Genomic DNA, 55,945 nt, shown 5'->3' on the forward strand with positions numbered 1-55,945 from the left:
CGCGCACCCTGCTGCCACACATCCGCAGACACGTTCAGAACCAGAGTGTCGAGCGAGAGCGACATCGTCGGCGCCAACGGCACATGCGTGTCGACGAGGAGTTGGGTCACGGTGGTGACGGGTGCGGCCGTGTCGGAGAAGCTGACGCGGACCGCCTCGCTGCCCATCGCACCCGCTGCTGCGACGAACTGCAACTGCGCGAGCTTTGCGGTCACCGCAGCGGGCGTGCCGGCAAAGCTCACAGTGGTGAAAGAATGGCCGCTCGCATCATGCAGGACACCGAGCGACGCGGAGTCCAGCGTAACGCTGACCGTCACCTGCTGCGTGGGGCTCTCGCCGTAGATAGTGGCATTTCCAAAGATCGCGACGGGCACGATGCCGACATCGATCGAGGGCGCCTGACCGGTCACGATCAGGTCGGCCGCGACCGCACTGCCGACCGTCTCCTGGCCGGCCTCGGAATTCGTTGGAGTGAGCGTGACCGTCGACAGATAAAGTGCGATTGACGTCAGGCTGTTGGGATCCGTTGGATCGTAATACTCCCCATAGGCGGAATCGTTATAGTTCTCAACGATGAATTGCGACGGCATTGCATCGCATTTCTGCAAGTAGGCGACCATCTCCTTCGTTTCAGCGAGAAACTGCGAATCCATCCCTTTCGCTGCGGCATCGGTATTGTCGGGCGAGATGATGACCGACGATCTCAAGCCGTTTGCGTTGGCCCACTGGATCTGCTCGACGACATTGTCCCTGTACGCCTGCTCCCGGGCGAAGAAATAGCTCGGCGGGGTGTCGAAGCTGATGCCTCCGCTGTAGAGTTCCGCCTGCCGCAGATAAGTATACCACGGGCTGGTCGCGAAGGGCTGCGTCAGATCGGCGCTGTAATCGTTGTCGCCTGCAATCGGTGCGATATTGAGTACGCCCATCGCTCTCGCGTTGTCGACGTAGGCTTCCCAGGACAGAAGCTCACGCTGCGTCCACGCATGTGACATGTCGACATTGACGTTGGCCTGTTGAGGGAAGTTGCCGAGCGCGTGATAGAGAAAGCCGAACTGACCAAAATAGTCGGTGAAGAATCCAGGACCGGTCGAATAGGTTCCGTCGGCAGCTTGGTAGGTTTCGATCAGACCATCCTGGCTGACGCTGCTCCAGGCCTCACCGCCGGTCGCGGCGGTGGAAGCCAGCACGGTCAGCGCCGATGGCGAACTGAAACCAGTGATCTGGTTAGCGGCAACGTTGGAGGCCACACCGAGCGCCGTGGCCTCGACATGAATCGTGTACACGTCTCCCGGAGCAATCGCATAATAATAGGCACCCCGGACAGCGTCGTAACTTGCACTCAGAGCCCGTTCACCATTCACCAGGCTATGGACGTTGTTCTCGATCTCAAAGACCGATCCATTGCTGGCAAGAAGATCGGTGCCCACATAGAGATACTGTATGGTATGAGAATTGTTCTGTATCTGAACGATGGCTTCGGCATAGCCGAAGTTCGAACCGAACTCGGCAACGCCGCTTCCCCGTCCGGCAAATTCATTGGCCAAACTTGGTGTATACTGCGAGGACAGGTTCATCCCCACGCCGTGCATATAGAGCCCGATGGCCTGCCCCGCGAGCGCCGCCTCGACCGCCGGGTCGAGAAGTTGCTCGAAATTGTAGGCGCTTCCGATGAATGTCGTTTCCACGTCACGGGAGGTGACGTCGTTGTCAGACTTCATCTGCTATCCGAGCCTTTCTGATGACGACACAGCGTCATGAACGCCGCCCATCAACTAGAACTCGAAAATCCTAACAAAAAGCTACCGAAATTCCCCCTTTTTTTTGGACAATTCCAATGACAAATCCAGATTTTTGTTCAAACGCTGCCTGGCATTCAACTGCGCCGGCCCGGTGTCTCAAATTACTACTCGATAGAGGTCTTTTTAATTAAAGATCGACTTGCCTCGGTATGATTTTCTGACTTTTGTCGCGAGAGCAGGTTTCGCCCCGGCTATGATGGCAAGTGACCGGTAGAGGTCAGCCGGTCGTCTGCATGTAGGACCCGACGGTGAAATAGGCATCGACCGCACGTGTCATGGCCGAGGCGACGTCGGCACGATGATCCGCCCGGCGCAACGCCGCCTCATCGAGGCGATTGGACATGAAGCCCATCTCCACAAGGACGCTGGGGATGCTGGCCGATTTGAGCACCACGAAGCCGGCGTGCCGCTCCGGATTGTCGAGAAGTGCGACGCGCCCGCGGAGTGAGGCCACCACTGACCTCGCCATCTGCCCGGATTCACGCCGTGTCTCCTGACGGACCAGCGAGGCGAGAATGGCGCGGACCTCAGGAGAGGTGCCTGCGAACTGGGGTCCCGCAAACCGATCAGCGCTGTTCTCACGCGCAGCAAGTGCTGCGGTCTGCCCGTCCGAAGCGTGATCCGACAGGGTGTAGACGCTGGCGCCGCGCACGGAAGGGTCGTGGAGCGCATCGGCGTGCATGGAAATGAACAGGGCGGCCCGGCGGCCCTGGGCGATGGCGACGCGATCCTCGAGCGGGATGAAGATGTCGCGATCACGCGTCCGCGCGACCCGGTAACGGCCGCCGGCCAGCAGACGCCGCTCGAGTTCCGCCGACGCCGCCTCGGCGATATGTTTCTCATAGGTGCCGGAGACCCCGATCGCGCCCGGATCCTTGCCGCCATGACCGGGGTCAAGCACCACCAGCGGCGGCGGCGGTTTTGCGCCCCTGTGGACGGCCGGGGCGGCGAGATGCGACCGGGGTGCAGCCAGACCCAGAGCGGGGAACGCAGCCGGCAGGACCAGCAGGGCCCGTCGCCCCAAACCGGATAAGGTCTGGCCGGAAGGGGGACGAGCGGTCGGGAGCGATGACTTGTTTTTGGTCAACACGTGCGTCCTGGCCCCCATAACTCACGGGCGACAACGGGTTGCGCGCCGTTCCTAATGCGCAATCTAGGAATTTCGCGGCCACGATGCACCCGTTTTATGTGACCGGGGGCGAGGCAGGCAGGCGCGCTTGCGGCGGCGCGCCGTTTGCGGCATGTTATGTGTGTCAAGACATTGCGTGCGGCGTGCTGCGCGGGAATGCGCTGGACAGCTTTCGTCCGACCATCGCGCGGGCCAGTGGCAGCAATGCCGAGCTTGATGCGACGTCAATGACGCGCCGGCGACGAGCCGGCAACGACGACAGGACCCCGTTTCAGCCCCTATGCAGCCTTTCGCGACGCGCTCCGCACCTCTGACAATCCGGACCGGTCATTTGACCGTGCCCGTCGCGTCGGTGTCGAGCCTTCCCGCGAAGCCGGACCTGCCGACGCGGCCGGACACCCTCTTCTCCTTTCCCATCGGCCTGACAGCGCGCCGCACCGCAGGTGCCGCCGCGCGCCGGGCCCACCGGAGTTCTCTCCTTAATGACCAAACGTATGTTGATCGACACGAGCCACGCGGAAGAAACCCGCGTGGTCGTGCTGGATTCTAACCGACTCGAAGATTACGACGTCGAAACCGCCGCGAAGAAGCAGCTCAAGGGCAATATCTATCTCGCCAAGGTCGTTCGCGTCGAACCGAGCCTGCAGGCGGCGTTCGTCGAGTATGGCGGCAACCGGCACGGATTTCTGGCCTTCGCCGAGATCCATCCCGACTATTACCAGATCCCCGTCGCCGATCGGCTCAAGCTGATCGCCGCTCAGGAGGAAGAGGCCCGCGCCGAGGAGGCCCGCGCCGAGGCAGAACAGGAACGCGCCGAGGCGCTTGCCGCCCAGCGTCAGGCCACGCGCGGCGAGAGCGATGCCGAGGCCGCCGACGATGAGCCGAGCGGCGCTGAGGCCGCCGCCGAGACCGACGAGCGCGCAGAAGACGAGGCCGGCGCCAGCGATGAGCCGGCGGCGGAAGGCGAGATCCTGCCGCCCGAGAGCCTCGGTGGCGAGGACGACCGCCGCGACACCGCCCCGCGCCGGCCGAAGATGCGCCACTACACCATCCAGGAAGTGATCCGCCGCCGCCAGATCCTGTTGGTGCAGGTCGTCAAGGAGGAGCGCGGCAACAAGGGTGCGGCCCTGACCACCTACATCTCGCTCGCCGGCCGCTTCTGCGTGCTGATGCCGAACTCGCTGCGCGATGGCGGGGTGTCGCGCAAGATCACCTCGGCGGCCGACCGCCGGCGCCTCAAGGAGATCACCGCCGAGCTGGAGATCCCGCGCGGTATGGGCATGATCGTGCGTACCGCCGGTGCGCAGCGGCCGCGCGCCGAGATCAAGCGCGACTGCGAATACCTGCTCGAGCTGTGGGACGAGATTCGCGAGCGCACGCTCGCCTCGGTCGCGCCTGCGCTGATCCATGAGGAAGCCAGCCTGATCCGCCGCGCGATCCGCGACGGCTACTCGCGCGACATCGAGGAAGTGGTGGTCGATGGCGAGCCGGGCTGGCGCAGCGTGCGCGAGTTCATGCGCACGCTGATGCCCGACCACACCCGCAAGGTGCAGCTCTGGAACGGCAACCAGCCGCTGTTCTCGCATTACCAGGTCGAGGGTCATCTCGACTCGCTGCACAATCCGACCGTGCAGCTCCGCTCGGGTGGCTATCTGGTGATCAACCAGACCGAGGCGCTGGTGGCGATCGACGTCAATTCCGGACGCGCCACCCGCGAGCGCGGCATCGAGGAGACGGCGTTCCGCACCAACATGGAGGCCGCCGACGAGGTCGCCCGCCAGCTCAGACTGCGCGATCTGGCCGGGCTGATCGTCATCGACTTCATCGACATGGAGAGCCGCCGGCACAATTCGGCCGTCGAGCGTCGCCTGAAGGAAGCGCTCAAGGACGACCGCGCCCGTATCCAGGTCGGCTCGATCAGTGCCTTCGGCCTGATGGAGATGAGCCGTCAGCGGCTGCGTCCGTCGGTGGCGGAATCGAGCCTGTCGCCCTGTCCGCACTGCGCCGGCACCGGCATGGTCCGCGGCACCGAGAGTGCGGCGCTGCATGTGCTGCGGGTGATCGGGGAAGAGGGAGCGAAGCGCCGCGCGGCCGAGATCCTGGTGCATGTCGCAAGCCCGGTGGCGATTTATGTTCTCAACCACAAGCGCGTCTGGCTGGCGGAGATCGAGGCGCGCTACGGGCTGGTGGTGAATTTCGCCGCCGACGACTCGCTGCTGGCGTCGCAGGTGCGCATCGACCGCACCCGCGTCGCCGAGCCGGTGGACATGCGCGCCGCCCGCGCGCCGGACTCCGTCCCCCTGCCTCTGCCGCAGGCGACCGAGGCGGCGATCGAAGAGTCCGAGACCGAGGATGACGAGGACGAGGCGGGCGAGTCGTCCGGTGCGCCCGACAGCCGCGCCAGCAGCCCGGAGGCTGGTGACGACCAGCGCCGTCGCCGTCGCCGTCGCCGTCGCCGCGGCGGTCGCCGTGACGACGCCAGCCCGATGCCGCTCGATGCCGAGCAGCCGGACATTGCCGATCACGCGGCCGATGCAGGCGACGAGCCTGCCGAGGCGAGCGTAGCCAGCGAAGCCGAGGATGGCGTGCCGGAGGACGCAACCGGCGCCGAAGGCGCGGCGGCCGAGGAAGCCGGTCGCCGTCGCGGCCGTCGCGGTGGCCGCCGCCGGGGTCGCGACCGTGACCGCGAGCGTGGCGAGACGGCGGCCCCCGCTCCCGCTCCCGTCCACACCGGCCCGACTCCGGCCGATCCGTTCGGCGATGCCGGATTCGACATCTTCGAGGCTCTCGAGGGCGACAGCGCGCATCGCAGCGGTCCGCTGCCGGCGAGCGTGATCGAGGCACTTGCGGCTGAGCCGGTGGACGCGGCACCGATGGACGAGGCGACGGGCGAGACAAGTGTCGCACCGCCGTCGGTGCTCCCGGCCGAGCCCGTCGCAGCCGCCGAGGCGGAGACGGCAGAGCCGGCGAAGAAGCCGCGCCGGTCGCGGCGCAAGGCCGAGACGGCCGACACCGAACCGGCCGCCACGGAGATGGCCGCGGAGACGGCGGCACCGGCCGCCAAGCCGCGCCGCACCCGCGCCAAGGCCGCTGCCGAGACTGCGCCGCTGCCGGAGGCCGAGCCGGCAAAACCGGCCCGGCGCAGCCGCCGCAAGACCGCCGAGCCGGTGGCGGCGGAGCCGGTCGCGGCGGTTGCCGAGGATGTCGCCGTGGAGCCGGCCGTCGTTGCCGTATCGGAAGAGGACGTCCAGGCCGCCGACAACGCGCCGAAGCCGGTGCTGATCGAGGCCGGCACCGCCCCCGCCGCGCCCCGCGCGGGCTGGTGGCGCCGCTGAACTGAACCGGATGGCCCGGGGCCGGCGCATATCCGCCGGTCCCGGGCTCCGTTTCAGCCTGAGGCGACGATCGCCTGACGGATCACACCGGCGACCGCATCGGGTGCCGACAGCAGCGCCATGTGGCTGGTCGGCAGGATGCTCAGCGTCGCCATCATCCGGTCCGCCACCTCATGCTGCAACGATGGGCTGACCGCGCGGTCGTCGCTTGCGAGGACATACCAGCAGGGCCGGTCACTCCAGGCCGCCTGGCTCACCGCATCGCCGAAGGTCGCGGCCCCCAGCGGCGTCTGTGTCGCGGCCAGCAGCCGCGCCTCCGACTCCGGCAGGTCTTGGGCGATGTCGGCGATCCAGCTCGAGGCCGCCATCAGCAGACGACCGTCGCTGTCCGGGGCAATCCCGCCCAGCGCCGGCGGCGCGGGATGGGCGGCGACCTGATCGCCGGTCGACTCGCCGGGACGCGGCGCGAAGGCCGCGACATAGACCAGGGCCGCGACCTTGGGATGCACACCGGCCTCGGTGATCACCGTGCCACCCCAGCTGTGGCCGACCAGCACCACGCGGCCGGACGCACGTTCGATCGCCGCCCGGGTGGCAGCGACGTCATCGGAAAGCCTGGTGGTCGGGTTCTGCACCGCGATCACCTCGACGCCGTCGGCGAGCAGCCGCCGGATCACCCGTCGCCAGTTCGTCGCATCGGCCCAGGCACCATGGACGAGGACCACGCTCGGACGTGCTTTCGAATGCCCCGTCATCACCTCACCCCGCCACGAAGACCAGCAGTTCGGGATTGATCACCGAGGCGTGGGTGGTCAGCATGCCGTGTGCATAACCGGGAAAGACGCGCAACGTGCCATGTCGCAGCTTGCCGATGGCGCGATGGGCCGAAATGTCGATCGGCACGATCTGGTCGTCATCGCCGTGCATGATCAGCGTGGGCAGGGTGATCGCCTCCAGATCCGCCGTCTGGTCGGTCTCCGAGAAGGCCCTGATGCCGTCGTGGTGCGCCTTCGCACTCCCCATCATCCCCTGCCGCCACCAATTGTCGATCACGCCCTGCTGGATCTCGGCGCCGGGGCGGTTGAAGCCGTAGAACGGACCCGAGGCGATATCGCGATAGAACTGCGCCCGGCGGGTTGCGACATCGGCGCGGAAACCGTCGAACAGCGACATCGGCAGCCCGCCGGGATGGTCGGCGGTCGCCACCATCAGCGGCGGCACCGCCGAGACCAGCACCGCCCTGGCCGCGCGGCCCGAGGGCTGGCCATGACGGACGACGTAGCGGGCAACCTCGCCGCCGCCGGTGGAATGCCCGACATGTACCACACCATGCAGGTCGAGGGCCTCGACCACGGCGAAGGCATCGGCCGCATAATGGTCCATATCGTGGCCCTCGCTCACCTGGGCCGAACGCCCATGGCCACGGCGGTCATGGGCGACGACGCGGAAGCCCTGCGCTGCGAAGAACAGCATCTGCGCGTCCCAGTCATCCGACGAGAGCGGCCAGCCGTGATGGAACATCACCACCGGCGCATCCACCGGACCCCAATCCTTGTAGAAGATATCGACTCCGTCTGATGTTTTGACGAATGGCATGGATATTCCCCGATTGCGGACAGCTCCAAGAGCTATCAGCTTGAGGTGGATGCCGGCGATGTCGTTCCGGGTTAGACACAATAACGGGAGACGAGATGATGGATTGTGTCGGGATCGAGCTGTTCGTCGCCGTCGCCGGTGGCGCGACACTGGCGAAGGCCGCACAGCGTCTGCGGATCACACCGATGTCGGCCACACGACGGCTTGCCGCACTCGAACGCGAGCTGGGCGTGCGGCTGGTGCACCGCACCACACGGGCCATCGCTCTGACGGCGGAGGGTCTCGCCTTCCTGCCGCATGCGCACCGGCTGATCGTCGAACACGCGGCAGCACGCGCCTCGGTCCGCGCCGGCGAGGACGGGCCCAGCGGCAGGCTGCGTCTGACCAGCTCGGTCGCATTCGGGCGCAGGATCGTCGCACCTCTGCTGGTCGAGCTGCTACGCGAGCACCCGGCGGTGTCGGCCGAGCTGCTGATGACCGACAGCGTGGTCGATCTCGTCGCCGAGGGGCTCGATCTCGCCGTCCGGATCGCCGACCTCGCCGACAATCGCCTGATCGCGCGGCGACTGGCGCCCAATCCTCGGGAGCTGGTCGCCACCCGCGCCTATCTCGATCAGGCCGGCTCGCCGCGCACGCTGGACGAGCTCGGCGAGCATGACTGCCTGGCAATCACCGGCACCGGGCACTGGACGTTCCTCGCCGACCAGGCGCCGGTGCGCCATCGGATCGAGGGCCGGTTCACCGCGAACTCGATCGACGGACTGCGGGCCGCCTGCCTCGGCGGTGCCGGCATCGCCAACCTGTCCGCCTGGTTCGTGCGCGACGATCTCGCCCGCGGCGCGCTGGTGCGTGTGCGGCTGGCAGACGCAACACCGCAGCCGCTCTCGATCTGGGCGGTCTATGCGAGCCAGCGCCTGCTGCCGCCGAGGACACGGGTGTTCGTCGACGCACTCGCCAGGCGGCTGCGCGACTGGTGCGCGCCGGATCCGGCGGTCAGCTCGCCAGCGGGGTGAACTGCGCGAACATCGCACCGAATTCCGGCAGCTCGCGCAGCGGCACATAATCGCACACCGCGGCGAAGCGTGCCCAGAGCGCGCCGGCCTGCGGATCGGCGTGGGCGCGCTCGATGCCGCCCGGCTGCCATTCGAACACCTCGATCACCGTGCCGTCCGCGGCCCGCATCGCCAGTGCCGGGCGGTCGGTGGCCAGCCCCAGGCGACGCAGGATCGGAACATGGTCGGCGACCAGGCGCTCGAGCTCCGCCGCCTGGCCAGGATGCGGACGGTAGCCGACGATCACCATCTCACCCGCCGCCATCGCCGCCACCTCAACCTCGACCGAGAAACCGCCCGATGCGGCCCGGCACCTCGCGCATCAGGGCGGTCGGGCCGCAATAGCTGAAACGCACGAAATCATGACCCCGCACCGGATCGAAGTCGATGCCCGGCGTTGCGGCGACATGCGCCTCCTCCAGCAGGCGACGGCAGAAGACACGGCTGTCGCGCAAGGCGGGGTCGGCGTCGAGTGCCGCAAGATCGGCGTAGAGATAGAACCCGCCTTCGGCGGACGAGAGGCGGTCGAGACCTATGGCGGGCAGGCGGGCGCGCAGATCGTCGCGTGTGGCGCGGTAGGCGAGCCGGTCGGCCTCCAGCTCGTCGGTGCAATCCATCGCGGCCAGCGCGACGCATTGCGCCAGATGCGGCGGCGAGATGAACAGGTTCTGTGCCAGCCGCTCCACCGCGCGCAGCAGATCGTCGGGCAGCACCATCCAGCCGACCCGCCAGCCGGTCATGCGCCAGTATTTGGAGAAGCTGTTGATGGTGATCGCCTCCTCCATCGCCGAGGCAGTGACGGGCGTGGGGCCATAATGAAGGCCGTGATAGATCTCGTCGCTGATCACACGCACGCCGTGGCGCGCGCACCACACGGCGATGTCGGCGAAGGCGTCCGCGCCGAGCATGGTGCCGGCCGGGTTGCAGGGGCTGGCGAGGATCAGCCCGTCCGGCGGCGGATCGAGAGCCGCGAGCATCGCGACGGTGGGCTGGAAATCGGTCTCCGGACCGCAGGGCAGCACCACCGGCTCCATGCCCAGCGCGGTGAGGATGTTCACGTAAGGCGGGTAATAGGGGCTGGCCAGGGCGATGCGGTCACCGGGATCGAAGGCGGCGAGGAAGGCCAGCACGAAGCCGCCCGAAGCCCCGGTGGTGATGCAGATCCGCTCCGCCGACACCTCCACGCCGTGCAGGTCGGCCAGATGCCGGACGATACGGTGGCGCAGCGCGGGCAGGCCGAACGCCTGGGTATAGCCGAGCGACGGACCCCCTGCGGCAGTCGAAGCGTCGAGCAGGCGATGCGCCGCCGCAACCGCATCGCGCGGCGCTCCGCGCCCGGGCTGGCCGACCTCCATGCGGATCAGGCCCGGCGCCTCCGGCGGCAGCGTCGCGGCGAGGGTTTCGGCCGCGGCGACCACATCCATCGCCAGGAAGCTCGGGATGCGGCTGCCGCGGCCCTGTTTCAACGCCATTGGTGCGCGGAGATCAGCCGCTGGTCAGCGCGAGGCCCGCCCCGCGCTGATCGGTATGCACCGTGCAGCTCGACGCGGTACCGTTCGGGCAGGCAATGACATTGGCGCGGCCCTGCGCGGTGGCCGGGGTGATCGATGCAGCATTGCCGCCATGCACCGTCTGATACAGCGCGGAGGCGGCCTCGGCCGCGGCATCGGCCTGGCCGGAGGCGGCGACCACCGCGACCGGCGCACTGCCGCGCTGGGCGATCGCGGCCGGCAGCAGCGGCAGCGGGTGCGAGGCCGGCGAGGCGGCCATCACGATGCCGGTGCCGGGCGCGATACGGCCATTGCCGAACAGGTTGTCCATGGTCAGCGCGCAGGCCACAGCGCCGCCCTGCGCGTCGGTGACAACGAAGCTGGTCGAGGCCGGCAGCACGCCACCAGCACCACTCACCGCACCGCCGGACTGCAGGCGCCCATACTGCGCCGCCGCCGCGGTCCCGCCGGCATCGGGGGCGAACGACACGGTGGTCGCGCCGTCGGCCAGGGTCAGCGGATCGGTGGTCTGCGGCACGGCCGCACGCAGATCGGCGGCGGTGATGCCGGCATGGGCGTCATCCGCGGCGGCGGCGAAGGTCAGGCCCAGCGCGCCGGTATACATCTCGGTGCCGTCGCCGCGTGCGATGCCGTCGAGGGTCGCGGCCAGTTGCGGCTGCACCAGCGTGTCGCCGATCGCCAGCACGCCGCCTTGTCCATTCCCGAACACCGATGCGGCCTGGGCATCGGCGAGCAGCGGGGTCGCGACCACGGCGAGATCGTCAGCCAGCGCCTTGCTGACCTGCACACCCTGGCGGGCGAGGTTGGTCGCCGGCTGCACCAGGTCGCGGAACTGCACATGGCCCTGCGCGGCCTGCATCGCGACGATGCCGCGCAGCAGCATCGGCACCGCCGCCGGGCGGTCGGCCTGCGTGCCGGTGCCGGGATGCGGCAGGAACTGGAAGGCGCGCGGGGTGCGGCTTCGCGCATCTCGGGCGAGGCACACGCCGCCGCCGCCGAGGCTGGCACGCGACGGCAGCGTCACCGACAGTGCGAGGGCGAGCGTGGTCGCCGCATCGGCGGCATTGCCGCCACGCGCCAGCACGTCGCGCGCCGCCATCGCCGCGCGCGGCTCGTCGGCCACGACATCGCCGACATAGCCGGCCTGATACGGGTTGGGCGCGCCGACCAGCCGGGTGCGGGCGTCCTTGACCAGCGAGCTGACATCCGAGCAGCCGGAGAGCAGGACCGCGCCGGCCAGCGCAGCCCCCACGCGACGACGGCCGGCACGAAGCGATGCCCGCTGGCGGTGGGCGGTCGGGACGGCAGTTTCGGACACGCGTTTCCCCGTTGTGGTCTTGACGTTGGCAGAGGTTGGGTGGTCGTAAGTCACTGTCTGGAAATCCGGCACAGTCACTAACCCTATCGCCTCGCCCCGGCAACAGCCCGGCAGCGGCGCCCATGATCGAGGAACCAACCCGTTGGCCGGATTTCGCCCCCTGCTTGCCGCGTCGCTGATCCCGCTCGCCCTGCCCGCCGCCGCGCAGGCCGACAGTTTCACCCCCGCCCAGCGGCAGGAGATCGTGCAGATCATGCGCCAGGCGCTGAAATCCGATCCGTCGATCCTCGCGGACGCCATCACCGCCTTGCGGGCGAAGAGCGAGGATGACGAGACCGCCAGCCAGCAGGCCGCCCTCGCCGCCCAGCGCGGCAAGCTGGACAACACCCCTGGCGATGCGGTGATCGGCAACCCGCATGGCAGCGTGACGCTGTATGAATTCTACGACCCGCGCTGCCCATGGTGCCGACGGATGGTCGGTGATGTGGAGAAGCTGGCGCGGACCAATCCCGACCTGCGCATCGTGCTCAAGCTGATCGCCATCCTCGGCCCGGCCAGCACGCTGGACGGGCGTGCGATCCTGGCGGCGGCCAACCAGAACGCCTATGCAGCGATGCAGCGCGCGCTGATGACCGACAGCGCCGAGCCGAGTGCCGCGCGCATCCGCCAGATCGCGATCGGCCTGCATCTCGATGCCGACCGTCTCGCCGCCGACATGGACAGCCCGACGGTGACGGCGGCACTCGACGCACAGCGCGCGCTCGCCACCTCGCTGCGCATCAGCGGCACGCCGACCTTCATCGAGGGCAGCCGGATCGCGCCCGGCGCGATGTCGGCCGAAGACCTGGCGAAATTCATCAAGGGCTGAGCCGGACGGCGCCGCCGGTCACAGGCTGGGCGCGTGACCGGCGGCGGCTTCCTGTTTCGCCTTCGCCGCCGCGGCGGCAGCCGAGATGCGGGCCGCGCGCAGCGCCTCGAGATCGGCGAGTGCCGCTGACTGGTCGATGATGTGCTGGAAGATCAGGTCGAAGGCCGACCCGTCCGACGCGGCGCGATGCGCCGACACACTGATGGTGATGCCGCAGCCCGGGATGAAGCCGGTCCACAGCGGCATCGCCACCAGGCCGGGATCGGAGGCCAGCAGCGCCATGTCGAAGCCGGTATGGTCGGCGATGCTCACGCATTCGGGCAGTTTCGTCGGTGGCGCGGCCGGCCCACGGGGCGGGGCTGGGCTGGCGGGCGGGGCATCCGCCGCCTGGGCGGCAGGCCCTTCCGGGGTGGCGAGGGCCTCGATCTTCGGCATCGCCGTGGCGGGTGGCACCGGGCTTGCCTGCGGGAAGGCACGGGTGGCGGTCAGCGTATCGGGCGCATCGGGGCCGCCGGTCAGCGGCGGCAGGATCAGCCCATAGGTGGTCTGCAAGGCGACGCGCAGCTTGGCGTCGCCGACCAGTTCCTCGGGGCCATAGCGATGCAGCCGCAGGATCTCGGTGGCGCGATTGCCGGCGAACTGGCTGAACACCACGGCGATCTGCTCCACCGGCGCGACGGAAGCGGCCCCTGCGGCATCAGCCGGCTTGTCGCCCGCCTTCTGGACCGCCCGCGTGCCGGCGCGCGGCCTGACTGCTTTGGAGCGCAGCAGCAGCGCGGCGACGAAGGTGTCGTGTCCATCGGCGGTCGGCCGGCGGATGGTCTGGCTGTCGAACTCGCGTCCATGCAGCGCCGCCTCCACCTCCGCCGGCGTCATGCCGAGCCGCAGCCCGCCGATCGCGAAGCCGGCCGGGTCGAGCAGCGCCGGGGTCGCTGTCGGCGGCGGAGTGGGAGCGGGGGCGGCTGCCGAGGGCGGGGGCGGGTCAGCCGCCGGCGGCGCACAGGACGCAGACAGGCTCCACAGCCCGGCCACCGCCCCGGCGGCCCACCCCGCATACCGCCCCGTATGACGCATCCTCAGGCCGCCTCGACGTCATCTCGCTGACGCCGTGCCGGGCTGGCTTCCGCCATCAACTCCGACAGGGCCGCGACCAGCGCATCCATCATCGCATCGCTGTGGCGGGGGCCCGGGGTGAGGCGCAGGCGCTCCTGGCCACGCGGCACGGTGGGGTAGTTGATCGGGGTGGCGTAGATGCCGAACTCGTCGAGCAGCCGGCGCGAGATCTCGGCGACCCGCTCCGCGTCGCCGACCGGGATCGGCACGATATGGCTGGGCGTGGGCAGATGCGGCACACCGGCCGCGTCCAGCCGGGCGCGCAGGGCGGCCACGCGCTCGAACAGGTGTTCGCGACGATGGTTCTGCGCCCGCACCGCCCGCACCGAAGCGAGTGCCGCGGCCACCACCGCGGGCGGCAGCGAGGTGGTGAAGATGAAGCCCGAGGCCGTCGAGCGCAGGAAGTCGATAATCGCGGCGCTGGCCGCGACATAGCCGCCATGGCAGCCGAACCCCTTGGCCAGAGTGCCCTCGATCAGATCCACCTCGCCCGCGACCCCGTCACGCTCCGACACGCCGCCGCCGGTGGCGCCGTACAGACCCACCGCATGCACCTCGTCGAGATAGGTGATCGCCCCGTAGCGCTTCGCCAGCCGGCAGATCGCGCCGATATCGGCGATGTCGCCATCCATCGAATAGACACTCTCGAAGGCAATCATCTTCGGTGCATCGGCAGGTGCGGCGGCGAGCTTGGCCTCGAGATCGGCGAGATCGTTATGGGCGAAAATCACGCAACGTGCGGCCCCGGGACGACCGTTCGCCGCACCCTTGATGCCGGCGATCATCGAGGCGTGGTTCTTCTCGTCGGAAAAACAGATCCAGCCCGGCATCGAGGTCAGGATGGTCTGCAGGCTGGCCTGGTTCGACACATAGCCGGACACGAACAGCAGGGCCGCCTCCTTGCCGTGCAGGGCGGCGAGTTCGGCCTCGAGCGCGTCGTGCAGCGGCGAGGTGCCGGCGATGTTGCGCGTTCCGCCCGCGCCCGCGCCATGGTCGCGCAGCGCCGCGATGCCGGCCTCGACCACGTCGGGGTCGACACCCATGCCGAGATAGTCGTTGCTCGACCACACCACGATGTCACGCGGGCCGGAGCCGCTCGCGCGGTCGTAATGCGGATAGCGTACGCCGTCACGCGCGAGCGCGGTGAAGCGCCGGTAGCGCCCCTGCGCCTGGATGTCGGCCAGCGTGCGCCGGCAATGCTGCTCGAACCCGGTGGTACCCATTCGCTTCGCTCGTCCCCCGCCCCACACTGCGTGCCGCCGCGCAGGGCGGGCCGCATCCGGCGGGACATTGATCAACGGGCGCCAGATCAGACCTCCGCAGCCCCCGCGTCAATGACAACGATCAAAAATGCCCGGGTTTTCGTCACCAGCCATAAGGGTGCGGATGCCACCCATAGGGATGATAGTACGGGCCGCCATAGACGACACAGCCATTGAGCGCGAGCAGCGCTGCGAATGCGAGGGTGATGGTCACGGTGCGGGTCATCGGCAGAGTTCCTCCCTGCCCCGGCTATTGGCCCGCGATGTGTCGGCAATCTGGCGATCACGCAACGCTCGTCGCAGATCGGTAAGTGAATGTGTCAGTGCAGATAGATCCGCACGGCTCCCTGGCTGCCCGGCGGCAGGGGCTCGCTCGCCGCCCCGACCTGGACCTGGGCGATCGCCGCGCCGTCATCGACGATCGCCTGCGCCACCGGGCCGAGCAGCGCGTGCGCCGCACGCTCGCCCCCGGCAACGGTCGCATCGACGCTGCCTGCGGCCGGCACCGTCTGACGAAGCTCGAACAGCACGTTGGGTTTGCGCGCCAGTGCCGCCTGCACCGCCTGCTTCAGCGGGGCGCGCCACTGGTCGGGAGCCGTGCCGGCCTCGATGGTGATCAGCGGTCCCGGACCGGGCCTGCCCGGCGGGGCGGGCGGCAGATGCGGCTGCGGCGGCAGGCCGGCTTTCGGATCAAAGGTGCGCTGGTCGACGATGCCCACATGCTGGAGCCGCGCACAGCCGGAAATGAGACAGATCGTCGCCAGGGCCAACGTAGGCAGCAAGCCGAGCGGACGAAACGGGCGAACCGGGGAGCGACGGACCATCATGGGCGGCAGGCTTGCAGGCTTCGCCGCACAACTCAACTCCGCCCGATACGGAAAAGAGAGGGGCGACACGGCCGGCAACGGGGCTTGCCGGGGTCCGGCACGGCTGGCAAACAGTGGCTCCGAACCAATTCGACGGCTGGCGGGGAGAGCGGGGTGCGGGAGGCGGACATCACCATTCCGGTCGCCTACGCCCCCGCGGCCACCCCGGACCACTCTCCCGCCAATGCCCCCGGGGACGCGATTCGCCGTCTCGCCCGGATCGCCGGACTGTCGGAAGCGGACGCCGCCGACGATCCTCTCGGCCTGCGGATGGCCGATGTCGCGGCGGTGCTCTGGCAACAGGCGCTGCGTTTCGATGCCGCCGATCCGGGCTGGGCGGATCGCGACCGTTTCGTGCTTTCGGCGCCGCGCCACAGCTTCCTGCTCTACGCGCTGCTGCATCTCACCGGACATGAAGGCATCGAGCTGCGCGACCTGCGGCGGTTCGGCCGGCTCAACAGTCCGACCGCCCGACAGGCCGCGCACGGGCTGCACCCCGCGATCGAGGCCAGTGTCGGACCGCCCGGCCAGGGGCTGGCGATGGGCGCCGGCATGGCGCTGGCCGAGCGCATGCTGGCCGGCCGGTTCGGCCGCTCGCTGGTCGATCACCGCATCTGGGTGATGGCGGGTGCGGCCGATCTCGCCGCCGGCGTGGCACAGGAGGCGGCAGCCCTCGCCGGGCGCATGGGGCTCGAACGGCTCACGGTGCTGTTCGAGGAGACCGATCCCGAGGAAGGGCGCCTGCATGCGGCCCGGTTCGCCGCCTGCGGCTGGAGCGTGCGGCGGGTGGCGCGCGACGATGCCGAGGCGATCGCCTCTGCGCTGGCGGCCGCACAGCGCGGCCGCCGCCCGGCTCTGATCGCCTGTGCGGGCGCGAGCACGGCGGCTGGCGGTGGTGGTCAGGTCAGTGACTGGGTCGAGACCGGACGGCGCAATACCGGCACCCGCCGCGGCTGGCTCAAGCGCCTCAAGACCCATGCCAGGCGCGAGGAGTTCCTGCGCCTGCAGGCCGGTCGTCTGCCGCAGGACTGGAAGCCGGTCTGGCTCGACCGCGCTGCGCACGAGCCGCGCCGGCTGCCTCATCAGCCCGACGCGCAGGCGGGCCTGCCGCCTGTGCTGCACACGCTGCTGCCGGAGCTGGTCGGGCTGTCGGCCCGCCACGAGGGTGAGACCGGCGCCGCCTGCGTTCCGGCGCGCCCGGGCGCGGAGCTGGCCTGCGGCACCCAGGAGCACGGCATGGCCGGTCTGCTGAACGGGCTGGCGCTGCATGGCGGCCTGCGCGGCATCGGCATCGCCTCGTTCGTCTCCGTCGACCGCATGCGGGTCGCACTGCGGCTGGCGGCGCTGATGCGGCTGGGGGTGATCTACCTGCTCGCCGATGACGGGCTTTCGCGCGGCGAGGACGGTCCGGCCTTCCAGCCGGTCGAGCAGCTCGCCTCGCTGCGCGCGATGCCGAATGTGGCGGTGTTCCGTCCCGGCGACCCGTCGGAGCTCGCCGAATGCTGGACGCTGGCGCTGGAGCGCACCGAGGGGCCGAGCGTGATCGCGCTGGGCCGTGGCGCGTTGCCGCGGCTGCGCGAGGTCGGCGGCGGACTGGGCGCGGTGATCGGGCCGCTCGAATCCAGCCCCGCGCCGCTGCCCTGTGCGATGGGCGGCTACGTCCTGCGCGAGGCGCGCGCGCGGCGGATGGCGACGCTGATTGCCACGGGTGCGGAGCTGCCGGTCGCACTCGCCGCACGCGACATCCTGCGCGGCTCCGGCATCGACGTGGCCGTGGTTTCGCTGCCCTGCTGGGAGTTGTTCGCCCGCACGCCGGCGGACTATCGTGCGCGTGTGCTGGGCGAGGTGCCCCGGTTCGGGATCGAGGCGGCGTCCGGCTTCGGCTGGGAGCGCTGGCTCGGCGACGGCGGGGTCTTCATCGGCATGGACGGGTTCGGCGCCTCCGCCCCCGCGCCGGATCTGTATCGACATTTCGGCATCACGCCGGATGCTGTGGCCGACGCGGTGCGTCGCGCCCTCGGCTAGGTCAAACACTGCAATCGTCTGCGAGGAAACATCGATATGCCGGTTAAAGTCGCCATCAACGGGTTCGGTCGCATCGGGCGCCTGGTGCTGCGGGGGATCGTCGAGAGCGGCCGCACCGATGTGGTGCCGGTGGCGATCAACGATCTCGGCAGCGTCGAGGCCAATGCCCATCTGTTCCGCTACGACAGCGTGCACGGTCGCTTCCCCGGCACGGTGAAGGTCGAGGGCGACAGCCTCCTCATCGAGCACAACGGCAAGACCTACGGTCCGATCAAGGTCTCGGCCGAGCGCGACCCGTCCAAGGTGCCTTACCAGGGCGTCGACGTGGCGATGGAGTGCACGGGTCTGTTCACCAAGAAGGAATCGGCCGCCCAACTCATCACCGCCGGTGCGCGCAAGGTGCTGGTCTCCGCCCCCGCCGACGGCGTGGACGCGACCATCGTCTACGGCGTCAACCAGAACGTCATCACTCCGGAGATGACGGTGATCTCGAACGCGTCCTGCACCACGAACTGCCTCGCCCCGATGGCCAAGGTGCTCGACGACGCGATCGGCATCGAGCGCGGCTACATGGTGACGATCCACTCCTACACCGGCGACCAGCGCACGGTGGACACGCTGCACAAGGACCCTCACCGCGCGCGTGCGGCGGCCGTCAACATGATCCCGACCTCGACCGGTGCGGCCCGCGCCGTCGGGCTGGTGCTGCCGAAGCTGAAAGGCAAGCTCGACGGCACCGCGATCCGCGTGCCGACGCCGAACGTGTCGCTGGTCTCGCTCGACATCGTGCCGGAAAAGATCCCCGGCTCGGTCGACGAGGTGAACGCGCTGTTCAAGGCCGCCGCCGAGGGGCCGCTGAAGGGCATCCTGGTCTACAGCACCGATCCGCTGGTCAGCTCCGACTTCAACCATGTGGTCGCGTCCTGCTCGTTCGACGCCACCCAGACCGCGCTGGTCGATGGCGGCAAGCTGGTGCGTGTGTGCGGCTGGTATGACAACGAGTGGGGTTTCTCGAACCGCATGAGCGACACCGCCGCCGCGTTCGGTTCGGTCTGATGGCGAGCACCGCGAAGTTCCGCAATCTCGACGCGCTCGACGCAAAGGGAAAGCGCGTGCTGCTGCGCGCCGACCTCAACGTGCCGATGCGCGATGGGGCGGTGAGCGACCTCACCCGCATCGAGCGTCTCGCGCCCACCATCCGCGAACTCGCCGACAAGGGTGGCCGGGTGATCGTGGTCAGCCATTTCGACCGGCCGAAGGGCAAGCGGGTGCCGGAAATGTCGCTCGCTCCGGTCGCGAAATCGCTGGAGGCCACGCTCGGCCATCCGGTGCACTTCGCCGATGACTGCGTCGGCCCGGTGGCCGAGGCAGCGGTGGCGGCGCTCAAGGACGGCGAGGTGCTGGTGCTGGAAAACACCCGCTACCATGCCGGCGAGGAGGCCAACGACCCCGAGATGTCGAAGGCGCTGGCATCGCTGGCCGATGTCTACGTCAACGACGCCTTCTCCGCCGCCCATCGCGCCCATGCCTCGACCGAGGGTGTCGCGCGCCATCTGCCCGCCCATGCCGGGCGGCTGATGGAGGCGGAGCTCAATGCGCTGACGCTGGCGCTCGAGGACCCCGAGCGCCCGGTCGGCGCGGTGATCGGGGGGGCGAAGATCTCCACCAAGCTCGACCTGATCGGCAACATCCTCTCCAAGGTGGACGTGCTGATCATCGGCGGCGCGATGGCCAACACTTTCCTCGCAGCGCAGGGCGTGTCCGTCGGCAAGTCGCTCCAGGAGCCGGGCATGCACGACACCGCACGCCAGATCCTGGCGGACGCGAAGGCGCGCGGCTGCGAGATCATCCTGCCGGTGGATGCGGTGTGTGCCAGCGAGTTCAAGGCGCATGCGGCCACCACCACGGTCGGGATCGACCAGGTGCCGGCCGACCAGATGATCCTCGACGCCGGTCCGAAGACGGTGGAGCTGCTCAAGGAGAAGCTGGCGGGGCTCAAGACGCTGGTCTGGAACGGGCCGCTGGGCGCGTTCGAGATCGAGCCGTTCGACGCCGCCACCAACGCGCTGGCGCAGGAGGCGGGCCGTCTGACCCAGGCGGGCAGGCTGCGCTCGGTGGCCGGCGGCGGCGACACCGTCTCCGCGCTGCGCCATGCGGGGGCGGCAGACCAGATGAGCTATGTGTCCACCGCCGGCGGCGCATTCCTCGAATGGCTGGAAGGCAAGACCCTGCCCGGCATCCTCGCCCTCGACGCGCTGCGCGGCATCATCGCCCCGGTCTGAGAAAAACGGGCTGCCGGGCGGATTTCCGGCAGCCCGTTAACCTCGCCTTAACCGGTCGGGGGCGATGCTGGGCGCATGATCTCGACAAGCTCCCTCAGCGCCTTCTCCGTGCCGGGCTCGCTCACCGGTTCCCTCGCCGCCACGGCGCGCAACACGGTCGCGCAGGTCGCGGCCACGGCCTCCGCCTCGCCGCTGACCGCGACCGCCACAGCGAATGCCGGCCTGTCCGCCGCGACCTCGGCCACGCTCGACACAAGTTCGAGCCCGCAGACACATCACGGCGTTCATTCGCATCGCGGCAGCAGGCTTGACCTGTCGATCTGACGGGGACGCGCCGCGTCGCACGCTCAGCCCCTGCGGAAGCGCTCCAGCGCGCCGACCAGCTTGATCGGCTTGAGTTCGTTGCGTATCTGCGCGTGATTGAGCACCGCCGCCAGCAACGTGCCACCCAGCACGTTGCCGATCAGCGTCGGCACCAGGAACCGCCAGAGGTAATCGACCACCCCGCCATCGCCGGAAGCCACCGCGAACACGGCCTCGGCCGAGCCGGCGATGATATGCGGCGTGCCGAGCAGGGCGACCAGGCTGGTGAGCAGGATGATGATCGGCACCTTGGCCGATCCGGCTGCCGGCAGCAGCCACACCATCAGCCCGATCAGCCAGCCGGCGATGCCGCCAAGTGCGACCGTATGACCGAAACCGTGTTCCAGGGTGGCATCGCCCAGCTCACGCATTGCCGCCTTCGTGGCTTCGTCGAATAGCCCGGTCCGGGCGCTGACGATGCCCCAGATCAGCGTCGGCAGCAGATTGGCCACCAGCACGATGCCCCAGACCCGCAAGGTGCGCAGCACATAGGTCCGGCTCAATTCGGTCAGTGTGGGGATTAGCGCGGTCAGCGTGGTCTCGGTAAAGAGCTGCTGCTGGCCGAGGATGACGATCAGGAAGCCGATGCTGTAGCCGAGGCTCGACAGCAGATGCGCCCAGGGCGCATGCGGCAGCACCGAGGCGATCGTCGCGTCGGCCAGGAACGAGAATCCCACCGACAGCCCGGCCGCCAGCCCCGACAGCGCCAGCCCGGCCGGGGCGCGCTCGAGCTCCTCGATACCCTGCGCACAGATTACCTCATGGATCACCAGCGGCCCGACCGGAGCGCGTTCTGCCGCCTGGGCCCGTTCGAGATCATCGAGATGGGGGGAATGACGGCCGGTGGGCGGGGTGGAGTCTTCGGATACGGGATCGGTCGGGTCACTCATGCCGATTTTGCAACGTGCCGGAAGAGGCGGCGTTTCACGATCACTTCGTCCTACCAAATCTTTCAAAACCGTTATTTTCATTGCATCGCGCCGGCAGTTTCGATGACATGATCGTGAGCGCGGCCTGGAGCTGTCTTCAGCGGGCGCCCGGGTGAACGAATTCGGCGTTGAGATGATGATCAAGATGGTTCGGCCTGTCTGCGGCACTTTCGCCCTGCTTCTCGCCCTTGCCACCCCCCTGGCCGCCCACGCCACGCCCGCAGCGGACGACCAGCCCGGCCCCGCCGACCATGCGCTGAGTGCGCGCGCAATGATGGACAATGCCGTGCCGGTCAGCCGGATCGCTCCGGGACAGGTGCAGGTCGTCACCAGCGCGACGCGGCCGGCCCATGCTCAGCTTGCCGGCTATCAGTCGGCTCCGCTGCCCGACGAGGACAGCCAGGCCCCGGCCGAGGCTGTCTCGACGGATCCGTCGGTGCGTCCGGCCTTCTTCAGCCGCAAGACCACCTTCAAGGGCGATGGCTTCATGCGCGGCTCCGACATCGAGACCGATCAGGCGCACCGCCAGAAGCCCTCCGGCGGGCTGTCGCTCAATATCCCGATGCAGTGAGCCCCGTTCAGGGGCGTTCGTAGACCGTCTCGCCGACCAGGCCGCGGGCGAACTCGCCCGCATCGAAGGCACGCAGATCCTCCGCCTTCTCGCCGACACCGACCGCATGCACCGGCAGGCCATAGGTCTCGGCCAGTGCCACCACCACGCCGCCGCGCGCACTGCCGTCGAGCTTGGTGACAACCAGCCCGGTGACGTCCACCATCTCCTTGAACACCCGCACCTGCTCGACCGCATTCTGCCCGGTGGTCGCATCGAGCACCAGCAGCACCGAATGCGGCGCCGAGGGGTCGAACTTGCGCAGCACGCGGATGATCTTGGCGAGTTCCTCCATCAGGGCGGCCTTGTTGTGCAGACGCCCCGCCGTATCGATCAGCAGCAGGTCGGCGCCCGCCTTCTGCGCATCCTCGAGACCCTTGTAGGCGAGGCCGGCGGCGTCGGTATTGGGCGGCCCGGAAATCACCGGCGCTCCGACCCGCTCGCCCCAGACCTGAAGCTGCTCGACCGCCGCGGCGCGGAAGGTGTCGCCGGCGACCATCATCACCTTGCGCCCGACATTGCCGAACGACAGCGCCATCTTGCCGATCGTGGTGGTCTTGCCGGAGCCGTTGACGCCGACCACCAGCACCACATGCGGACGCTTCGCCGGATCGGGACTGAACGGAACCGCCACCGGAGCCAACACGCGCGACACCTCCTCGGCGAGGGCGGCGCGGATTTCCGCGTGCGTGACTTCCGCCCCCCAGCGCGTCGACCGGAAGCGCTCGATCACCCGAGAAGCGACCGCGGTGCCGAGATCGGCGCCGATCAGCAGTTCCTCGAGTTCGTCAAGCACGCTGTCGTCGAGCGGGCGTCTGACGAACACATGCGCCAGCCCGTCGCCGAGCTTCTGCGTGCTGCGCTGGAGGCCGTCACGCAGCCGGCCGAAGAATCCAGACATCTCAGATCACCTCCGCGACCAGGCCCGCAGCTCCGGTCTCCATCACCCGCGCCGGCAGCAGCCGACCGCCGGTCTCGTCGCCCTCATGCCCGCGCAGCGTCACCGGCGCGAACACCTCCGAATGCCCCTGGGCGCCACGTTCCAGCAGCACCGAGATCTCGCGTCCGGCGAAGCTGGCGTGAAAGCGGGCCGCATTCGCTTCCCCCGCCGCGCGCAGCCTCGCCGCGCGCGCCCGGCGCTGCTCGACCGGGATCGCCGGCATGCGTGCGGCCGGCGTCCCGGGCCGCTCGCTGTAGGGGAAGACATGCAGATACGGAATTTCGTAGTCGGTCACGAAGCCCAGCGTGTCATCGAACTGCGCCTCGGTCTCGGTCGGGAACCCGGCGATCAGATCCGCGCCGATGCCGATCCCGGGGCGCAGTACACGCGCGCGCTCGATCGCGCGTGCCGCGTCGGCGACCAGATGCCGGCGCTTCATCCGCTTGAGCACCAGATCGGACGCCGCCTGCAGCGACAGGTGCAGATGCGGCATCAGACGCGGTTCGGCTTCGATCAGCCGCCACAGATCGTCGTCAATCTCGACCGGGTCGAGCGAGGACAGACGAAGGCGCTTCAGCTCCGGCACCAAGGCGAGCAGCCGGCGCACCATCTGACCCAGCGTCGGCGCGCCAGGCAGATCCGGCCCGTAGGAGGTGATGTCCACTCCGGTCAACACCACCTCGTTATAGCCGGAGGCGACCAGCGTGCGGACCTGCTCGACCACTGCCCCGACCGGCACCGAGCGGCTCGGCCCGCGGCCATAGGGGATGATGCAGAAGGTGCAGCGATGGTCGCACCCCTGCTGCACCTGCACGAAGGCCCGCGCCCGGCCGGAGAACTCCGTCACCAGATGGGCGGCAGTCTCCTTCGCCGCCATGATGTCGGAGACCGAATCGCCGCCCGCCATCGCCTGCGGCGTCCAGCTCGCGGCCGCGAGCTTGTCCTCGTTGCCGAGCACGCGGCTCACGCCGGGCAGCGCCGCCCAGCGCGCGGGATCGATCTGCGCGGCACAGCCGGTCACCACGATGCGTGCCTCGGGACGGTCTCGATGCGCGCGACGGATCGCCTGCCGCGCCTGACGCTCGGCCTCCGCGGTGACCGCGCAGGTATTGACCACGATCAGGTCATCGAGCCCGGCGGCATGGCCGCGCATCACCTCGCTCTCATAAGTGTTGAGGCGGCAGCCGAAGGTCAGGATTTCCGGACCGCTCATCCGACGCGGCCTTCGAACACCATGCGGGCGGGACCGCTGAGCCAGACCCCCTCGCCCCGCCATTCGACGGCGAGATCACCGCCCGGCATGGCGATGGCGATGCGCTCATACGCCAGCCCGCGGCGGATCGCCGCGACCCCGGCCGCACAGGCGCCCGACCCGCAGGCGAGCGTCGCACCGGCGCCGCGCTCCCAGACGAACAGCCGCATCGACGCAGCACCCGTCATCTGCGCGAAACCTATGTTGGCGCGGCTCGGAAACAGCGTGTTGGTCTCGAATGCCGCCCCCAGCCCGGCCACGTCGGTCGCGTCGAGATCGTCGACGAAGAAGGTCACGTGCGGGTTGCCCATCGAGCAGGCGACGGGCGCGCCGGGCAGATCCAGCGCCAGCGTATCCATCTCGCGCGCAAGCGGAACGTCGCGCCAGCCGAGCCTCGGCGGCCCCATGTCGACGCGCACCTGACCATCTTCCAGCCGCTCGGCCACAAGCACGCCGGCGGCGGTCGCGAGGCGATAGCGTCTGCCGGGCACGCCACCGAGCCAGACAACCGCACAGCGGGTGGCATTGCCGCAGGCGCCTGATTCCGTGCCGTCGGGATTGAAGAAGCGCAGCGCCGCGTCGGCCATCTCGCTCGGGCCGATGGTCATGATCTGGTCGCAGCCGATGCCGAAATGCCGGTTGGCGAGAGCGACGAGTTGCCTGGGCGATGGGCACGACATGCCATCGCGCAGGTCGAGCACGACGAAATCGTTCCCCGCGCCCTGCATCTTGGCAAAGCGCAGTCCGGCTGGCAGCGGCACATCCATGGTCGGCTGCTCTATAGACCCGGCGGCGCGGGAAGCGAAGGTTTTCCCTCAGCCCGGCGGCAGCGGGTGCAGCGGGGGCAACGGAGGCAGAGGCGGCAGCGGCACCATGGTCGAGCCGTCGGCGCCGTGGCGCAGGGTCAGGGTCGCGTCGTGCGACAGGGTCTGCCGGCTGGTGCCGACATGGGCCGAGACCTCGCCATCGTCCGAGCCGGCGAGGCTCGCATCGAACACGCCGATCTCGCCCGGGCCGATGCGCAGCGAGCCGGAGCCGCTCATCGCGACGCCGAGCGCGTCGGTCTGCACCAGCCCGACATGCAGGTCGCCATTGCCGGCGATGTCGAGGCGCGCCGGACCGCTCAGCGTGCCGATCTTGACGTCGCCGGATCCACGCTGGCTCAGCACGGTGGTCGCCGCGACCACGCCGAGCGAGATGTCGCCGTCGCCACTGGCATTGATGCGCAGATCGCCGCGCGAATCGCCGATCGTCAGACTGCCGGACCCGCTGCGGTTGATCACGGCATCGCCGTCGACGATGGCCACGGAGGCATCGCCATCGGAACTCAGCTCGAGGCGCAGATGACGGGCGGAGGTGATGGTCAGCTTGCCATCGCCGCCGCGCGTGACCGAGACGTCGCCGTCCATGCCGCCGATCACCAACTCGCCGTCACCGCTCGAATTGACCATCAGCGGCATGCCGGCCGGCACCGAGAGATAGACGTCCTGGTCCGAATCGCCCGAGCAGGGGTTGAGGTTCAGCGTGCGGCCCTCACCGCCGGAGAGATTGGGCAGAGCGTGCCGGGCATAGATGCGCACCTGCCCCGACAGCCCGGCCTGCGGCATGATCGTCAGCTTGCCGTCGCAGCTTCCGCTGATCGACAGCGCGCCGGCGGCGACCGTCTGCGGCCCAAGCCCGGAGGGCGGTGCGGCGCCACGGAGGCGGGCATGATCGGCGAGCTTCATCTGGCCGAGGATGCTGGCCAGCGAGCCCATCGCCTGACTGATCGCGGACTCGATCTGACTGTCGTCGATGTCGATATTGATCCGGTCCCCGCCGGAGCTGTGCCGGTGGCGGTCACTGCCGGAGCGTTCATCGCCGCTGAACCACCAGCACGGGATCAGTACGATCGCGGCGAGCAGGAACACCGCGCGGCGCCGGCGCATGCGGATATCGGCCATGCGTGAGGGGTCGGTGATCGGGAAGATCTGGAGCTTCGACATCCCGGTCAGCCTTCCATGTGCCGGAACTTGCGATCGAGATCGAACTCGCGCGACGTCACACAGGACTCCGCCGCCGCGATGCGGGGTTCGAGCAGTTCGAGACGCTGGCGCAGCATCGCCCATTTCGCGCCCAAAGGCGCCTGTGCGGCGGCCGCACCAGGTGCCTCGGGATTGGCGCGCATGCGGCTGTAGGAGCCGGCGAAACCGCGATACATCGCCTGCGGCCGCTGGCGCATCAGCAGCGCGAGGGCCAGATAGGCGAGCCCGGTCGGCAGGATCAGGAAGATCGCGCAGACGATGCGCACCAGGGTCGGCGGCAGGTCGAGATCCTGCGCGAGCCCGGCACAGACCCCGGCCGCCAGCGCCTCGCGGTTCGCCCGCCAGATGCGGGCCTGTTGTTCGGTCATGAGACGGCCCTCCCTGATCAGACCGGTGTGCGGGTGCGCCAGCCGGCGACCTCGGCGTCGAGGATGCGTTCGAGATTGGCGATGCGGGTCTCCATCCGCCGAGTCACCTCCCACATCTCGTCGACGGCACGCTGTTCCTCCTGGCTGAGCGTCTGTACCTGCTGGAACTGCCGTCGGCGATCGGCGCGACCGCGCATGGCCATCCAGGGCAGGAAGCCGAAAATCAGCAGGATGGTGACGAGACCGGTCAGGTCATGCATGGAAAGGCTCCTTTATCTCCGGCCCCGACGATGATGGCTCACTCGCCCTCGCGCGTCGCGACCGAGGTGCCGGGCGTGCCGCGGCCGAGCTTCGCCTTGAGCTTCGCCAGCTCGTCCTCGACCACCACGTCGTTCTCCAACCCGGCAAGCTCGTCATGCAGCGACGGAACCCCGCTGCGGCGACCCAGCTCCCAGGCTTCCGAGCGCCCCTCCAGAGCGTCCAGATTGCGCTCGACCTGCTCGAAGCGGGAAAACGCGTCGTTGATGCGTGAATCGTAGAGCGATTCCTTCACCTTGAGGCGCGAATTTGCCAGATCGTGCCGGGAGCGCAACGCCTGCTCGCGCGTCTTGGCGTCGGCGAGCTTGGCCTGCAGCTTGGCGATGTCGTCATCCTGCTGGGCCAGACCGAGGCGGATCTGGATGAGTTGCTCCTCCAGAGTCTCGCGCGTCTTCGTCACGTGCCCCTTGGCCGCCAGCGCGCCGCGGGCGAGATCCTCGCGGTTATGGGTCAGTGCCAGTTCCGCCTTGCGGGCCCATTCGGCCTCCTCGCGGGCGGTCGCGGCGATCCTGCGCTCGAGTTCCTTGCGCTCGGCGATGGTGCGCACCGCCTGGGAGCGGACCTCGACCAGCGTGTCCTCCATTTCCTGGATGATCAGCCGGATGATCTTCTTCGGATCCTCCGCCTGCGCCAGCATCGCGTTGATGTTGGAGTTCACGATGTCCGACAGCCTTGAGAAAATGCCCATAACCGCTGCTCCTCGATCCTTTTACGGGGCCACGCCGGATGGCCAGCGCCGCATGTTCGATGGAAGCGTTGCACATGCCGTGCCAACTGCTCCGAAGGGCCGGATCAGGGCGATATTCCGGCTTGCAGCGGCGCCGTAATGACGCAGAATGCCTAACTCGGCATGGCAAGGCAGACCAGATTATGGCGCGTATCCCCAGAGAGAGCGAGGCGCCGACGCCACTCGGGGTCTCGCCCCCCTTCCTCGAAATGCTGGCCCATATCAGCCAGGCCGCCCCGCTCGACCGCCCGGTGCTCGCGATCGGCGAGCGCGGAACCGGCAAGGAGCTGGTCGCGGGGCGGCTGAACTTCCTCTCCCGCCGCTGGGACCGGCCGTTCATCAAGCTCAACTGTGCCGCACTGTCGGAAAGCCTGCTCGACAGCGAGTTGTTCGGTCATGAGGCGGGCGCGTTCACCGGGGCGGCGAAGCGGCGGCCGGGCCGGTTCGAACTCGCCGATGGTGGGACATTGTTCCTCGACGAGATCGCCACCGCTTCGCTCGCCGTGCAGGAGAAACTGCTTCGGGTGATCGAATACGGCAGTTTCGAGCGCGTCGGCGGCGGCGAGCCGGTGCATGTGGATGTGCGCGTGATCGCCGCCACCCATGCCGACCTGCCGGCGATGGCGCGGGCGGGGAAATTTCGCGCCGATTTGCTCGACCGGCTGGCCTTCGACGTGATCGCGCTGCCGCCGCTGCGTCACCGGCGCGAGGATATCGAGCTGTTGGCATCGCATTTCGCCACCCGCATGACCGCAGAGCTCGGCCGTGAGGCGTTTGCGGGCTTCACGTCGCGCGCGAAAGACACGCTGCTGGCCCATGACTGGCCCGGCAACGTGCGCGAGCTGCGCAACGTGGTGGAACGCTCGGTCTACCGCATGGAAAAGCCCGAACGCCCGCTCGACCGCGTGCTGGTTGACCCGTTCGCCGGCGCGACAGTCGCCGCGTTCGGCACGCAGCACGCACAGGCCGTGCCGGCGGCGCGGCCCGAGACGATCTCCGCACCAGCCGAACCGGTCGAGGGCGACTTCCTCACCCGCACCCGCGCCTACGAGGCCAAACTGCTGCGCGAGGCGCTGGAGGCGGCACGGTTCAACCAGGCCAATGCCGCCCGCGCGCTCGGGCTGACCTATTATCAGTTCCGCCATTATCTCAAGACGCATGGTATCGGGCAGGAGAAGAAGATCGCGAGCTGACCATACGCCGGACATTTCCCGCTTGAGGACCAGTGTCGCGGCCCCGTATGGTCGATCGCGTCAGTGCGAGCAGCCCCGCCAATGTGGCAGTCGACCTCTTGAGGCCCTGGCCGATCGGCAGCAAACAGACGGTTCTTGTCTGCGCGCTCGTCGTGTCGGCCCGCTCCTTGGCGGCGCCCCCCACATCCGCGCCGGCCACGCGGATACCGACCGACCTACGGCCCAGTACGGATGAAAGCCTGACCGTGATCGGGCACCGTCCGCTGGTCCTGGCACCGCTGCCCGGCTCCACCGACCTCGCGCCGCCCTCATCCGGGTTCGCACCGGGCAACCGCCTGGGCCCGTTCACGATCACGGGCGGCCCGACGCACTCGATGACCTCCGACGGCGTGTCGGCCGGGCTGGCCATCCCGATCCGGCCGGTCAAGGGCCTCGAATTCGGCGTCACCCTGGGCGCGAACCGTGATGCCGGGGCGGGCGCGAGCAGCACTGCCGGCGCACGCGCGGTGGCTGGATTCAAGCTACGGTTCTGATCGCGCTTCGCAAGCGGTGTCGTGAACGGCTTGCCGCGGTGTGAGCGACATGCGTGGCGGGCCGACACCGGTGTCCTGAGCTGGACAAACGAAGTGGAGCAGGTCACGTGGGTCCTTTGCGCTGGGCCTGACCTGTTACCAGTTCCGCCAACATCTCGAGACGCATGGCCTCGGCCATGACAGGAAGGCAGCCTCATGAATTATTCCCCGTCCGCCGCGATCCGGTCTGTCACGCTCGCCCTGATTGCCGCAGCGCCGCTGGCCGCTTCTGCGCGCGCCGAGCCGCAGGCGGGTGACATTCCCGCGCACTGGTCGACGCCGGCGACGGCCAAGGATTACGAGCGCCGCGAGGTGATGATCCCGATGCGCGACGGGGTGAAGCTGCATACCGTCATCGTGATCCCGAAGGGTGCGCAGGGCCTGCCGATGCTGCTCGAGCGGACGCCCTACGACGCTACCGCCGTCATCCGCACGCCGAGCCCGCATCTGCGGGACGCGGTCTGGGCGGGCAATCGCGCCTTCGTCGATGACGGCTATATCCTGGTGTCGCAGGACGTCCGCGGCAAATACGGCTCGGAGGGTGTCTATGTCATGACCCGGCCACCGATCGGGCCGCTCAACGACACCAGGACCGACGACACCACCGATGCCTGGGATACGATCGAGTGGCTGACGCACAACGTGAAGGAGAGCAACGGGCGCGTCGGTATGATCGGCTCCTCCTATGACGGCTGGACGGTCGCGATGGCGTTGCTGCATCCGCACCCCGCGTTGCGGGTGGCTGCACCCGAAAGCCCGATGGTCGATGGCTGGATGGGTGACGACTGGTTTCATTACGGTGCCTTCCGGCAGGTCAACCTCGACTATTTCACCGAGCAGACAGGCCAGAAGGGCAAGGGGGAGGGTGTCCCCCGCCCCGGCTACGACGATTATCAGACCTTCCTCGATGCCGGCTCGGCCGGCGCCTATGCGCAGGCGAACGGCATCGACCAGCTGGCCTGGTGGCAACGGCTGTCTGCGCATCCGGCCTATGACGCGTTCTGGCAGGCGCAAGCGCTGGACCGGCTGATCGCCTCCGCCCATCCGACCTCGGTGCCGACGATGTGGCTGCAGGGCCTGTGGGACCAGGAGGACATGTATGGCGCGATCCACTGCTGGGAGGCGCTGCGGGCGAAGGGGGCGACGGCGAATGCGCATCTGGTGATGGGGCCCTGGTATCACAGCCAGGTGGGCGGTACCGCCGAGACGCTGGGCAAGTTGCACTGGAAGGGCGATACCGCCGACGATTTCCGCCGCCAGGTGCAGGTGCCGTTCTTCGACACCTGGCTGAAGGACCGGCGACCGGCGACGCCGACACCGAAAGTGCTGATCTACAACCCGGCCGAGAATCACTGGGACCATTTCGACGACTGGCCGGTGGTCGGCGAGACGGCGTTGACGCCCTATTATCTGCAAGCCGCATTCGGGCTGGCCGCGTCACCGGCGCCGCCGGGCTCTGACGACTATGTCTCCGACCCGGCCAAGCCGGTGCCGTTCGAACCGCTGCCGGTGCGCATGGACGATCATGCGACCTGAGCGACCTGGCTGGTGGGCGATCAGCGTTTCGTCTCGACCCGGCCGGATGTGCTGTCCTACCAGACGCCGGTGCTCACCCGGCCGCTGGTCCTGCGTGGTGCGCCGGTCGCCGATCTGTTCATTCGAACCACCGGCACCGACGCCGATTTCGTGGTGAAGATCATCGACGTCTATCCGCCCAGCGTCGCCGAACAGCCGGACATGGGCGGCTACCAGCTTCCGCTCAGCCTCGACATCTTCCGCGGCCGCTACCGCCACGATTTCACCCATCCCAGCCCGATCCCGGCCGGGGAAGTCCAGGAATACCGCTTCCGGCTGCCGACCATCAACGACACGCTGCTGCCGGGGCACCGGCTGATGGTGCAGGTGCAGAGCACGCTGTTCCCGCTCTACGACCGCAATCCGCAGAGCTACGTAGCGAACATCTTCTTCGCCACGCCCGGGGCCTATCACCGTGCCACGATGACGATCGAGCGCGGCCGCAGTGCCGTGCTGCTGCCGGTGGCTGCCGCCGACGGGCAGAAGTGAATTGGAAGTGGCCGGGTGCGTGACGAACGACTTGCCACCGGCGGCGCATTTCCCCTATAAGCCGCGCCTTCGATCGCGCGTCCGGGCCTGGAATGGGCATGCCCGGCCGCGACCGCTGTCATGTGGTCCGATCTCTGGTCCACAGGCGGTGCCTGAAAGAGGAGTGTGAAATGCCCAAGATGAAGACCAAGTCGTCGGTCAAGAAGCGGTTCAAGATCACCGCGACCGGCAAGGTGCTGGCGGGCCCGGGCAACAAGCGCCACGGCCTGATCAACCGCCCGCAGAAGATGAAGCGCACCAACCGCGGCTCGCAGACGCTGACCGAGATGGACGGCAAGACTGTGAAGCAGTGGGCGCCCTACGGGCTGGCATAAGGAGCACCATCAGATATGGCACGCGTCAAACGGGGTGTGACCACCCACGCCCGTCACAAGAAGGTCCTCGAGCTCTCCAAGGGCTATGTCGGCCGGTCGTCCACCAACTACCGCATCGCGCTCGAGCGGGTCGAGAAGGCGCTGCGCTATGCGTATCGCGACCGTCGCAACAAGAAGCGCGAGTTCCGCGGCCTGTGGATCCAGCGCATCAACGCCGCCGTGCGTGAGCATGGGCTGACCTACAGCCAGTTCATCCACGGGCTGAACCTCGCCGGCATCGAGATCGACCGCAAGGTGCTCGCCGCCATCGCCTATGACGACGCCGCCGCCTTTGGCGAGGTCGTCTCGGCGGTCAAGGGCGCGATCGAGGCCAAGCCCGCCGCCTGAGGCGCAGCGCTGGATTGGTCCTGCGTCCCTGGACGCAGGCGCGATGACATGATGAAAGGGCCGTCCCGATGGGGCGGCCCTTTTGTTTTGACCAATTCAAGTGGCGATCCATGGAGGAGCCGTGCCCGTCGCTTGGCCGCATCCCGATCGATTTGTTCGAGAGCGAGCGTGACTGCACGAGACGCTCAATGAAGCGCCATTCGACCGATTGAGCGCTGCCCGTGCGCTGGGGGTCTGACCCCACTGCCAGCTCCGTTACTATCTCCACACGTCGAGATTGGGCCGCAAATTGGAGAGCCGTTGCAATCGAATTGCCACTGGCCCCGCCGCCAGGGTCGCACGAAGTGAGGCGCTATCGCCACACCTGCCGCGGACAAGCATACCAGACCCGGCCACGGCCCAAACTGTGATTTGAATATTTACGAAATTTGTCACAGAGATAATTTGCCTCAATCTGGTCAATAATCATGAGCACGCAGGGAATGTTCTTTCAACTTATTGATCTTGCTGATCGCCTGAAAGGTATCGGCTATAACTCTGCCGCAGAGAAATGCATCGAGGCTGCACAGCAGCTTGATTGTATGGAGGCTTACTTTAGATTTATTGACGAGTATCATAAATTTAGTTGCTAGCAACTTTATTGAGACAAGTTTGATAGCAAGCGTGATATGTGACACATCCATGACGATCCACCGGCAAATAACATGGGGGTCGTATGATCCTCGGTTGGCGTTACGGGCGGTACCGCCTGACATGCTGTTCGCGGCCGGGCCAGAAGGCAGACTTGCCTATCTGACAGCGCATCAACACCGCCGCGCGTGAGCATGGGCTGACCTGCAGCCATTGCCCATAACGCCGCCGCCTGAAGCGCAGGGCTGGATTGGCCCTGCGTCTCTGGACGCAGGCGCGATGAAATGATGAAAGGGCGGTCCCGATGGGGCGGCCCTTTTGTTTTGACCAATGCGACGGATGAGATGAGCGACGATCTTCAGACCCTGCGCCAGGAGACCGAGGCCGCGCTGGCCGAGGCCGGCGATGTGCGCGCCTGGGATGCGGTCCGCGTCGCGACGCTGGGCAAGTCCGGCCGGCTGACGGGGCTACTCAAGGAACTCGGCAAGACGCCGCCCGAGGAGCGTCGCGCCCGTGGGGCGGCACTCAATGCGCTGCGCGACGAGCTCTCGGAGGCGATCGAGGCGCGCGGCCGCGCACTGGAGACCGCCGCCCTCGAGGCGCGACTTGCCGCAGAGCGCGTCGATGTCACCCTGCCCGTCACCGAGGCCCCGCGCGGCCTGATCCATCCGATCAGCCGGGCGGCGGAGGAGATCGTGGCGATCTTCGCCACCATGGGGTTCAGCGTCGCCGAAGGCCCCGATATCGAGACCGACTGGCACAATTTCGGCGCCCTCAACATCCCCGCCCATCATCCGGCGCGCGCCGATCACGACACGTTCTATCTGCCCCCCTCCCCCGGCCTCGACGTGCCGCGCGTGCTGCGCACTCACACCTCGCCGGTGCAGGTGCGCGCGATGCGCACCGAAACGCCGCCGATCCGCATCATCGTGCCGGGCCGCACCTATCGCGCCGATCACGACGCGACGCACTCGCCGATGTTTCATCAATGCGAGGGGCTGGTCATCGGGCGTGACATCCATATGGGTCATCTCAAGGGCTGCCTGATCGACTTCCTGCGTGCCTTCTTCGCACTCCCCGAACTGCCGGTGCGGTTCCGCGCCAGCTATTTCCCGTTCACCGAACCCTCGATGGAGATCGATATCGGCTGCGACCGCCGTACCGGCATCCTTGGCGAGGGCAGCGACTGGCTCGAGGTGCTCGGCAGCGGCATGGTGCATCCGCGCGTGCTGGCCAATGCCGGGCTCGACCCGGCCGAGTGGCAGGGCTTCGCGTTCGGGATGGGCATCGAGCGCCTGGCGATGCTCAAGGCCTGCATCGCCGATCTGCGCGCGATGTATGAGAGCGACCTGCGCTGGCTGCGCCATTACGGCACCTCGCCACTGACCCCCACGATCCTGCACGAGGGCGTGTGAGACGATGAAATTCACCCTCTCCTGGCTGCGCACCCATCTCGACACCGACGCGAGCCTCGACACCATCACCCGCACGCTGAGCGCGATCGGGCTCGAGGTCGAGTCGGTCAGCAACCCAGCCGACCGTATCCGCGGCTTCCGCACCGCGCGCATCGCCGAGGCCGTGCAGCACCCCAATGCCGACCGCCTGCGCGTCTGCACCGTCGAGACCGGCGCGGAGGCTCCGGTGCAGGTGGTGTGCGGCGCGCCGAACGCGCGCACGGGGCTGCATGTGATCTTCGCCGCTCCCGGCACATACATCCCCGGCAGCGACATCACCATCAAGGCGGGCGAGATCCGCGGCGTGACCTCTGCGGGCATGCTGTGTTCGCTGCGCGAGCTTGGGTTGGGCGAAGAGCATGATGGCATCGCCGAACTTCCCGAGGGCACGCCCGTCGGCGCCGACTACGCGGCCTTCGCCCATCTCGACGATCCGCTGATCGAGATCGCGGTGACACCCGATCGGGGCGATGCGCTGTCGGTGCGCGGCGTCGCGCGCGACCTCGCCGCCGCCGGACTCGGGCGCCTTAAGCCCTGGCTGCACGACACCGTCGAGGGCCGTTTCGACAGCCCGATCGAGTGGGCCAACGATTATGCCGAGGCAGCACCCTGGGTGCTGGGACGCACGATCCGGGGTGTGCGCAACGGGCCGAGTCCGAAATGGCTCGCCGACCGGCTGATTTCGGTCGGGCTGCGGCCGATCAGCGCGCTGGTCGACGTCACCAATTTCTTCACCCTCGATCTCGGCCGGCCGCTGCATGTGTTCGATGCCGACCGCATCGCGGGCGGCGTGCTCACGCTGCGTCCCGCCCGCACCGGCGAGAGTCTCGCTGCGCTGAACGGCCAAAGCTACACGCTGGATGCGGCCGATTGCGTGATCGCGGACGCATCCGGCGTGCAGTCGCTCGCCGGCGTGATGGGCGGGTCGGCGAGCGGTGCGTCCGAGACGACGAGCTCGGTGTTTATCGAATGCGCGCTGTTCGATCCGATCATCGTCGCGCGCACCGGCCGTCGTCATCAGATCCACAGCGACGCACGCGCACGCTTCGAGCGCGGCATCGACCCGGCCCTGCTGCCGTCGGCGCTCGAGGCAGCGACCGCGATGATCGTCGATCTGTGTGGCGGCGAGGCGTCGGAAGTGGTGTCGGCGGGCGAGATGCCGGCCTGGCAGCGCGAGGCGACGCTTCGCTTCCGGCGCCTGGCCGAACTCGGCGGGCTCGCGGTCGACCCGGATCGCGCCGTGGCACGGCTGGAGGATCTCGGTTTCGAGGTGGCCGCACGTGAGGAAGACAGCGTGCGGGTGCATGTGCCGTCCTGGCGCAACGATGTCGCAATCCCGCTTGCGCTCGAGCAGGACCCGACGCTCGATGTCACCATTGCGCAGCGCGCGGCAACCAGCGTACCGGCGATCGAGGCGGAGTGCGACCTGATCGAGGAAGTGCTGCGCCTCGGCGGGCTGGATGCGATTCCGCCGGTGAGCCTCGCGCCCGACTCGCCGATTCCGGCGCGGGCTTTCACGCCGAAGCAGACCCGCACCGCGATCGCGCGTCGCGCCCTGGCGTCGAGCGGACTGGTCGAGACGGTGGGATTCAGCTTCCTTGCCCGCGACATCGCCGCGCGGTTCGGCGCCACGCCCGACGCGCTGCGCCTGCTCAACCCGATCGCCACCGATCTCGACCAGATGCGCCCCACCCCGCTGGCGACCCTGGTCGGCGTGGCGCAGCGCAACGCCGCGCGCGGGATTTCGCCGGTGGCGATCTTCGAGATCGGCGGTGGATTTTCCGAGGATGGCGAACAGGCCATCGCTGCCGGGCTCCGTTGGGGGATGACCCCGCGCGGGTTCGGCCAGCCGTCGCGCGCACCCTCGTGGTCGGAGGCGAAGGCCGATCTCTACGGGCTGCTGGCGGCTCTCGGCGTGCCGCTCGATGCGCTGAACATCACCACCGACGCACCGGGCCATTACCATCCCGGCCAGTCGGGCGTGGTGCGTCAGGGTCCGAAGACCGTGCTGGGGCGGTTCGGCGCGCTGCATCCGGCGGTCCTCGCCGCGAGCGGCATCGAGGGCGCAGCGGTGGGGTTCGAGCTGTTCCTCGACGCGATCGCCGAACCCAAGCGCCGCCGGAAGGCGGCTCCCGAACTGTCGTCGTTCCAGCCGCTGACGCGCGATTTCGCCTTCGTGGTGGCGCGCGACGTATCCGCCGACGCCGTGTTGCGCGCCGCACGCGGTGCCGAGCGCAACCTGATCACCGCTGTCCGCCTGTTCGACGTCTATGAGGGCAGCCACGTCGCCGAAGGCCACAAATCGCTCGCCATCGAGGTCACGCTGCAACCGAAGGACCGCAGCCTGACCGACACGGAGATCGAAGCCGCCAGCTCCAAAATCGTTGCCGCCGTCGCCAAGGCCACCGGCGCGGTGCTCCGGTAAGGGGTTTGCAAAGGGCGAGCCCTTTGCCGGGTGTGCAGAGGGCAGAGCCCTCTGCCTGGCGCCGCAACCTCGCCGTCTGCATCTTCGGCTCGTTCACCACCGTGCTCGGCATGACGGTGCTGATCCCGTTCCTGCCGTTCTACGTCGAGGAGCTTGGCGTGCACGGCCATGCCGCGATCGTCGAGTGGTCGGGTTTGATCTTCGCCGCCAGCTTCCTCGCCTCGGGCCTCGCCGCCCCGCTATGGGGCCGGTTCGCCGACCGTTACGGGCGGCGGCTGATCCTGATCCGGGCCGCGCTCGGCATGGCGGTGTGCATCGCGCTGGCCGGCTGCGTGCAGACCATCTGGCAGTTGCTGGGGGTGCGGCTGCTGACCGGGCTGCTCGGCGGCTACGGGTCCGGTGCGACGATCCTGGTCGCCACGGCCACGCCCAAGGAGAGGTCCGGCTGGGCCTTGGGCATGCTGTCGTCGGGGATCATGGCCGGCGGGCTGGTCGGGCCGCTGGTCGGCGGCGTGCTGCCCGAGGCGATCGGCATCCGGGCGACGTTCCTGGCCGTGGGCGGCGTGATCTTCATCGCCTTTGTCGCCACCGTGTTGTGGGTCGAGGAGCCTCGCCGCGACGCGACGCGCACGACCGTATCGCGCCCCTGGGCGCAGGTGCCGGACCGCAGGTTGGTGGGTGGGCTGCTGACGACGGGCGCGCTGGTCACGCTGGCGACGTTCTCGATCGAGCCGATCGTGACGGTCTATATCGCCCGGCTGGCGGGCCCTGGGGCACACGTGACGCTGCTGGCCGGGCTGGCAATGTCGGCGACCGCGTTCGGCGCCGCCGTGGCCGCGCCGAGGGTCGGACGGCTGACCGACCGGCACGGGGCGCGTCCGGTGCTGATCGCCAGCCTGCTCGCCACCAGCCTGACCCTGGTCGTGCAGGCGCTGGTGACGTCGGGATGGCAGCTGGTGGGCCTGCGTCTGCTCATGGGAGTTGCGGTCGCCGGCATCCTGCCAGCGGTGACCGGCGCGATCCGGCACGCGATCCCAAGCCATGTCGCCGGCTCGATCCTCGCGCTGAACACTTCCGCGCTGGCCGCCGGGCAGGTGCTGGGCCCGTTGCTGGGAGGGTTCGTGGGAGCGCATCTGGGGCTGCGGGTGGTGTTCGCGGCCACCGCGCTGGTGACACTGGCGGGGGCTGCGATGATCGGCCGGCTGCCACGATTGGACAGGTCGGCGGGTGGCCCGTAGGGTCACGACATGGCCAAGACCCTGTCCGACGCGGAACGTGCCGAACTTGCCGACACGCTGCCCGACTGGGCGCTGGTCGAAGGCCGCGACGCCATCCGGCGCGTGTTCAAATTCGCCGATTTCTCCGCCGCCTTCGGCTTCATGACGCGGGTGGCGCTGATCGCCGAGAAGGCGAACCACCATCCCGACTGGTCGAACAGCTACGACACGGTGACCGTCGAACTGACCAGCCATGATGTCGGCGGGCTGTCGTCTCGCGACATACGTCTGGCAAAGGCGATCGACGCGCTGCGGTGAGTGGTTGCTGGTGGAGCGGTGATGTCCGCACCTTCATCGACACGCCGCGCGACGTGCTGCTTGGACGGCTTGCACAAGAGATGGTGCAGCACTTCCGGACCAATGAGGCACAGCAGCTCCGGGCGTGGGCGTGTGAAATCGACATCCTGCGCGATGCATTCGCGACAGACGCGCGGCCCGACTGGCATGTGGTGTTCGAATTCACCCCACCGAGGATGCAGCGCCGTTCGGACGTGATCCTGCTGCATCCGGGCGGCATCGTGGTGCTGGAATTCAAGATCGGAGCGACGGGCTACGACATCGGGGCGCGCGAGCAGGTGGTCGAGACCGCTCTCGACCTGCAGGATTTCCATGCCGGATCGACGCGTTACCCGATCATTCCCGTGCTGGTCGCAACCGAGGCGCCGGATGCGCCGGCGCATCCGGGCTTTCCGATCGCCGGCATGCCGCCATCGGTGATCTGCGCCAATGCGCGCACACTCGGGCCTGTTCTGGAGGCAATCGCGGCGGCGCTGCCGCGGCATGGCGAAGCGCTCGATCCCGCCGCCTGGCTCGACGCGCCCTATCGTGCCATGCCGGGCATCATCGCAGCTGCCTGCTCGCTCTATGCGCGCCATGATGTGGGTGACATCCTCGCCGCCCGTGCCGACGCAGAGAACCTCACGCGGACGACCGAGACCATCACCGCAGCGCTCGGTATGGCGCGGTGCGAGGGCGTGAAGATCGTGCTGTTCGTCACCGGCATTCCGGGCGCGGGCAAGACGTTGTGCGGGCTGAACGCGGCGTTCGCGACCGGGCTGGGTGCGACATTCCTGACCGGCAACCCGACCCTGGTGCATGTACTGCGCGAGGCGCTGGCCCGCAGCCAGGCCGAACAGGGCGGGCTGGCGGCGCAGCGGCAGAAGATGGAGGGCAAGATCCAGGCGCTGCCCAGCTTCCGCGATGGTTACGCCGCCAATGACGCCGTGCCGCCCGAGCGTGTGATCGTCATCGACGAGGCGCAGCGGAGCTGGTCGGAGGACTACGCGATCCGCAAGAGCCGCGACCGCAGGGTGAGGCTGACCGCGTCCGAGCCGGCGCATCTGCTCGACGCGATGGGACGACAGGACGGGTTCGCGGCGATCATCTGCCTGATCGGCCAGGGCCAGGAAATTCATGACGGTGAGGGCGGGCTGGCGGAGTGGAGCCGTGCGCTCGCGGCCCGTCCCGACTGGCGGATCGGCTGCGCGCAGCGGGCACTCGATGATCCGGTGGCGCGCCAGCGTCTCGAACGCCTCCCCGGCCTGGACGTGATGGACGGGCTGCATCTGACGGTGGCGGTGCGTGCGATCCGCAATGCCGACGCGCCGGCCTGGGTGGATGCGGTGCTGACCAGCGATGCGGACGCGGCGCGCGCGATCGCGTCCCGGGCGCGACTGCCGTTCCGGCTGACCCGGCGGCTCGACGCCCTGCGCGACGGGCTGCGCCATGCCTGCCACCCTGGGCAGCGTTGCGGGCTGATCGCCTCGTCGGGCGCGAAGCGGCTGCGCGCCGAGGGTCTGGGCGCCGAACTGCCGCACATGGACGCGGCGGCGGTCGCACACTGGTTCCTCGACCGCTTCCCCGACATCCGCGCCTCCGATGCGCTGGACACGGTCGCGACCCAGTTCTCGGTGCAGGGGCTTGAGCTCGATCATGTCGGGCTGTGCTGGGGCGGCGACCTGATCCGTCGCCCCGACGGTGCAGGATGGCAGGTGCGCCGCCTCAGTGGCACCGCCTGGCAGACCAGCCAGACTGCCGAGAAGGTCGCCAATCTGCTCAATACCTATCGCGTGCTGCTGACCCGGGCGCGCTACGAGACGCTGATCTGGGTGCCGCAGGGCGATGCGCGCGACGCCACCCGACTGCCGGCGATGTATGACGCGATTGCCGACTTTCTGCTCGCCTGCGGCGTTACACCCCTGCCCGACTCGCCGCCGGTCGCCACGCCGGCGGAAGCGAGCCTGTTCGACATCGCGTGAGGCCAGATGGAAATCGTCGTCCGCCCCGACCGACAGGCTGTCTGCGATCTTGCCGCACGGCTGATTGCGGCACGGCTGCGCGCCCGCCCTGCCCTGGTGCTCGGGCTGGCGACAGGACGCACCATGTCGGACATCTATGCTCGGCTGGTGGCGATGCACCGCACGGGTGGTCTCGATTTCGCCAGTGCCGCCAGTTTCAATCTCGACGAATATATCGGCCTCGCACCCGAGGACCCGCGCTCCTACCGCGCCTACATGCAGGCCGAGCTGTTCGATCACGTCAACATCGACCCGGTCCGCACGCATCTGCCCTCGGGTCTGGCTGCCGACACCACGGCCGAAGGGGCGGCGTATGAGGCGGCGATCGTGGCGGCGGGCGGGATCGACCTGCAACTGCTCGGCATCGGCGAGAACGGCCATATCGGCTTCAACGAGCCCGGCTCGTCGCTCGCCTCGCGCACCCGCGACAAGACGCTGAGCCGGCACACCCGTGCGCAGAACGCCGAGATGTTCGGTGGTGATCCGGCCGCCGTGCCGGCGCGGGCGATGACGATGGGGGTGGGCACCATCCTCGCCGCACGCGAGTTGATCCTGGTTGCGACGGGTGCTGCCAAGGCGGAGGCGCTGGCCCGCGCCGTCGAGGGCCCGCTGACGGCAATGGTCACCGCCTCGGCAATCCAGCTGCACCCGCTCTGCCTGGTGATCGCCGACGAGGCGGCCGCGGGCCGGCTGACCCAGCGCGACTACTACGACAGCGTGTTCGAGACGGAGCCGCAATGGGCGGATTACCGGTGAGAATGGCTGACGCGGCGACGTTTTTCGCCTAAACCGGCCCGATGACCGACACGCCGCTCGACCTGATCCGCAACTTCTCGATCATCGCCCATATCGACCATGGCAAGAGCACGCTCGCCGACCGGCTGATCCAGGCCTGCGGGGCGCTGAGCGAGCGCGAGATGACCAATCAGGTGCTCGACAACATGGAGCTCGAGCGCGAACGCGGCATCACCATCAAGGCGCAGACCGTCCGCCTCGCCTACCCGGCCAAGGATGGGAAGACCTACACGCTCAACCTGATGGACACGCCCGGTCACGTGGACTTCGCCTATGAGGTGAGCCGCTCGCTCGCCGCCTGCGAGGGTTCGTTGCTGGTGGTGGATGCCTCCCAGGGCGTCGAGGCACAGACCCTGGCCAACGTGTATCAGGCGATCGACGCCAACCACGAGATCGTGCCGATCCTCAACAAGATCGACCTGCCGGCCGCCGAGCCGGAGCGGGTCAAGGCGCAGATCGAGGAGGTGATCGGCATCGACGCTTCCGACGCGGTGGAGATCTCGGCCAAGACCGGACTGAACATCGAGGGCGTGCTCGAAGCCCTCGTCACCCGGCTGCCGGCGCCCAAGGGCGATGCCAACGCACCGCTCAAGGCGCTGCTGGTCGACAGCTGGTACGACGCCTATCTCGGCGTGGTGATCCTGGTCCGCGTCAAGGAGGGCCGGCTGAAGCGCCACGCCAAGATCCGCATGATGTCGACCGGATCGACGTACAATGTCGACCAGGTCGGCGTGTTCGCCCCCGCGATGCGCCCGGTGGACGATCTGGGCCCCGGCGAGATGGGCTACATCACCGGTGCGATCAAGACGGTGGCCGACTGCAACGTGGGTGACACCATCACCGAGGACCGCCACCCGGCCGCGGAAGCGCTGGCCGGGTTCAAGCCGTCGATCCCGGTAGTCTGGTGCGGGCTGTATCCGATCGATGCCGACGATTTCGAGAAGCTGCGCGACAGCCTCGCCAAGCTGCGGCTCAACGACGCCTCGTTCCATTACGAGGCGGAGACCTCGGCGGCCCTCGGCTTCGGATTCCGCTGCGGATTCCTCGGCCTGCTGCATCTGGAGATCATCCAGGAGCGGCTGTCGCGCGAGTTCAACCTCGACCTGATCGCGACCGCGCCCTCGGTGGTCTATCGCATCTACCGCACCAGCGGCGCGATGGAGGAGCTGCACAACCCCGCTGACATGCCCGACGGCAGCGTCATCGAGCGCATCGAGGAACCTTGGATCACCGCGACCATCATGGTGCCGGACGACTATCTCGGCGCGGTGCTCACGCTGTGCAACGAGCGTCGCGGCCAGCAGCAGGACCTCACCTATGTCGGCAACCGCGCGATGGCGGTCTATCGCCTGCCGCTCAACGAGGTGGTGTTCGATTTCTACGACCGGCTCAAATCGGTCAGCCGCGGCTATGCGAGCTTCGACTACCAGATGGACAAGTACGAGGAGAGTGACCTCGTGCGGATATCGATCCTGGTCAATCTCGAGCCGGTCGACGCGCTGTCCTTCATCGCGCATCGCTCGGCGGCCGAGAGCCGCGGCCGGGCGATTTGTGCCAAGCTCAAGGAGTTGATCCCGCGTCAGCTGTTCAAGATCGCCATCCAGGCGGCGATCGGCTCGCGCGTCATCGCGCGTGAGACCATCGGTGCGCTGTCGAAGGACGTCACCGCCAAGTGCTATGGCGGCGACATCAGCCGCAAGCGCAAGCTGCTGGAGAAGCAGAAGGAGGGCAAGAAGCGCATGCGGCAGTTCGGCAAGGTGGAGATCCCGCAGAGCGCCTTCCTCGCCGCGTTGAAGATGGACGCCTGAGCGGAGCGGCGACGACATGATCCGTCCGCACGGTCTGCCGGGCCCGGTCGGCGGCAAGCTGGTGCGGATCGCCGCGCTGGAGCCGACGGCGATCGCCGAGCACCGCAGCGTTCCGCTGCCGATGCCGCCCTACAACAGTCTCGGCCCGATCGGCCTCGCCGGGCTGGGTGCGGCAGGGCTCAGCGACATGCCGCGGCCGCACGGCGAAACGCAGTCGCATCTGTTCACCTTCGAGCGCGCCGTGATCGCCACCCGCTGCGGCATCGTCGCGTTGGCTGATGGCCGCGTGCTGGCCGACACGCTCGACCACCGCCACAATGACGACGCCGTGCAGACCGATGGCGCGAGCGCCACCCTGCCCCCGGCCCAGCCTGTGGCGGGCACTTGGCTGTCGCTGCTGCTGGGCGGGGTCGGCAACTGGTATCACGTCGCACTGATGAATCTCGGCCGTCTCGCCCTGCTGGGCCGGGACGAGGTGACCCGGATCGACGGGGTGCTGGTGCCCGACGGCCTGGCCCCTGCGTTCGCCACCCTGCTCGAACGCGGGCTGGATGCGGTCTGGGGCGCCTATGACCGGCCGCGACCGCGACTGATCGCCGTCGGACCTGCCACCAGCCTGCGGCCGGAACGGCTCATCCTGCCGCTCAACGTCGCCGAGACCGGCTATTATCTGGGCCGCAGCCTGGCCCTGCTGCGCAGCCTCGCACCACGCATCACCGAGCCGCCGCCGATGCCGGCGGCGATCTATATCGATCGCGGCGACAGCACCACGCGCAGGCTTACCAACGAGGCCGCCATCGTCCAGACGCTCGCCGGGCGCGGCATCACCCCGGTGCGGCTGACCGGGCTCGATCTCGACACCCAGGCGCTGCTGTTCGCCTCCGCGCAACTCATCGTCGCGCCGCATGGCGCGGGGCTGACCAATCTGATCTTCGCGCGGCCAGGGACGATGGTGATCGAGCTGATGCCCGACCGGCTGGCCAACTGGTGCTACCGTCGGCTGAGCGCGATGCTGCGCCTGCGCTACGAGGCGGTGATCGGCCGCGCCGAAGCAACCGCCCCACCCGGCGAGGCCGCCTGGACTGTACCGCTCGACCAGGTGCTCGCCGCCCTGCCCTGAGCACCAACGACGCCCCTTGAACCGCCCGCGCGCTCTGCTATGTTCCGCCGCCGCGCCGGATGGGTGGCCGAGTGGCTTAAGGCGCACGCTTGGAAAGCGTGTGTACGTGAAAGCGTACCGTGGGTTCGAATCCCACCCCATCCGCCAGTTTACTCAAAAACGTCTGATTTTTCAGTCGGTTATGAGGACTCAGTTAGACGGTCCCGTCTCCGATCCCATCTTACGATTTACGTTGTCGTGCGTCGTTCTGCGCCGTGAGCCTGTCGCCGGGAAGTTTGTCCTTGCACCCAGCATGCCCCTCTTCTAGAACGGATTGAGAACATCGGTCGTGACCCGATCGTCGATGGTGATCCCGTCGATGCTCGAGGCCATCGCCGGTCCGCTCCGGGTTCGCCCTGAGCGGCAGTCGCCTGGACTACCCTCCCCAAGAACCGACTTCCCCGCCGTATCGATCCTCGGTGCGGTGGATCTGAAGAAGACGGCCGATGATCGGTCGCCGAGCGTGAGGAGCAGGGTGTGGTGAGCGACGAACACGGTTCTTCCGGCGATGGGCGCTTTGTCACGCGCATCGAGGCCGCACGGATCCACCTGCGGTGCGACGTGACGACGATCGATCGCAGGGTAGCCGATGGATCGCTGCGAAAATACAAGTTCGGCAGGCGTACGTTGTTCCGGCTCAGGGATGTCCTGGATCTGGTCGTCGCCGAGCCCGCATTGCCGAGTCGGACCGACCGGCACACCCGCCTGCGCAACGCGTCGCGCGGCAGCGCCGATGTGCTTACCGGGTGGCCGGCCGTGTTCATGCTGGGCATCCCTCTGCTGATGGTAACGGCAGCACTCGCTCTTCAACATCGGTGATCGATGTCGCTGCCGATCGAATTTTCCCGGATCGGCGGCGTCGAACTTCCCCATTCCGTCGCGCAGTGTGTCGCGGTCGACAGCCACCGCAGAGCGCGACGAGAGCGACCGGACGGCATCCGGCGTGTTCGGGATCGCCCGTCCTCGGCGACCGCCACGGCAATCGTCTCCTTGTGCACATCAAGCCCAGCGGTTTTGATGATCGATATTGCCCTCGTCCTTTCAAAACGCAGGAAGCTTGTGCTCCCCTGGCCTCGAAAACTGAAGACGAATGACGGTCATTGGGTCGAACGGCTTATCGGTGACTTTTCCAAGCGTCGCCCGGCGCGCGGACATATTGAGCAACGACGTAACGCCACGGAAGCACTGCCAGCACCACAACGGCACTCCCGATTGCGATGCTGTTTTGCGTCAGAGCGTCGTCGATCTTGCCGCTGATCCAAAGCGGCGCAGCAACGCGTGCAGCCCAGATCACCTTCCAGACGACCTCGAAGAACAACAACGGCAGCATTTTGAGCGGGTAGCGTAATCCCAATCCACATAGGAGCGACATCGCAGCCAACAGGCATGCGGCGAAACCCCAGCCATCGTCCGCTCCGAGACTCTGACCAGAGTAAATCATCCTGGCCGCCGTCATCAGCGGCACCAAGACGAACAGCACCAGATACATCAGGCGAAGTACGTAAAGGCGGGTGAGCGGAACGGTTGGCATGGATCACCCTTTTCGAAACTCGTAAGCCTAAAGATTACGATATCGATATCAGAAAATCGCTCGTCGGGTAGCGGCAAACAGGTGTTTGGCGACATAGCCGTGGCAGTCTCAAGCCACTCACTCCATGGTCGGAGCGGCGCGCTCGTTGCCACGTTCTAATTGGGTCGGATCACCAACCGGACCCACTATGAACCGCCTAACCGCTTTGTTCACCCTGCATCGTCGCCCCTGCCGTGTTGGATGGGCTGCGACGCTACCCGCCCTGTTCGTGCTCGACTTGATCGTGAGCCGCCGGTCTAAGAGCGCCTTTCAAAACCCTTGTACCGGCTGTGGGGCTGATTCATGAGGAGGGATGGCATCTCCTCTGGTTTCGGACGCGCTCTGGTCGATCGTTGAACCCCTTCTGCCCGCGGCGGGTCCGAAGCCGAAAGGCGGCAGACCGCGTGTTGCGGATCGCGCGGCGCTGAGCGGGATCCTGTTCGTCCTGCGGACCGGCATCCAGTGGGAGATGCTGCCGCTCGAGATGGGGTGCGGGTCCGGCATCACCTGCTGGCGCCGCCTTCGGGACTGGCAGGAGGCGGGCGTGTGGGATGCACTGCATCGCGAACTGCTTCGCCGATTGCGAGCAGCCGACAAGATCGACTGGAGCCGCGCCTGCGTGGACAGCGCCTCTTTGGCTGCCAAAAGGGGGGTGACAAGACCGGGCCGAACCCGACCGACCGGGGCAGGCTCGGCACGAAGCGCCACCTGATCACCGACGCAAATGGCCTTCCGCTGGCTTTCATCCTGACCGGCGCCAACACCCACGACAGCATGCCGTTCGAGGAACTGATTGACCGCATTCCGCCCATCAGCGGGAAACCTGGTCGGGCTCGACGTCGACCGGACAAGCTGCACGCCGACAAGGCTTACGACCATCGACGCTGTCGACTGGCCTGCCGCCGTCGCCGGATCACGCCCCGCATCGCACGACGCGGCGTCGAGATCAGCCAGAAGCTGGGCCGCCACAGATGGGTGATCGAACGGACCTTCGCCTGGATCAACCGCTTCCGCCGGCTCGTCACCCGCTACGAGCGCAAAAGCGACATCCATCACGCATTCACAGCCCTCGCATGCTCGCTCATCTGCTTCAACAGGCTCCAGGAAGAGTTTTGAAAGGCGCTCTAAGTCGCTCGAAGCGCGGCGTTCTGTCGGGCCACCAGCCCCTCCAGGACGGTTGCCACGGTCTTGAGGGATTCGCCGTCGAGGAGCGTGAGGGCGGCGTCGATCCGGGCGCGTAGCTCCGCCTCATCTCGCGGGACCGATGCCGACTGCCCCAACACCTCGCCGACGGGCATTTCGAGCACGGCGCAGATGCGGAGCAGGGTCGTCAGGTCCGGCTCGTGCTTGTCGATCACGTAGTTCGCATAACGTGTCTGGACCAGACCGGCGCGGCGGGCGACCTCCGAGTCGGACCACCCGAGCTGACGCGCACGCGTGCGCAGACGTTCTCCAAGACCCTTCATGAGAGGGTTCTCGGCTGACCGCACGGATCCGTGCCAACGCTATTGCATGTTAATAACTACCACGTAATATGGTCACTCCATGTCGTGCCCCTGGAGTGATCCCTCATGCGATCCCGGCTGAATTCATGCGTAGAGCCTCCGCCCGGATCGGTTTTCGTGAACTCCAGACCTTGGTTTGCCGCAGGCGGAGGCAGCTCGGGGTCGAGGCCTCGGACCCTTTCCGGCTTCCCACCGAGAGCGGCATGGGCAGCCCTGTGCCTCCTGCTGCTTTCCGGCTGCACGACGATCGGCCCGACGGCTCAGATCCTGCCCGGCCCCGGCAAGACGTTCGAGCAGTTCACCGCCGACCAGACGGCCTGCACCACCTATACCGACGCGCAGATCAAGCCGCTCGCCGACCAGAACTCCCGCCAGCAGCTCGGCGCGCTGGCGCTCGGCACGGTGTTGGGTGCGGGCCTGGGGGCCGGTCTCGGCGGGGCGATCGGTGGCGGCCACGGTGCCGGCATCGGCGCGGCGGCAGGCGCGCTCGGCGGGACCGCGATCGGCGCCGACGCCGCGGGATCGAGTGATCCCGTGCAGCGCCTGCAGGTCATGTACGACAACGACTACACCGCCTGCATGGTCGCACGCGGCAACCGGCCTCCGGCGCCGATCGTGCAGCAGACGGTCGTGGTGGCACCGCCCGCCGTGGTGGTGCAGCCGGCGCCGTACTATGTCCAGCCGGCCCCGTATGTCGTGCAGCCGGTCGCTCCGGCGGGAGCCACGCCATGACCGCCTCGGTCGCCGGGACGCGCGAGAGTCGGCGGGCGGCGATGCCTGGCTTGGCGGGGCTCATCGCTGGCATCGGCGTGTCGCTGGCAGTCATGACGGGGCCCGCCAGGGCCGGCACGCCGCCCGGTCTGACCGGGCCTGCCGCGGCGGCCGTGATGCAGGCCCTCACCAACGGCACGGTGATGCACTGCACCAATCCGGACGGACATGACGTCGCCTGCCAGGCCAAGCACAACAGTCTCACGCCGAACCTCTTCTACGGCGATGCCAACGGCCACGGCCCGAACTCGGACGTGCTCGTCATCACCTTCTACCAGGGCGATCCGACCGGGAGCGCCATGGACGTGGCGGTGGCATATTTCCGTCGGGACGGCGGCCGGTACCGCTACGTCCGCACCTTCCACAACGTGTTCATGGGTGACATCGCGCCCGGCACCAGGGTGGTGTTTCGCGCCGGCCATGTCAGCTTCACCGGCCTGACGTTGCGGCCGCAGGACGACTACCACAATCCCCAGGGCCGCACCCGCTACGTGCTGGACCTGCGATGACCCGGCCGCACCGTCTCTCGCCGTATCCCTGCTCGGACAGGAACTGATCGCATGGACAATCCCGACCTCGACCTGAAGCGTCTGGAAGACCGGCTGCGCGAGTTTCTCGGGCGGCCTGTCGAACTCGCCGGCGCCGCCGCACTCTGCGCCCTGCTGGCCGGCACCCTGCCGTATGCCCATCGCGATCACACCTTCAACGCCTCGATGTCGCAGTACGGGTTCGATGGTTTCGCCGTGCTCGGCTTCCTGCTGTATGCGACCGTCTTCGCCTACGGCCTGGCTTTCCTGGGCCGGCTTCGGCCGCAGCTCGGACTGCCATGCTTCTGGTGCGACCGGGCGAGTTTCTGGCTCACCCTGTTCGCGCTGGTGCGCACCTATGTGTTCCTCGAGCAGGTCGAGGTCTCGTCGGGCGGGTTCTTCTTCTTCGGCTGGTCGTCCTCGATCTCCTTCTCGCCGGCGATCGGGGTGCTGTTCCTCGCGCTGGCGCCGATCCTGCTGTGGCGGGCGCGGACGGTGGAGAAACGCTCCGCCAGCCCTGATGCGATCGCAGCACCGGCCGGCGGGGAGATGCCGTGAAGCGACGCCTCGGGTCTGCCTGCATGGCCGGTGTGCTGGTCGTCCCGCTCACACTGTCCGCCTGCGGTGGCGGATCTGTCGCCGACGGCAACACCGAGCCGGTGGACCTCGCGCAGTTCAACGAGAGTTCGGACCGCTTCACGGTTCTCAGCACGCTCGGAGAGCCGGCGGGCAGCGTCACCCACGAGCACCGGCGCTGCGACATCTACAAGCTCTACACCTCCGGGCTCGGTGCCGGCGGCAAGGCGGCGGTCAAGGCAGCCGAGGTGCTGACCTCGGTCGCCACGCTGGGTCTCGCGCAGATCATCTGGGCACCGGTCCGCGCCGGCACCCGACCCAAGCAGCACACGGTGCTGATGTGCTACGCGGCCGACGAGAAGCTGGTCGAGATCTTCGACAAGAACCCAAACGACGACAGTCCGCCCGAGGTGCGCATCGTCAACCAGGCCCTCTACGCGACACCGGTCGCGGTCACCGCCGTCAGGGCCGCCACCGAGGCGCAGCAGCCGCCGATCACGCTGTCGCCGGCCTCGGGCCCGGTCACTGGCAGCGCCCCGGCCGACACGCCGGCACCGGTCACGATACCGGCCGCAACGCCGATGGCGGCTCCGGCGGCCGGCACCATCAGCCTCGCCAACGTCTCGCGCGAGGCGATCGACGGGCCGAACCAGGTGCATCCGGGGCAGGTGATCGTGCCCGAGCACGCCTCCGCCGACGATCTCAACACGCTGAGCGCGATGCGCTCGCAGCGCGCCAATGCCGCCGCGACGGCAGCCCAGAAGGACGGCACGTCCCTTCCGCAGGATGCGGCCGTGGCCCCGCCCTGAGACAGGCGGATGTCCGGCGCACCCGCAACCGCAAACCCTGAGGCCGCACATGTTTGCTTTCTTCGGCGCGATGATCGGCATCTTCCTGGTCACCGGCATGGTCGCGGCGATGCGCACCTCGGCCATGGTGCCACTCTTCTTTCTGATCGCCGGCCTCTGTCTGGGAGGGCGCTGGCGATGAGCGTCGTGGAAAACCATTATCTGGCGGAACGACGTGCGCAGTATGCCCAGGAATTCGGCGGGATCGAAGGCGAGCACCGCAGAAATCTGGCAGCTGCCTATGTCGGCGTCAGCATCGTCGACTTCATCTGCGGCGTGCTGATCCGCCATGGATGGCACCCGATCGTCATGTTCATCCTCGCCATCGGCATGATGGGAACGATCAAGCAGGCCCAGACGGCCTGCGACGCCGACACCGAACGACGGATGGCGTTCGGAATCGAGTAGGCGGCTACTGCGACGCGCCGCGCGGCCGAGCCCCGCCGGATCGCTCCGGCGGGGCTTTCCCTCACTCGTAGTCGTGGAAGTCCGAGCCCGGCATCGCCTGCCATTGCGGCATGCGGCCGAACGGCTCGCTCGCGGGCGGTGGTGCGAACCTGGTGCAGCTCAGGGCGACGAGCATGTTGAGCCGGCTGATCCGCAGCAGACCCCGCAGCACCGTCACCGCGTCGTTGACCCGGTCGACCACCAGCGGGGCATCCCAACCGATGGGCGGCCGGGGCACGAAGTGTCGAGCCATGCCGGACAACGTAACGTCCCCGCTCGCCGCGCCCAGGTCGAACAACTGCCCCGTGCGGTAGAGACACAGGCGTCTGGGTTCGAGGTCCCACGGCCCGCCCAGCAGGCCGTGCAAGAAGGACATGTGGTAGCCCGCCAGACAAAGCGGCGGTGCCGCATCCCCGGGCAGGATCGCCCGGAATAGGTGGTCGTCCACGCTCAGAGCCGGCTGGCCGTAATTGTCGGCTGCCTCCTCGAGTCGTCCGATCTGCCAGTTCGGCTCTTGTCGCGGCGGCACCGGCTGGCCGTCGCGCAATTCGATATCCACCCAGCCCAGCATGACCGGCTGGCCCACCCGCGGCGGCCTGGCCAGCAGCTCGGCCGGGACGATGTCGAAGACGCGCACGACCCCCTCGCGCCATCGCGACAGGACCTTGCCCAGTCCGGCATGGCCGCTCATGAGCACCCTCCTTCCCGGGCGACGGTCCTGACCAGATCGTCGCAGAGCGTCCGCAGCCGGGCGGGTTGGGCGAGCAGGTCGAGATGGATAAGCACCGGCACGATGCCCTGCGCGGCATAGACCGCGAGGCGGCGGTCCAGACGCGCCAGCCAGAGGCGCTCGTCGTCGTTGCGGGTGATGCGGTCCGAGCCGCAGCAGCCCACCACCTCGATGAAGCGCCGGGCCGCGCCGCAGCGGAGCGTGAAGTCGGCGCGATGACGCGCATCGCGTGCCCGGATCGGCTGGTGCAGGTCGAGCGCCATGCGCGGCTTGAGCCGCGGGGCCAGCATCTCGTAGACGATCCGCTCCGGCAGGCTGTCGAGCACGGTGCCGTCGCGGGCGACGGAACCGGATTTTGGCAGGTCCGGCCAGCGCGCGGCAGCGGTGTCGTGGACGCGTGTCCAATCGCGCGGACCGGATTCATTGATGAAGACCAGGTGATGCGCGGCCGGCCCGGCGTGGCGGCAGATATGGGCGTTGGGCGGGGCGCCCAGCTGCCGGGCGAGATCGCGATAGAGCACGAGATCGGCTTCGGTGGGCAGGACGCAGGCGGGGATGCGCCCGCGCCGCGAGTTGGTGTCAGGGTGGGTTGAGCGAGGCATATCGGTTCCTGTTATGTTCTTCGATTGAGAGACAGACCTGCGCGCCCGGGGCCTGGAAGGATGCAGTGGCGATGTGGAGGGCGTGGTGACGGTCGCCGGAGCCGGTGGCGATGACGTCCCGCTCAGGCGGGGAGATGGCGGAGGGCGGCTGCGGGGCGCTCAGGCGGCGGGGCGCGGAAATGAGGTCATACGATCGGCGTGGGCGCACGAGACCGCGCCCGACGACGACTGCTGGATGTCGGTAGACACCCACGAGCCGAGACCGCCCCACTCAGAGGACGACCGGACCCGTTCCACCCCATTCCCTGGGGTGACAGGCGTTATGACCCAATCATGAAATGCCCGAACCGAAGGGAAAGGAAGCACGCATCCGGGCGGCACCGATGGCGCGGCGAGCGCGCCACCGCATACGCCGTCGCCGAGACCCCAAGGAAATCGCGCCGTGTGATCGTCAGGAGATGGAACGCGGTTCTCGGGAGGCCAGCGTCCGCGACTGACAACCCCGCATCGGCCAGCATGACTGTGCCGATGCGCCGTCAGCCTGATCCATGCTGGAGAGGTCAGGACGGCTCAGTCGCCGATGTGCTTCGGTCGTTTCCATGGGCGCTTGAGCAGACTCCGACGGATAGCCGACCGTTGATCTGACCCGCCCCTTTTCGCCACCCCGCAGGAGTGATAGCGAAAAGGGATAGCGGGTTAACCCTTTCCAGGTAGAAAGGGTTATGGCCAACACGTCGGGCAATGCGGGCTCGTTCCGCCAGGAGACTTTCACTCGGCCGTCGCTGCGCGCTGCGGCGCGACACGAAGAGCGCAAGGACGTCACCGGTCGGGGTGACCCAGCGCGGGGGATATCGGGTCGGGTGGTGCGGCCGGTCCCGCCGCTGGTGTGGCGCGCCGGGCTGATCGAGGTGCCCGAGGGATGGTCGGCGGACGGTGATTGGGATTGCGGGCTTGAGGCCGATTACGAGGCACACGTCGCCGGTGTGCGGCGTCACGGCAAGGTCGGCGACGATCTGGGGCTGCACGCGCTCCTGCAGTTTCCCGCACTGCTGCCCGTCGAGAACGAAGCCGACGAGCGGCGCATGCTGCAGGCAGCGGTGTCGTTCGTGGACCGGACGCATGGTGGCCGTGCGGTCTTTCATGCGCGGCTCGACCGGGATGAGGACGGCCGGCGGACGGTCGATGTGTTCTTCGTGCCGACGTATGAGAAGGCTCTCCGCAAGGGGGCCAAGGCTTCGGCGGTATCGGGCGAGCGCTGGGCATCGCTTTCGAAGCACCAGAAGGACCTCGCCGCGGCACAGGGGCTTCCGGTCGACAAGATCGGCCGTGGGCGTGCGCTTCAGACCGCTTGGTACGAGCACCTCCGCGACGAGATGGGGCTGGAATGGGCGGAGCGCGGTGCGTCGAAGAATAAGGGGCGCGATCGTGTCGAGCCGGAGATCTACAAACTCCGCCGCGAGCGGGAGGCGGCGGAGGCTGCCCAGGCTGCTGCCGAGCAGGCATTGGCGGATTTGAAGGCACGTCAGGTCGAACTGTCGAGGCGCGAGGAGAACGTATTGCGCGGCGAGATGACCGTCAGAACGCTAATCAGTCAGCAGCGGTATGCGGAGGAGCGCATCAAGGCTGATCGTCAGGCACTTCAGCGGCGGGAGGATGCTGCTGCTGTGGAGGCGTTCAAGATGGCGGATATACGCACGGAGTGGGAGCGAAAGGCCGCTGCCTCCGAGGCCCAACACGCCGAGCGTCTACGACAGCATCGGGTCCACCTCGAGAAAACCTGGCGGCAGCAGGACGAGCGGGAGCGTGCGCTTGAAGAACGTGAGAAGCGGGTGGCCTCATTGGAGGACCGTGACAGAGCCGTGCAGGCGGGCATGCAGGCGTTTCTGAACGGTGACATCGTGAAGGTCACGGTCAATCCAGAAGGTGAGGCACAGTTATGGCCCAGGAATGGTTTCAACCCCGAGGTCCTCAAAAAACTCATCTCAGAATGGCGGGCGGAAGTGGTCAAATGGCTCCAGTTCCTGCAGACTTTGTTTGCCGGAGTGGAGCCTGCAAAGCGACGCGAGCAGGCGCCGACGGTGATCGCCAGACGTCAGCGGCGGGGCATGGAGATGGATTGATCTGCCCGCTCGTATATGTCGGCAGCGTAGGATCGTGTCTATGCCTTGGCTCTTGCCGGGGAGCCGTAAAAAAACGAGCTTCGTCCAGAGTCTTTCGACAGGTCTCAGAAAATGAGATGAGACACGGGACCCGCGCATACATGTCGTCGAGGTCATGCTCACGGCCGGATGGCAGTGTCCGGTCTGGAGTAGGTATCCGTGCCAAAGGAGTTCTCGGCGTCGCGTCCCTACCCGGGATACACCTCTGCCTCCGCCGGCCGCCGACCGACGAACCAGACAGGATCCGGCACCGCTCCGGGCGTCCGCACCACCAATGCTGTTTGCCTGCCGTCCTCGAGCAGTATCTCAGCCTCCGCGTAACCCGTCATGAACGCTCGCACGGCCTTGCAAGCCACGATCGTCGGCTGACCGCGCCCAACCAGCCGACCATCGGCCACGAGGCCGACCGATTGTGCACGGTTCGCATCGATGGGGCGCAGTGCGCCGCTGTCCAGTTCGTGAAGCACGTAGATGTCCCGACTCGGGTCGTAGACCGCGAAACCATGGATTGGCAGGTAGTCCCACTCGAGGTCGGTCACACTGACGCGGCCCGGCTCCCATCCCAGGACGGTATGCGCGCGAACCGGGCCGCTTGGAGCATCAATGAGAGGGTATTCGCCTGGTCGAGCGACAACAACCGCAACCGGCGACGGTATCTGGGAGGCCTTCGCAAGCACAGCTTGAGTGGCAGCCAACTGCTCGGTCAGCTTCCCAGCGTGACGGAGAATGCCGACCTCGTGGGTCTGGCCCCCAAGGCTCAATAGCACAGTGCGCCGGTCGAGGAGGAAGAGTTCAACGCCCATGTCTGACCTTACATATATGTTGTGTAGCGATAGCCCACAGATTTTTTCAAAAGTGGTCGATTGAACCGCGCCGGGTTTGTCGGAGTGAACCGCGCCGGAATTGGCGGAGACCATTTTTCGTAAGAAGAGGGTCTGATGAGCCATCCTGTGAAGAAATTTTCGCCTGAGGTCCGCGCCCGCGCGGTTCGGCTGGTTGTAGATCATGCGACGGAGCATCCGTCGCGCTGGGCAGCGATGGTGTCGGTTGCGGAAAAGATTGGCTGCTCGGCGCACACGCTCAACGAATGGATCGGCAAAGCGGAGGTCGAGAGCGGTCAACGGGCGGGCATCCCCGCCGAGACGGCCGATCGGCTCAAAGCACTGGAACGCGAGGTTCGCGAGTTACGGCAGGCGAACGAGATCCTACGGAAAGCTTCGGCGTATTTCGCCCAGGCGGAGCTCGACCGCCCGTTGCGGAAATGACGGAATTCGTCGATGCACACCGTGCCGCATACGGGGTCGAGCCGATCTGCCGCCAATTGCAGATCGCCCCGTCGGCCTATTACGAGCGGGTGCGTAAGGGCCACCAACCGCAGCGCCGGTCCGCGCGTCGGCAGCGCGACGACGCGTTGAAGCCTGAAATCCTGCTTGTTTTCAATGAGAACTTCGCGGTCTACGGTGTCCGCAAGGTCTGGCGACAGATGCGGCGGGAGGGTGTTTCAGTCGCCCGATGCACGGTTGCGCGACTGATGCGTGAACTCGGTTTGCAGGGCGTCATCCGCGGCAGGACGAAACGTACGACGATCAGCGACAGGACTGCGCCATGCCCGTTCGACAAGGTGAACCGCCATTTCAGGGCACCAGCGCCGAACCGGCTGTGGGTGTCGGATTTCACCTATGTCGTGACCTGGACGGGCTTCGTCTACGTGGCGTTCGTCATCGATGTTTTCGCCCGCTCAATCGTCGGCTGGCGCGTCAGCCGCACGGCGCATACGAGCTTCGTGCTCGATGCGCTGGAACAGGCGATCCACGCCCGTTGCCCGTCAGGAGCCGACAGGTTGATCTGCCACTCGGATCGCGGCAGCCAATATGTCGCCATTCGCTATACCGAGCGCCTGGCCGAGGCCGGGATCGAGCCCTCCGTGGGCAGCGTCGGGGATTCCTATGACAATGCCCTGGCCGAAACCATCAACGGCCTGTTCAAGGCCGAGGTGATCCACAGGCGCGGGCCGTGGCGCTCGTTCGAGGCCGTCGAATACGCCACCCTCGAATGGGTCGACTGGTTCAACAACCGCCGCATCCTCGA

57 protein-coding genes, 1 tRNA gene and 1 other annotated feature (1 of these 59 running past the window's edge) are annotated in these 55,945 nt (G+C 67.9%); of the genes, 33 read left to right on the plus strand and 25 right to left on the minus strand.

All coding sequences use genetic code 11. The annotated features are described in order from the left end of the window. Together FHR90_RS03195 and FHR90_RS03200 are read right to left on the minus strand one after the other, a co-directional pair. The coding region (locus FHR90_RS03195) for a hypothetical protein (RefSeq protein WP_183274741.1) at window positions 1-1,718 on the minus strand (1,718 nt) is incomplete at its 3' end. 298 nt (window positions 1,719-2,016) lie between these two features. Further along, window positions 2,017-2,907: an N-acetylmuramoyl-L-alanine amidase family protein gene (locus FHR90_RS03200; RefSeq protein ID WP_176624275.1), complete on the minus strand. Its 891-nt coding sequence runs from the start codon at window positions 2,905-2,907 to the stop codon at window positions 2,017-2,019. A gap of 503 nt (window positions 2,908-3,410) precedes the next feature. On the opposite strand from FHR90_RS03200, the gene FHR90_RS03205 reads away from it, so the two are divergent. Continuing rightward, window positions 3,411-6,263 carry an Rne/Rng family ribonuclease gene (locus FHR90_RS03205; protein ID WP_183274742.1) on the plus strand — a complete coding sequence of 951 codons (2,853 nt, stop codon included), beginning with the start codon at window positions 3,411-3,413 and terminating at the stop codon, window positions 6,261-6,263. A gap of 53 nt (window positions 6,264-6,316) precedes the next feature. On the opposite strand, the gene FHR90_RS03210 is transcribed toward FHR90_RS03205, so the two are convergent. Together FHR90_RS03210 and FHR90_RS03215 are read right to left on the minus strand one after the other, a co-directional pair. After that, window positions 6,317-6,988: an alpha/beta fold hydrolase gene (locus FHR90_RS03210; RefSeq protein ID WP_266152653.1), complete on the minus strand. Its 672-nt coding sequence runs from the start codon at window positions 6,986-6,988 to the stop codon at window positions 6,317-6,319. A 34-nt stretch (window positions 6,989-7,022) separates the two neighbouring features. Beyond that, window positions 7,023-7,859 carry an alpha/beta fold hydrolase gene (locus FHR90_RS03215; protein WP_176624995.1) on the minus strand — a complete coding sequence of 279 codons (837 nt, stop codon included), beginning with the start codon at window positions 7,857-7,859 and terminating at the stop codon, window positions 7,023-7,025. Window positions 7,860-7,957: 98 nt separating this feature from the next. On the opposite strand from FHR90_RS03215, the gene FHR90_RS03220 reads away from it, so the two are divergent. Continuing rightward, the gene (locus tag FHR90_RS03220) at window positions 7,958-8,872 is read left to right on the plus strand and encodes a LysR family transcriptional regulator (RefSeq protein WP_176624994.1); all 915 of its coding nucleotides are present in this window, start codon (window positions 7,958-7,960) and stop codon (window positions 8,870-8,872) included. Here the strand turns inward: FHR90_RS03220 and FHR90_RS03225 are convergent. Genes FHR90_RS03225 through FHR90_RS03235 form a run of 3 tightly spaced genes read right to left on the minus strand, consistent with a single transcriptional unit; the run spans window position 8,853 to window position 11,740 of the window. Next, complete coding sequence (locus tag FHR90_RS03225; protein ID WP_176624993.1) at window positions 8,853-9,176, minus strand: hypothetical protein; 324 nt, start codon at window positions 9,174-9,176, stop codon at window positions 8,853-8,855. The two genes, FHR90_RS03220 and FHR90_RS03225, sit on opposite strands and share 20 nt — an antisense overlap. A 10-nt stretch (window positions 9,177-9,186) precedes the next feature. Then, entirely contained in the window at window positions 9,187-10,383 is a 1,197-nt protein-coding gene (locus FHR90_RS03230) for a pyridoxal phosphate-dependent aminotransferase (protein WP_183274743.1), read from the minus strand. Between the two features lie 13 nt (window positions 10,384-10,396). Further along, window positions 10,397-11,740 carry a gamma-glutamyltransferase gene (locus FHR90_RS03235; RefSeq protein ID WP_183274744.1) on the minus strand — a complete coding sequence of 448 codons (1,344 nt, stop codon included), beginning with the start codon at window positions 11,738-11,740 and terminating at the stop codon, window positions 10,397-10,399. 142 nt (window positions 11,741-11,882) lie between these two features. On the opposite strand from FHR90_RS03235, the gene FHR90_RS03240 reads away from it, so the two are divergent. Further along, the gene (locus tag FHR90_RS03240) at window positions 11,883-12,608 is read left to right on the plus strand and encodes a DsbA family protein (protein WP_246329994.1); all 726 of its coding nucleotides are present in this window, start codon (window positions 11,883-11,885) and stop codon (window positions 12,606-12,608) included. Between the two features lie 18 nt (window positions 12,609-12,626). Here FHR90_RS03240 and FHR90_RS03245 read toward each other — a convergent pair whose 3' ends face one another. The 4 genes from FHR90_RS03245 to FHR90_RS03255 all read right to left on the minus strand — a co-directional run bounded on the left by FHR90_RS03245 (window position 12,627) and on the right by FHR90_RS03255 (window position 15,753). Further along, window positions 12,627-13,682 (minus strand): hypothetical protein, encoded by a 1,056-nt coding sequence (locus FHR90_RS03245; protein ID WP_183274745.1) that lies wholly within the window; start codon window positions 13,680-13,682, stop codon window positions 12,627-12,629. A gap of 2 nt (window positions 13,683-13,684) precedes the next feature. Next, complete coding sequence (hemA, locus tag FHR90_RS03250; protein ID WP_176626273.1) at window positions 13,685-14,944, minus strand: 5-aminolevulinate synthase; 1,260 nt, start codon at window positions 14,942-14,944, stop codon at window positions 13,685-13,687. A gap of 142 nt (window positions 14,945-15,086) precedes the next feature. Next, a complete protein-coding gene (locus FHR90_RS17590) occupies window positions 15,087-15,209 on the minus strand; it encodes a hypothetical protein (protein WP_256124411.1) in 123 nt (40 codons plus the stop codon). 94 nt (window positions 15,210-15,303) lie between these two features. Beyond that, window positions 15,304-15,753 (minus strand): hypothetical protein, encoded by a 450-nt coding sequence (locus FHR90_RS03255; protein ID WP_183274791.1) that lies wholly within the window; start codon window positions 15,751-15,753, stop codon window positions 15,304-15,306. 210 nt (window positions 15,754-15,963) lie between these two features. Between FHR90_RS03255 and FHR90_RS03260 the strand changes: the two genes are divergently transcribed. From FHR90_RS03260 to FHR90_RS03275, 4 genes are all read left to right on the plus strand, one after another. Next, a complete protein-coding gene (locus FHR90_RS03260) occupies window positions 15,964-17,874 on the plus strand; it encodes a transketolase-like TK C-terminal-containing protein (protein WP_266152700.1) in 1,911 nt (636 codons plus the stop codon). Window positions 17,875-17,910: 36 nt separating this feature from the next. Continuing rightward, window positions 17,911-18,930, plus strand: coding sequence for a type I glyceraldehyde-3-phosphate dehydrogenase (gene gap, locus FHR90_RS03265; RefSeq protein WP_176624152.1), 1,020 nt, complete (start codon window positions 17,911-17,913; stop codon window positions 18,928-18,930). Continuing rightward, entirely contained in the window at window positions 18,930-20,156 is a 1,227-nt protein-coding gene (locus FHR90_RS03270; protein ID WP_176624154.1) for a phosphoglycerate kinase, read from the plus strand. Before gap ends, FHR90_RS03270 begins: the two co-directional genes overlap by 1 nt. 75 nt (window positions 20,157-20,231) lie before the next feature. Continuing rightward, window positions 20,232-20,480 (plus strand): hypothetical protein, encoded by a 249-nt coding sequence (locus FHR90_RS03275; protein ID WP_176624156.1) that lies wholly within the window; start codon window positions 20,232-20,234, stop codon window positions 20,478-20,480. Window positions 20,481-20,503: 23 nt separating this feature from the next. On the opposite strand, the gene FHR90_RS03280 is transcribed toward FHR90_RS03275, so the two are convergent. Next, window positions 20,504-21,409, minus strand: a complete 906-nt coding sequence (locus tag FHR90_RS03280; protein WP_176624158.1) for a formate/nitrite transporter family protein — start codon at window positions 21,407-21,409, stop codon at window positions 20,504-20,506. A gap of 184 nt (window positions 21,410-21,593) precedes the next feature. Between FHR90_RS03280 and FHR90_RS03285 the strand changes: the two genes are divergently transcribed. Next, window positions 21,594-22,019: a hypothetical protein gene (locus tag FHR90_RS03285; protein WP_176624160.1), complete on the plus strand. Its 426-nt coding sequence runs from the start codon at window positions 21,594-21,596 to the stop codon at window positions 22,017-22,019. Window positions 22,020-22,026: 7 nt separating this feature from the next. Here the strand turns inward: FHR90_RS03285 and ftsY are convergent, their stop codons facing one another. The 7 genes from ftsY to pspA are packed head-to-tail and all read right to left on the minus strand — an operon-like array spanning window position 22,027 to window position 27,648. Further along, window positions 22,027-22,959, minus strand: a complete 933-nt coding sequence (gene ftsY / locus FHR90_RS03290; protein ID WP_176624162.1) for a signal recognition particle-docking protein FtsY — start codon at window positions 22,957-22,959, stop codon at window positions 22,027-22,029. 1 nt (window position 22,960) lies between these two features. Next, a complete protein-coding gene (gene mtaB, locus FHR90_RS03295; protein WP_183274747.1) occupies window positions 22,961-24,211 on the minus strand; it encodes a tRNA (N(6)-L-threonylcarbamoyladenosine(37)-C(2))-methylthiotransferase MtaB in 1,251 nt (416 codons plus the stop codon). Further along, window positions 24,208-25,017: a diaminopimelate epimerase gene (gene dapF / locus FHR90_RS03300; protein WP_183274748.1), complete on the minus strand. Its 810-nt coding sequence runs from the start codon at window positions 25,015-25,017 to the stop codon at window positions 24,208-24,210. Before dapF ends, mtaB begins: the two co-directional genes overlap by 4 nt. Before the next feature lie 48 nt (window positions 25,018-25,065). Then, window positions 25,066-26,235, minus strand: a complete 1,170-nt coding sequence (locus FHR90_RS03305) for a head GIN domain-containing protein (RefSeq protein WP_176621978.1) — start codon at window positions 26,233-26,235, stop codon at window positions 25,066-25,068. Between the two features lie 5 nt (window positions 26,236-26,240). After that, the gene (locus FHR90_RS03310) at window positions 26,241-26,642 is read right to left on the minus strand and encodes a PspC domain-containing protein (protein WP_176621977.1); all 402 of its coding nucleotides are present in this window, start codon (window positions 26,640-26,642) and stop codon (window positions 26,241-26,243) included. Window positions 26,643-26,659: 17 nt separating this feature from the next. Then, the gene (locus tag FHR90_RS03315) at window positions 26,660-26,902 is read right to left on the minus strand and encodes a hypothetical protein (protein ID WP_176621976.1); all 243 of its coding nucleotides are present in this window, start codon (window positions 26,900-26,902) and stop codon (window positions 26,660-26,662) included. A gap of 38 nt (window positions 26,903-26,940) precedes the next feature. After that, entirely contained in the window at window positions 26,941-27,648 is a 708-nt protein-coding gene (gene pspA, locus FHR90_RS03320; protein WP_176621975.1) for a phage shock protein PspA, read from the minus strand. A 182-nt stretch (window positions 27,649-27,830) separates the two neighbouring features. Between pspA and pspF the strand changes: the two genes are divergently transcribed. The 6 genes from pspF to rplT all read left to right on the plus strand — a co-directional run bounded on the left by pspF (window position 27,831) and on the right by rplT (window position 32,277). Continuing rightward, window positions 27,831-28,880 carry a phage shock protein operon transcriptional activator gene (pspF, locus tag FHR90_RS03325; RefSeq protein WP_176621974.1) on the plus strand — a complete coding sequence of 350 codons (1,050 nt, stop codon included), beginning with the start codon at window positions 27,831-27,833 and terminating at the stop codon, window positions 28,878-28,880. A 47-nt stretch (window positions 28,881-28,927) separates the two neighbouring features. Next, complete coding sequence (locus FHR90_RS03330; protein ID WP_176621973.1) at window positions 28,928-29,413, plus strand: hypothetical protein; 486 nt, start codon at window positions 28,928-28,930, stop codon at window positions 29,411-29,413. A gap of 195 nt (window positions 29,414-29,608) precedes the next feature. Then, complete coding sequence (locus FHR90_RS03335) at window positions 29,609-30,988, plus strand: CocE/NonD family hydrolase (protein WP_246329995.1); 1,380 nt, start codon at window positions 29,609-29,611, stop codon at window positions 30,986-30,988. A gap of 12 nt (window positions 30,989-31,000) precedes the next feature. Further along, entirely contained in the window at window positions 31,001-31,516 is a 516-nt protein-coding gene (locus FHR90_RS17340) for a CocE/NonD family hydrolase C-terminal non-catalytic domain-containing protein (RefSeq protein WP_266152701.1), read from the plus strand. Between the two features lie 170 nt (window positions 31,517-31,686). Then, the gene (rpmI, locus tag FHR90_RS03340; protein ID WP_176621972.1) at window positions 31,687-31,890 is read left to right on the plus strand and encodes a 50S ribosomal protein L35; all 204 of its coding nucleotides are present in this window, start codon (window positions 31,687-31,689) and stop codon (window positions 31,888-31,890) included. 15 nt (window positions 31,891-31,905) lie between these two features. Continuing rightward, a complete protein-coding gene (gene rplT, locus FHR90_RS03345) occupies window positions 31,906-32,277 on the plus strand; it encodes a 50S ribosomal protein L20 (RefSeq protein WP_176621971.1) in 372 nt (123 codons plus the stop codon). 458 nt (window positions 32,278-32,735) lie between these two features. On the opposite strand, the gene FHR90_RS03350 is transcribed toward rplT, so the two are convergent. Then, complete coding sequence (locus tag FHR90_RS03350; RefSeq protein WP_183274749.1) at window positions 32,736-32,960, minus strand: hypothetical protein; 225 nt, start codon at window positions 32,958-32,960, stop codon at window positions 32,736-32,738. Window positions 32,961-33,251: 291 nt separating this feature from the next. Between FHR90_RS03350 and pheS the strand changes: the two genes are divergently transcribed. The 10 genes from pheS (at window position 33,252) to FHR90_RS03400 (ending at window position 44,941) form a co-directional block, all read left to right on the plus strand. After that, window positions 33,252-34,322 carry a phenylalanine--tRNA ligase subunit alpha gene (pheS, locus tag FHR90_RS03355; protein WP_176621970.1) on the plus strand — a complete coding sequence of 357 codons (1,071 nt, stop codon included), beginning with the start codon at window positions 33,252-33,254 and terminating at the stop codon, window positions 34,320-34,322. Window positions 34,323-34,326: 4 nt separating this feature from the next. Then, a complete protein-coding gene (gene pheT / locus FHR90_RS03360) occupies window positions 34,327-36,786 on the plus strand; it encodes a phenylalanine--tRNA ligase subunit beta (RefSeq protein WP_218061914.1) in 2,460 nt (819 codons plus the stop codon). A gap of 32 nt (window positions 36,787-36,818) precedes the next feature. Further along, on the plus strand, window positions 36,819-38,024 hold the full coding sequence (locus FHR90_RS03365) for an MFS transporter (protein ID WP_266152712.1): 1,206 nt from the start codon (window positions 36,819-36,821) through the stop codon (window positions 38,022-38,024). Window positions 38,025-38,033: 9 nt separating this feature from the next. After that, window positions 38,034-38,321, plus strand: coding sequence for a 4a-hydroxytetrahydrobiopterin dehydratase (locus tag FHR90_RS03370; RefSeq protein WP_176621969.1), 288 nt, complete (start codon window positions 38,034-38,036; stop codon window positions 38,319-38,321). Continuing rightward, a complete protein-coding gene (locus FHR90_RS03375; RefSeq protein ID WP_266152702.1) occupies window positions 38,318-40,321 on the plus strand; it encodes a DNA/RNA helicase domain-containing protein in 2,004 nt (667 codons plus the stop codon). The genes FHR90_RS03370 and FHR90_RS03375 overlap by 4 nt, the downstream gene beginning before the upstream one ends. Window positions 40,322-40,327: 6 nt before the next feature. After that, the gene (gene nagB, locus FHR90_RS03380; RefSeq protein WP_176623302.1) at window positions 40,328-41,116 is read left to right on the plus strand and encodes a glucosamine-6-phosphate deaminase; all 789 of its coding nucleotides are present in this window, start codon (window positions 40,328-40,330) and stop codon (window positions 41,114-41,116) included. A gap of 41 nt (window positions 41,117-41,157) precedes the next feature. Next, window positions 41,158-42,963, plus strand: a complete 1,806-nt coding sequence (lepA, locus tag FHR90_RS03385) for a translation elongation factor 4 (protein ID WP_176623300.1) — start codon at window positions 41,158-41,160, stop codon at window positions 42,961-42,963. Window positions 42,964-42,979: 16 nt separating this feature from the next. Then, window positions 42,980-44,083 (plus strand): glycosyltransferase family 61 protein, encoded by a 1,104-nt coding sequence (locus tag FHR90_RS03390; RefSeq protein WP_176623298.1) that lies wholly within the window; start codon window positions 42,980-42,982, stop codon window positions 44,081-44,083. A 57-nt stretch (window positions 44,084-44,140) separates the two neighbouring features. Further along, window positions 44,141-44,230: transfer RNA gene (locus FHR90_RS03395), tRNA-Ser, on the plus strand. Between the two features lie 372 nt (window positions 44,231-44,602). Next, entirely contained in the window at window positions 44,603-44,941 is a 339-nt protein-coding gene (locus FHR90_RS03400; protein ID WP_176623296.1) for a MerR family transcriptional regulator, read from the plus strand. 295 nt (window positions 44,942-45,236) lie between these two features. On the opposite strand, the gene FHR90_RS03405 is transcribed toward FHR90_RS03400, so the two are convergent. Beyond that, the gene (locus FHR90_RS03405) at window positions 45,237-45,653 is read right to left on the minus strand and encodes a hypothetical protein (RefSeq protein WP_176623294.1); all 417 of its coding nucleotides are present in this window, start codon (window positions 45,651-45,653) and stop codon (window positions 45,237-45,239) included. 352 nt (window positions 45,654-46,005) lie between these two features. Here FHR90_RS03405 and FHR90_RS03410 point away from each other — a divergent pair. Beyond that, a protein-coding gene (locus FHR90_RS03410; RefSeq protein WP_176623292.1) for an IS5 family transposase occupies window positions 46,006-46,808 on the plus strand; the annotation gives its coding sequence in 2 pieces (ribosomal slippage) (window positions 46,006-46,336 and window positions 46,336-46,808; 804 coding nt in all). 8 nt (window positions 46,809-46,816) lie between these two features. On the opposite strand, the gene FHR90_RS03415 is transcribed toward FHR90_RS03410, so the two are convergent. Then, window positions 46,817-47,158 (minus strand): helix-turn-helix domain-containing protein, encoded by a 342-nt coding sequence (locus FHR90_RS03415; RefSeq protein WP_246329997.1) that lies wholly within the window; start codon window positions 47,156-47,158, stop codon window positions 46,817-46,819. Window positions 47,159-47,314: 156 nt separating this feature from the next. Here FHR90_RS03415 and FHR90_RS03420 point away from each other — a divergent pair, with 156 nt between their 5' ends. From FHR90_RS03420 to FHR90_RS03440, 6 genes are read left to right on the plus strand one after another with little or no spacing between them, the layout of a single operon-like run. After that, window positions 47,315-47,929: a hypothetical protein gene (locus FHR90_RS03420; protein ID WP_183274750.1), complete on the plus strand. Its 615-nt coding sequence runs from the start codon at window positions 47,315-47,317 to the stop codon at window positions 47,927-47,929. Next, complete coding sequence (locus FHR90_RS03425) at window positions 47,926-48,477, plus strand: hypothetical protein (RefSeq protein ID WP_183274751.1); 552 nt, start codon at window positions 47,926-47,928, stop codon at window positions 48,475-48,477. The genes FHR90_RS03420 and FHR90_RS03425 overlap by 4 nt, the downstream gene beginning before the upstream one ends. Window positions 48,478-48,528: 51 nt before the next feature. After that, window positions 48,529-49,053, plus strand: coding sequence for a hypothetical protein (locus FHR90_RS03430; RefSeq protein ID WP_183274752.1), 525 nt, complete (start codon window positions 48,529-48,531; stop codon window positions 49,051-49,053). Next, on the plus strand, window positions 49,050-49,880 hold the full coding sequence (locus FHR90_RS03435) for a hypothetical protein (protein ID WP_183274753.1): 831 nt from the start codon (window positions 49,050-49,052) through the stop codon (window positions 49,878-49,880). The genes FHR90_RS03430 and FHR90_RS03435 overlap by 4 nt, the downstream gene beginning before the upstream one ends. A 49-nt stretch (window positions 49,881-49,929) precedes the next feature. Beyond that, window positions 49,930-50,061 (plus strand): hypothetical protein, encoded by a 132-nt coding sequence (locus FHR90_RS17595; RefSeq protein WP_266152703.1) that lies wholly within the window; start codon window positions 49,930-49,932, stop codon window positions 50,059-50,061. After that, window positions 50,058-50,327: a hypothetical protein gene (locus tag FHR90_RS03440; protein WP_176626549.1), complete on the plus strand. Its 270-nt coding sequence runs from the start codon at window positions 50,058-50,060 to the stop codon at window positions 50,325-50,327. Before FHR90_RS17595 ends, FHR90_RS03440 begins: the two co-directional genes overlap by 4 nt. A 61-nt stretch (window positions 50,328-50,388) precedes the next feature. On the opposite strand, the gene FHR90_RS03445 is transcribed toward FHR90_RS03440, so the two are convergent. Beyond that, the gene (locus FHR90_RS03445) at window positions 50,389-51,057 is read right to left on the minus strand and encodes a hypothetical protein (RefSeq protein WP_176626547.1); all 669 of its coding nucleotides are present in this window, start codon (window positions 51,055-51,057) and stop codon (window positions 50,389-50,391) included. Further along, a complete protein-coding gene (locus FHR90_RS03450; RefSeq protein ID WP_246329998.1) occupies window positions 51,054-51,698 on the minus strand; it encodes a hypothetical protein in 645 nt (214 codons plus the stop codon). The genes FHR90_RS03445 and FHR90_RS03450 overlap by 4 nt, the downstream gene beginning before the upstream one ends. A 722-nt stretch (window positions 51,699-52,420) precedes the next feature. On the opposite strand from FHR90_RS03450, the gene FHR90_RS03455 reads away from it, so the two are divergent. After that, window positions 52,421-53,818, plus strand: a complete 1,398-nt coding sequence (locus FHR90_RS03455) for a hypothetical protein (RefSeq protein ID WP_176622111.1) — start codon at window positions 52,421-52,423, stop codon at window positions 53,816-53,818. Window positions 53,819-54,045: 227 nt separating this feature from the next. On the opposite strand, the gene FHR90_RS03460 is transcribed toward FHR90_RS03455, so the two are convergent. Next, window positions 54,046-54,864, minus strand: a complete 819-nt coding sequence (locus tag FHR90_RS03460) for a hypothetical protein (RefSeq protein ID WP_183274754.1) — start codon at window positions 54,862-54,864, stop codon at window positions 54,046-54,048. Here FHR90_RS03460 and FHR90_RS03465 point away from each other — a divergent pair. After that, window positions 54,796-55,945 (plus strand): IS3 family transposase gene (locus tag FHR90_RS03465; RefSeq protein ID WP_176622113.1). Its coding sequence is split into 2 segments (ribosomal slippage): window positions 54,796-55,087 and window positions 55,087-55,945, totalling 1,230 coding nucleotides; it runs 79 nt beyond the window's last position; the frame shifts between segments, so codons are not numbered across the junction. The genes FHR90_RS03460 and FHR90_RS03465 overlap by 69 nt on opposite strands. Then, window positions 55,077-55,193: a sequence feature (AL1L pseudoknot), on the plus strand. (Overlaps the previous gene by 117 nt.)

This window comes from Endobacter medicaginis (assembly GCF_014192375.1).
In the GTDB taxonomy this organism is placed as follows: Bacteria; Pseudomonadota; Alphaproteobacteria; order Acetobacterales; family Acetobacteraceae; genus Endobacter; species Endobacter medicaginis.

Excerpts from the sequence above, each read along its gene's own strand:
- FHR90_RS03200 (WP_176624275.1), bottom strand. The coding sequence starts at position 2,907 with ATGGGGGCCAGGACGCACGTGTTGACCAAAAACAAGTCATCGCTCCCG.
- FHR90_RS03205 (WP_183274742.1), top strand. The coding sequence starts at position 3,411 with ATGACCAAACGTATGTTGATCGACACGAGCCACGCGGAAGAAACCCGC.
- FHR90_RS03215 (WP_176624995.1), bottom strand. The coding sequence starts at position 7,859 with ATGCCATTCGTCAAAACATCAGACGGAGTCGATATCTTCTACAAGGAT.
- FHR90_RS03220 (WP_176624994.1), top strand. The coding sequence starts at position 7,958 with ATGGATTGTGTCGGGATCGAGCTGTTCGTCGCCGTCGCCGGTGGCGCG.
- FHR90_RS03225 (WP_176624993.1), bottom strand. The coding sequence starts at position 9,176 with ATGGCGGCGGGTGAGATGGTGATCGTCGGCTACCGTCCGCATCCTGGC.
- FHR90_RS03230 (WP_183274743.1), bottom strand. The coding sequence starts at position 10,383 with ATGGCGTTGAAACAGGGCCGCGGCAGCCGCATCCCGAGCTTCCTGGCG.
- FHR90_RS03245 (WP_183274745.1), bottom strand. The coding sequence starts at position 13,682 with ATGCGTCATACGGGGCGGTATGCGGGGTGGGCCGCCGGGGCGGTGGCC.
- hemA (WP_176626273.1), bottom strand. The coding sequence starts at position 14,944 with ATGGGTACCACCGGGTTCGAGCAGCATTGCCGGCGCACGCTGGCCGAC.
- FHR90_RS17590 (WP_256124411.1), bottom strand. The coding sequence starts at position 15,209 with ATGACCCGCACCGTGACCATCACCCTCGCATTCGCAGCGCTGCTCGCG.
- gap (WP_176624152.1), top strand. The coding sequence starts at position 17,911 with ATGCCGGTTAAAGTCGCCATCAACGGGTTCGGTCGCATCGGGCGCCTG.
- FHR90_RS03270 (WP_176624154.1), top strand. The coding sequence starts at position 18,930 with ATGGCGAGCACCGCGAAGTTCCGCAATCTCGACGCGCTCGACGCAAAG.
- FHR90_RS03275 (WP_176624156.1), top strand. The coding sequence starts at position 20,232 with ATGATCTCGACAAGCTCCCTCAGCGCCTTCTCCGTGCCGGGCTCGCTC.
- FHR90_RS03280 (WP_176624158.1), bottom strand. The coding sequence starts at position 21,409 with ATGAGTGACCCGACCGATCCCGTATCCGAAGACTCCACCCCGCCCACC.
- FHR90_RS03285 (WP_176624160.1), top strand. The coding sequence starts at position 21,594 with ATGGTTCGGCCTGTCTGCGGCACTTTCGCCCTGCTTCTCGCCCTTGCC.
- ftsY (WP_176624162.1), bottom strand. The coding sequence starts at position 22,959 with ATGTCTGGATTCTTCGGCCGGCTGCGTGACGGCCTCCAGCGCAGCACG.
- mtaB (WP_183274747.1), bottom strand. The coding sequence starts at position 24,211 with ATGAGCGGTCCGGAAATCCTGACCTTCGGCTGCCGCCTCAACACTTAT.
- dapF (WP_183274748.1), bottom strand. The coding sequence starts at position 25,017 with ATGGATGTGCCGCTGCCAGCCGGACTGCGCTTTGCCAAGATGCAGGGC.
- FHR90_RS03305 (WP_176621978.1), bottom strand. The coding sequence starts at position 26,235 with ATGTCGAAGCTCCAGATCTTCCCGATCACCGACCCCTCACGCATGGCC.
- FHR90_RS03310 (WP_176621977.1), bottom strand. The coding sequence starts at position 26,642 with ATGACCGAACAACAGGCCCGCATCTGGCGGGCGAACCGCGAGGCGCTG.
- FHR90_RS03315 (WP_176621976.1), bottom strand. The coding sequence starts at position 26,902 with ATGCATGACCTGACCGGTCTCGTCACCATCCTGCTGATTTTCGGCTTC.
- pspA (WP_176621975.1), bottom strand. The coding sequence starts at position 27,648 with ATGGGCATTTTCTCAAGGCTGTCGGACATCGTGAACTCCAACATCAAC.
- pspF (WP_176621974.1), top strand. The coding sequence starts at position 27,831 with ATGGCGCGTATCCCCAGAGAGAGCGAGGCGCCGACGCCACTCGGGGTC.
- FHR90_RS03330 (WP_176621973.1), top strand. The coding sequence starts at position 28,928 with ATGGTCGATCGCGTCAGTGCGAGCAGCCCCGCCAATGTGGCAGTCGAC.
- FHR90_RS03335 (WP_246329995.1), top strand. The coding sequence starts at position 29,609 with ATGAATTATTCCCCGTCCGCCGCGATCCGGTCTGTCACGCTCGCCCTG.
- rpmI (WP_176621972.1), top strand. The coding sequence starts at position 31,687 with ATGCCCAAGATGAAGACCAAGTCGTCGGTCAAGAAGCGGTTCAAGATC.
- rplT (WP_176621971.1), top strand. The coding sequence starts at position 31,906 with ATGGCACGCGTCAAACGGGGTGTGACCACCCACGCCCGTCACAAGAAG.
- FHR90_RS03350 (WP_183274749.1), bottom strand. The coding sequence starts at position 32,960 with ATGGATGTGTCACATATCACGCTTGCTATCAAACTTGTCTCAATAAAG.
- pheS (WP_176621970.1), top strand. The coding sequence starts at position 33,252 with ATGAGCGACGATCTTCAGACCCTGCGCCAGGAGACCGAGGCCGCGCTG.
- pheT (WP_218061914.1), top strand. The coding sequence starts at position 34,327 with ATGAAATTCACCCTCTCCTGGCTGCGCACCCATCTCGACACCGACGCG.
- FHR90_RS03370 (WP_176621969.1), top strand. The coding sequence starts at position 38,034 with ATGGCCAAGACCCTGTCCGACGCGGAACGTGCCGAACTTGCCGACACG.
- nagB (WP_176623302.1), top strand. The coding sequence starts at position 40,328 with ATGGAAATCGTCGTCCGCCCCGACCGACAGGCTGTCTGCGATCTTGCC.
- lepA (WP_176623300.1), top strand. The coding sequence starts at position 41,158 with ATGACCGACACGCCGCTCGACCTGATCCGCAACTTCTCGATCATCGCC.
- FHR90_RS03390 (WP_176623298.1), top strand. The coding sequence starts at position 42,980 with ATGATCCGTCCGCACGGTCTGCCGGGCCCGGTCGGCGGCAAGCTGGTG.
- FHR90_RS03405 (WP_176623294.1), bottom strand. The coding sequence starts at position 45,653 with ATGCCAACCGTTCCGCTCACCCGCCTTTACGTACTTCGCCTGATGTAT.
- FHR90_RS03415 (WP_246329997.1), bottom strand. The coding sequence starts at position 47,158 with ATGAAGGGTCTTGGAGAACGTCTGCGCACGCGTGCGCGTCAGCTCGGG.
- FHR90_RS03425 (WP_183274751.1), top strand. The coding sequence starts at position 47,926 with ATGACCGCCTCGGTCGCCGGGACGCGCGAGAGTCGGCGGGCGGCGATG.
- FHR90_RS03430 (WP_183274752.1), top strand. The coding sequence starts at position 48,529 with ATGGACAATCCCGACCTCGACCTGAAGCGTCTGGAAGACCGGCTGCGC.
- FHR90_RS17595 (WP_266152703.1), top strand. The coding sequence starts at position 49,930 with ATGTTTGCTTTCTTCGGCGCGATGATCGGCATCTTCCTGGTCACCGGC.
- FHR90_RS03440 (WP_176626549.1), top strand. The coding sequence starts at position 50,058 with ATGAGCGTCGTGGAAAACCATTATCTGGCGGAACGACGTGCGCAGTAT.
- FHR90_RS03445 (WP_176626547.1), bottom strand. The coding sequence starts at position 51,057 with ATGAGCGGCCATGCCGGACTGGGCAAGGTCCTGTCGCGATGGCGCGAG.
- FHR90_RS03450 (WP_246329998.1), bottom strand. The coding sequence starts at position 51,698 with ATGCCTCGCTCAACCCACCCTGACACCAACTCGCGGCGCGGGCGCATC.
- FHR90_RS03455 (WP_176622111.1), top strand. The coding sequence starts at position 52,421 with ATGGCCAACACGTCGGGCAATGCGGGCTCGTTCCGCCAGGAGACTTTC.
- FHR90_RS03460 (WP_183274754.1), bottom strand. The coding sequence starts at position 54,864 with ATGATCTACAACCAGCCGAACCGCGCGGGCGCGGACCTCAGGCGAAAA.